This window comes from Fictibacillus phosphorivorans, assembly GCF_001619875.1.
Taxonomy (GTDB): domain Bacteria; phylum Bacillota; class Bacilli; order Bacillales; family Fictibacillaceae; genus Fictibacillus; species Fictibacillus phosphorivorans_B.
The window spans coordinates 57,672-115,342 of the sequence record NZ_LRFC01000034.1; the positions used below are offsets into that span (position 1 = coordinate 57,672).

The 57,671-nt window shown below is 39.7% G+C and carries 59 protein-coding genes and 1 riboswitch (1 of these 60 only partly in view); of the genes, 43 read left to right on the plus strand and 16 right to left on the minus strand.

Features of this window, described 5'->3' with window-relative positions:
* The 14 genes from AWM68_RS13955 to AWM68_RS14020 all read left to right on the plus strand — a co-directional run bounded on the left by AWM68_RS13955 (window position 1) and on the right by AWM68_RS14020 (window position 17,130).
* A complete protein-coding gene (locus tag AWM68_RS13955) occupies window positions 1-669 on the plus strand; it encodes a Type 1 glutamine amidotransferase-like domain-containing protein (RefSeq protein ID WP_066242921.1) in 669 nt (222 codons plus the stop codon).
* 228 nt (window positions 670-897) lie between these two features.
* Complete coding sequence (locus tag AWM68_RS13960; RefSeq protein WP_066242924.1) at window positions 898-1,860, plus strand: tRNA dihydrouridine synthase; 963 nt, start codon at window positions 898-900, stop codon at window positions 1,858-1,860.
* Between the two features lie 161 nt (window positions 1,861-2,021).
* Window positions 2,022-2,750 carry a DUF421 domain-containing protein gene (locus AWM68_RS13965; RefSeq protein ID WP_066242929.1) on the plus strand — a complete coding sequence of 243 codons (729 nt, stop codon included), beginning with the start codon at window positions 2,022-2,024 and terminating at the stop codon, window positions 2,748-2,750.
* Between the two features lie 316 nt (window positions 2,751-3,066).
* Window positions 3,067-4,734, plus strand: a complete 1,668-nt coding sequence (locus AWM68_RS13970; RefSeq protein ID WP_066242934.1) for a M4 family metallopeptidase — start codon at window positions 3,067-3,069, stop codon at window positions 4,732-4,734.
* Between the two features lie 258 nt (window positions 4,735-4,992).
* On the plus strand, window positions 4,993-6,231 hold the full coding sequence (gene sstT, locus AWM68_RS13975; protein WP_066242938.1) for a serine/threonine transporter SstT: 1,239 nt from the start codon (window positions 4,993-4,995) through the stop codon (window positions 6,229-6,231).
* A gap of 133 nt (window positions 6,232-6,364) precedes the next feature.
* Complete coding sequence (locus AWM68_RS13980; RefSeq protein ID WP_066242941.1) at window positions 6,365-6,760, plus strand: VOC family protein; 396 nt, start codon at window positions 6,365-6,367, stop codon at window positions 6,758-6,760.
* 408 nt (window positions 6,761-7,168) lie between these two features.
* Complete coding sequence (locus tag AWM68_RS13985) at window positions 7,169-8,269, plus strand: sugar ABC transporter substrate-binding protein (protein ID WP_066242943.1); 1,101 nt, start codon at window positions 7,169-7,171, stop codon at window positions 8,267-8,269.
* Between the two features lie 91 nt (window positions 8,270-8,360).
* Entirely contained in the window at window positions 8,361-9,881 is a 1,521-nt protein-coding gene (locus tag AWM68_RS13990; protein ID WP_066242948.1) for a sugar ABC transporter ATP-binding protein, read from the plus strand.
* Between the two features lie 11 nt (window positions 9,882-9,892).
* A complete protein-coding gene (locus AWM68_RS13995) occupies window positions 9,893-11,068 on the plus strand; it encodes a sugar ABC transporter permease (protein ID WP_066242951.1) in 1,176 nt (391 codons plus the stop codon).
* Window positions 11,069-11,230: 162 nt separating this feature from the next.
* Window positions 11,231-12,208, plus strand: coding sequence for a sugar ABC transporter substrate-binding protein (locus AWM68_RS14000; protein WP_066242953.1), 978 nt, complete (start codon window positions 11,231-11,233; stop codon window positions 12,206-12,208).
* The gene (locus AWM68_RS14005) at window positions 12,205-13,668 is read left to right on the plus strand and encodes a sensor histidine kinase (protein ID WP_066242956.1); all 1,464 of its coding nucleotides are present in this window, start codon (window positions 12,205-12,207) and stop codon (window positions 13,666-13,668) included. The genes AWM68_RS14000 and AWM68_RS14005 overlap by 4 nt, the downstream gene beginning before the upstream one ends.
* Window positions 13,646-15,166, plus strand: a complete 1,521-nt coding sequence (locus AWM68_RS14010) for a response regulator (RefSeq protein WP_066242959.1) — start codon at window positions 13,646-13,648, stop codon at window positions 15,164-15,166. The genes AWM68_RS14005 and AWM68_RS14010 overlap by 23 nt, the downstream gene beginning before the upstream one ends.
* Window positions 15,167-15,191: 25 nt before the next feature.
* The gene (gene xylF / locus AWM68_RS14015) at window positions 15,192-16,286 is read left to right on the plus strand and encodes a D-xylose ABC transporter substrate-binding protein (RefSeq protein ID WP_066242961.1); all 1,095 of its coding nucleotides are present in this window, start codon (window positions 15,192-15,194) and stop codon (window positions 16,284-16,286) included.
* Window positions 16,287-16,416: 130 nt separating this feature from the next.
* A complete protein-coding gene (locus AWM68_RS14020; protein WP_066242964.1) occupies window positions 16,417-17,130 on the plus strand; it encodes a spore coat protein in 714 nt (237 codons plus the stop codon).
* 49 nt (window positions 17,131-17,179) lie between these two features.
* Here the strand turns inward: AWM68_RS14020 and AWM68_RS21490 are convergent, their stop codons facing one another.
* Entirely contained in the window at window positions 17,180-17,317 is a 138-nt protein-coding gene (locus tag AWM68_RS21490; protein WP_156488412.1) for a hypothetical protein, read from the minus strand.
* A 187-nt stretch (window positions 17,318-17,504) separates the two neighbouring features.
* Here AWM68_RS21490 and AWM68_RS14025 point away from each other — a divergent pair, with 187 nt between their 5' ends.
* Both AWM68_RS14025 and AWM68_RS14030 read left to right on the plus strand, forming a co-directional pair.
* Window positions 17,505-18,629, plus strand: coding sequence for an NADH-dependent flavin oxidoreductase (locus tag AWM68_RS14025; RefSeq protein ID WP_197468179.1), 1,125 nt, complete (start codon window positions 17,505-17,507; stop codon window positions 18,627-18,629).
* 129 nt (window positions 18,630-18,758) lie between these two features.
* Window positions 18,759-19,871 carry an NAD(P)/FAD-dependent oxidoreductase gene (locus AWM68_RS14030; RefSeq protein ID WP_066242968.1) on the plus strand — a complete coding sequence of 371 codons (1,113 nt, stop codon included), beginning with the start codon at window positions 18,759-18,761 and terminating at the stop codon, window positions 19,869-19,871.
* Window positions 19,872-19,911: 40 nt separating this feature from the next.
* Here the strand turns inward: AWM68_RS14030 and AWM68_RS14035 are convergent, their stop codons facing one another.
* The gene (locus AWM68_RS14035; protein WP_066242971.1) at window positions 19,912-20,412 is read right to left on the minus strand and encodes a hypothetical protein; all 501 of its coding nucleotides are present in this window, start codon (window positions 20,410-20,412) and stop codon (window positions 19,912-19,914) included.
* Window positions 20,413-20,509: 97 nt separating this feature from the next.
* Here AWM68_RS14035 and AWM68_RS14040 point away from each other — a divergent pair, with 97 nt between their 5' ends.
* From AWM68_RS14040 to AWM68_RS14065, 6 genes are all read left to right on the plus strand, one after another.
* Window positions 20,510-21,091 carry a vWA domain-containing protein gene (locus AWM68_RS14040; RefSeq protein WP_066242974.1) on the plus strand — a complete coding sequence of 194 codons (582 nt, stop codon included), beginning with the start codon at window positions 20,510-20,512 and terminating at the stop codon, window positions 21,089-21,091.
* Window positions 21,092-21,232: 141 nt separating this feature from the next.
* Complete coding sequence (locus AWM68_RS14045) at window positions 21,233-21,619, plus strand: GntR family transcriptional regulator (RefSeq protein WP_197468180.1); 387 nt, start codon at window positions 21,233-21,235, stop codon at window positions 21,617-21,619.
* Complete coding sequence (locus AWM68_RS14050) at window positions 21,616-22,518, plus strand: ATP-binding cassette domain-containing protein (protein WP_066242978.1); 903 nt, start codon at window positions 21,616-21,618, stop codon at window positions 22,516-22,518. The genes AWM68_RS14045 and AWM68_RS14050 overlap by 4 nt, the downstream gene beginning before the upstream one ends.
* Window positions 22,499-23,242, plus strand: coding sequence for a hypothetical protein (locus tag AWM68_RS14055; RefSeq protein ID WP_066242980.1), 744 nt, complete (start codon window positions 22,499-22,501; stop codon window positions 23,240-23,242). The genes AWM68_RS14050 and AWM68_RS14055 overlap by 20 nt, the downstream gene beginning before the upstream one ends.
* Complete coding sequence (locus AWM68_RS14060; RefSeq protein ID WP_066242983.1) at window positions 23,239-23,949, plus strand: hypothetical protein; 711 nt, start codon at window positions 23,239-23,241, stop codon at window positions 23,947-23,949. Before AWM68_RS14055 ends, AWM68_RS14060 begins: the two co-directional genes overlap by 4 nt.
* A gap of 12 nt (window positions 23,950-23,961) precedes the next feature.
* Complete coding sequence (locus AWM68_RS14065) at window positions 23,962-25,062, plus strand: threonine aldolase family protein (RefSeq protein WP_066242985.1); 1,101 nt, start codon at window positions 23,962-23,964, stop codon at window positions 25,060-25,062.
* Between the two features lie 276 nt (window positions 25,063-25,338).
* Here the strand turns inward: AWM68_RS14065 and AWM68_RS14070 are convergent, their stop codons facing one another.
* From AWM68_RS14070 to AWM68_RS14080, 3 genes are all read right to left on the minus strand, one after another.
* A complete protein-coding gene (locus AWM68_RS14070) occupies window positions 25,339-25,953 on the minus strand; it encodes a TasA family protein (RefSeq protein WP_066242988.1) in 615 nt (204 codons plus the stop codon).
* 80 nt (window positions 25,954-26,033) lie between these two features.
* Window positions 26,034-26,579 (minus strand): signal peptidase I SipW, encoded by a 546-nt coding sequence (gene sipW, locus AWM68_RS14075; protein ID WP_066242990.1) that lies wholly within the window; start codon window positions 26,577-26,579, stop codon window positions 26,034-26,036.
* Window positions 26,536-27,198 (minus strand): DUF4047 domain-containing protein, encoded by a 663-nt coding sequence (locus tag AWM68_RS14080; protein WP_066242994.1) that lies wholly within the window; start codon window positions 27,196-27,198, stop codon window positions 26,536-26,538. Before AWM68_RS14080 ends, sipW begins: the two co-directional genes overlap by 44 nt.
* 229 nt (window positions 27,199-27,427) lie before the next feature.
* On the opposite strand from AWM68_RS14080, the gene AWM68_RS14085 reads away from it, so the two are divergent.
* From AWM68_RS14085 to AWM68_RS14120, 9 genes are all read left to right on the plus strand, one after another.
* Window positions 27,428-29,173: a M4 family metallopeptidase gene (locus AWM68_RS14085; protein WP_066242997.1), complete on the plus strand. Its 1,746-nt coding sequence runs from the start codon at window positions 27,428-27,430 to the stop codon at window positions 29,171-29,173.
* Between the two features lie 149 nt (window positions 29,174-29,322).
* Window positions 29,323-30,567, plus strand: coding sequence for a helix-turn-helix domain-containing protein (locus tag AWM68_RS14090; RefSeq protein ID WP_066243000.1), 1,245 nt, complete (start codon window positions 29,323-29,325; stop codon window positions 30,565-30,567).
* A gap of 125 nt (window positions 30,568-30,692) precedes the next feature.
* Window positions 30,693-31,703: a LacI family DNA-binding transcriptional regulator gene (locus AWM68_RS14095; RefSeq protein ID WP_066243003.1), complete on the plus strand. Its 1,011-nt coding sequence runs from the start codon at window positions 30,693-30,695 to the stop codon at window positions 31,701-31,703.
* A gap of 106 nt (window positions 31,704-31,809) precedes the next feature.
* A complete protein-coding gene (locus tag AWM68_RS14100; RefSeq protein WP_066243007.1) occupies window positions 31,810-33,120 on the plus strand; it encodes an ABC transporter substrate-binding protein in 1,311 nt (436 codons plus the stop codon).
* Window positions 33,121-33,190: 70 nt separating this feature from the next.
* Window positions 33,191-33,526: a carbohydrate ABC transporter permease gene (locus AWM68_RS21900; RefSeq protein ID WP_231868433.1), complete on the plus strand. Its 336-nt coding sequence runs from the start codon at window positions 33,191-33,193 to the stop codon at window positions 33,524-33,526.
* Between the two features lie 5 nt (window positions 33,527-33,531).
* Entirely contained in the window at window positions 33,532-34,089 is a 558-nt protein-coding gene (locus tag AWM68_RS21905; protein WP_231868438.1) for a carbohydrate ABC transporter permease, read from the plus strand.
* 129 nt (window positions 34,090-34,218) lie between these two features.
* Window positions 34,219-34,995 (plus strand): carbohydrate ABC transporter permease, encoded by a 777-nt coding sequence (locus tag AWM68_RS14110; protein WP_066243373.1) that lies wholly within the window; start codon window positions 34,219-34,221, stop codon window positions 34,993-34,995.
* 15 nt (window positions 34,996-35,010) lie between these two features.
* Window positions 35,011-36,378, plus strand: coding sequence for a GH1 family beta-glucosidase (locus AWM68_RS14115; protein ID WP_066243009.1), 1,368 nt, complete (start codon window positions 35,011-35,013; stop codon window positions 36,376-36,378).
* Between the two features lie 108 nt (window positions 36,379-36,486).
* A complete protein-coding gene (locus AWM68_RS14120; protein ID WP_066243012.1) occupies window positions 36,487-36,699 on the plus strand; it encodes a hypothetical protein in 213 nt (70 codons plus the stop codon).
* Between the two features lie 127 nt (window positions 36,700-36,826).
* Here AWM68_RS14120 and AWM68_RS14125 read toward each other — a convergent pair whose 3' ends face one another.
* Window positions 36,827-37,960 (minus strand): MGDG synthase family glycosyltransferase, encoded by a 1,134-nt coding sequence (locus AWM68_RS14125; protein WP_066243015.1) that lies wholly within the window; start codon window positions 37,958-37,960, stop codon window positions 36,827-36,829.
* 127 nt (window positions 37,961-38,087) lie between these two features.
* Window positions 38,088-38,267: riboswitch (cobalamin riboswitch) on the plus strand.
* 182 nt (window positions 38,268-38,449) lie between these two features.
* Between AWM68_RS14125 and AWM68_RS14130 the strand changes: the two genes are divergently transcribed.
* The gene (locus AWM68_RS14130) at window positions 38,450-38,923 is read left to right on the plus strand and encodes an acyl-CoA thioesterase (RefSeq protein WP_066243017.1); all 474 of its coding nucleotides are present in this window, start codon (window positions 38,450-38,452) and stop codon (window positions 38,921-38,923) included.
* Window positions 38,924-38,950: 27 nt separating this feature from the next.
* Window positions 38,951-39,316, plus strand: coding sequence for a YbaN family protein (locus AWM68_RS14135; protein WP_066243019.1), 366 nt, complete (start codon window positions 38,951-38,953; stop codon window positions 39,314-39,316).
* 311 nt (window positions 39,317-39,627) lie between these two features.
* On the opposite strand, the gene AWM68_RS14140 is transcribed toward AWM68_RS14135, so the two are convergent.
* Both AWM68_RS14140 and AWM68_RS14145 read right to left on the minus strand, forming a co-directional pair.
* A complete protein-coding gene (locus AWM68_RS14140) occupies window positions 39,628-40,299 on the minus strand; it encodes a peroxiredoxin (protein ID WP_066243025.1) in 672 nt (223 codons plus the stop codon).
* A 12-nt stretch (window positions 40,300-40,311) separates the two neighbouring features.
* The gene (locus tag AWM68_RS14145; RefSeq protein WP_197468181.1) at window positions 40,312-41,061 is read right to left on the minus strand and encodes a ferritin-like domain-containing protein; all 750 of its coding nucleotides are present in this window, start codon (window positions 41,059-41,061) and stop codon (window positions 40,312-40,314) included.
* A gap of 199 nt (window positions 41,062-41,260) precedes the next feature.
* On the opposite strand from AWM68_RS14145, the gene AWM68_RS14150 reads away from it, so the two are divergent.
* Both AWM68_RS14150 and AWM68_RS14155 read left to right on the plus strand, forming a co-directional pair.
* Window positions 41,261-41,698, plus strand: coding sequence for a LytTR family DNA-binding domain-containing protein (locus AWM68_RS14150; protein ID WP_066243027.1), 438 nt, complete (start codon window positions 41,261-41,263; stop codon window positions 41,696-41,698).
* 12 nt (window positions 41,699-41,710) lie between these two features.
* Window positions 41,711-42,154 (plus strand): hypothetical protein, encoded by a 444-nt coding sequence (locus AWM68_RS14155; protein WP_066243028.1) that lies wholly within the window; start codon window positions 41,711-41,713, stop codon window positions 42,152-42,154.
* Window positions 42,155-42,199: 45 nt separating this feature from the next.
* Here the strand turns inward: AWM68_RS14155 and AWM68_RS14160 are convergent, their stop codons facing one another.
* From AWM68_RS14160 to AWM68_RS14180, 5 genes are all read right to left on the minus strand, one after another.
* Window positions 42,200-43,702, minus strand: a complete 1,503-nt coding sequence (locus AWM68_RS14160; protein ID WP_066243030.1) for a sodium:solute symporter family protein — start codon at window positions 43,700-43,702, stop codon at window positions 42,200-42,202.
* Window positions 43,703-43,903: a DUF3311 domain-containing protein gene (locus AWM68_RS14165; RefSeq protein WP_082820717.1), complete on the minus strand. Its 201-nt coding sequence runs from the start codon at window positions 43,901-43,903 to the stop codon at window positions 43,703-43,705.
* Window positions 43,904-44,313: 410 nt separating this feature from the next.
* Window positions 44,314-44,745: a hypothetical protein gene (locus AWM68_RS14170; RefSeq protein ID WP_066243037.1), complete on the minus strand. Its 432-nt coding sequence runs from the start codon at window positions 44,743-44,745 to the stop codon at window positions 44,314-44,316.
* Window positions 44,746-45,069: 324 nt separating this feature from the next.
* Window positions 45,070-45,513 carry a hypothetical protein gene (locus AWM68_RS14175; RefSeq protein ID WP_066243039.1) on the minus strand — a complete coding sequence of 148 codons (444 nt, stop codon included), beginning with the start codon at window positions 45,511-45,513 and terminating at the stop codon, window positions 45,070-45,072.
* An 11-nt stretch (window positions 45,514-45,524) separates the two neighbouring features.
* Window positions 45,525-45,872 carry an ASCH domain-containing protein gene (locus AWM68_RS14180; protein WP_066243042.1) on the minus strand — a complete coding sequence of 116 codons (348 nt, stop codon included), beginning with the start codon at window positions 45,870-45,872 and terminating at the stop codon, window positions 45,525-45,527.
* A 166-nt stretch (window positions 45,873-46,038) separates the two neighbouring features.
* Between AWM68_RS14180 and recQ the strand changes: the two genes are divergently transcribed.
* The 5 genes from recQ to AWM68_RS14205 all read left to right on the plus strand — a co-directional run bounded on the left by recQ (window position 46,039) and on the right by AWM68_RS14205 (window position 51,286).
* Window positions 46,039-48,180: a DNA helicase RecQ gene (gene recQ / locus AWM68_RS14185; protein ID WP_156488413.1), complete on the plus strand. Its 2,142-nt coding sequence runs from the start codon at window positions 46,039-46,041 to the stop codon at window positions 48,178-48,180.
* Window positions 48,177-49,373: a class I SAM-dependent rRNA methyltransferase gene (locus tag AWM68_RS14190; RefSeq protein ID WP_066243044.1), complete on the plus strand. Its 1,197-nt coding sequence runs from the start codon at window positions 48,177-48,179 to the stop codon at window positions 49,371-49,373. Before recQ ends, AWM68_RS14190 begins: the two co-directional genes overlap by 4 nt.
* Window positions 49,374-49,397: 24 nt before the next feature.
* Window positions 49,398-50,054: a futalosine hydrolase gene (locus AWM68_RS14195; protein WP_066243046.1), complete on the plus strand. Its 657-nt coding sequence runs from the start codon at window positions 49,398-49,400 to the stop codon at window positions 50,052-50,054.
* Window positions 50,055-50,059: 5 nt separating this feature from the next.
* Window positions 50,060-50,896, plus strand: coding sequence for a 1,4-dihydroxy-6-naphthoate synthase (locus AWM68_RS14200; protein WP_066243385.1), 837 nt, complete (start codon window positions 50,060-50,062; stop codon window positions 50,894-50,896).
* A 201-nt stretch (window positions 50,897-51,097) separates the two neighbouring features.
* On the plus strand, window positions 51,098-51,286 hold the full coding sequence (locus AWM68_RS14205; protein ID WP_066243047.1) for a hypothetical protein: 189 nt from the start codon (window positions 51,098-51,100) through the stop codon (window positions 51,284-51,286).
* A 53-nt stretch (window positions 51,287-51,339) separates the two neighbouring features.
* Here the strand turns inward: AWM68_RS14205 and AWM68_RS14210 are convergent, their stop codons facing one another.
* Both AWM68_RS14210 and AWM68_RS14215 read right to left on the minus strand, forming a co-directional pair.
* Window positions 51,340-51,786: an SgcJ/EcaC family oxidoreductase gene (locus tag AWM68_RS14210; RefSeq protein ID WP_066243048.1), complete on the minus strand. Its 447-nt coding sequence runs from the start codon at window positions 51,784-51,786 to the stop codon at window positions 51,340-51,342.
* Window positions 51,787-51,869: 83 nt separating this feature from the next.
* Window positions 51,870-52,970, minus strand: a complete 1,101-nt coding sequence (locus AWM68_RS14215; RefSeq protein ID WP_066243051.1) for a PRK06851 family protein — start codon at window positions 52,968-52,970, stop codon at window positions 51,870-51,872.
* Between the two features lie 777 nt (window positions 52,971-53,747).
* Between AWM68_RS14215 and AWM68_RS14220 the strand changes: the two genes are divergently transcribed.
* The 3 genes from AWM68_RS14220 to AWM68_RS14230 all read left to right on the plus strand — a co-directional run bounded on the left by AWM68_RS14220 (window position 53,748) and on the right by AWM68_RS14230 (window position 56,812).
* Window positions 53,748-54,539: a DUF4240 domain-containing protein gene (locus AWM68_RS14220; protein WP_066243055.1), complete on the plus strand. Its 792-nt coding sequence runs from the start codon at window positions 53,748-53,750 to the stop codon at window positions 54,537-54,539.
* A 445-nt stretch (window positions 54,540-54,984) separates the two neighbouring features.
* Window positions 54,985-55,650 (plus strand): 5-bromo-4-chloroindolyl phosphate hydrolysis family protein, encoded by a 666-nt coding sequence (locus tag AWM68_RS14225; RefSeq protein WP_156488414.1) that lies wholly within the window; start codon window positions 54,985-54,987, stop codon window positions 55,648-55,650.
* Window positions 55,637-56,812, plus strand: coding sequence for a toxic anion resistance protein (locus tag AWM68_RS14230; protein WP_066243056.1), 1,176 nt, complete (start codon window positions 55,637-55,639; stop codon window positions 56,810-56,812). Before AWM68_RS14225 ends, AWM68_RS14230 begins: the two co-directional genes overlap by 14 nt.
* A gap of 61 nt (window positions 56,813-56,873) precedes the next feature.
* Here AWM68_RS14230 and brnQ read toward each other — a convergent pair whose 3' ends face one another.
* Window positions 56,874-57,671: the 3' portion of a branched-chain amino acid transport system II carrier protein gene (gene brnQ / locus AWM68_RS14235; RefSeq protein WP_066243059.1), read on the minus strand. Its footprint extends 537 nt past the window's final position; the window shows 798 of its 1,335 coding nt (coding positions 538-1,335); its start codon lies beyond the right edge, outside the window; the stop codon is at window positions 56,874-56,876.

Below are 57,671 nucleotides of genomic sequence, written 5' to 3' on the forward strand. Positions count from 1 at the left end.
ATGAAATTACTGCTCACATCAGGAGGCGTTATTAACAAAAGCATACATAACGCGCTGGTTGATATGTTAGACAAGCCGATTGATGAGTGCAACGCTCTTTGCATACCTACTGCGATGTACGGGCATCCTTGGGTCGGACCGGGCAAGAAAGTTTGGGACTTCATCAGTGGAAAAGAACAGAATCCCATGGTTAATCTAGGCTGGAAGTCAGTAGGCGTGCTAGAGCTCACAGCGCTCCCAAGCATTGACAAGGATCGTTGGGTGCCGCTCGTACAGGAAACGGACGTTCTGTTGGTGTCTGGCGGCGACGCTCTTTACCTGAATTATTGGATGCGGCAGTGCGGGCTAGCAGACCTATTGCCATCTCTTTCTGCAGTGTATGTGGGAATGAGTGCAGGGAGTATGGTGATGGCACCGAGCATAGGGGAAATCTTCGTTGGTTGGTCTCCGCCCGACGGTGAGGATAAAACACTTGGATTTGTTGATTTTGCAATGTTTCCGCATCTTGATCACGAGATGCTGCCGGATAACACCATGGAAAACGCAGAGCGTTGGGCTGCAGGGATGAATGGACCAGCCTATGCCGTTGATGATGAAACTGCCATCAAAGTGATTGATGGAGAGGTCGAAGTGATATCCGAAGGGAATTGGAAACTGTTTACGCATTGAAATGACTCTTTTCATTTGTTCAACTATTAAATTTCTGCCAAAATGGTACTGTCATAACTGTAAGAGCCTTATTCCTTGGGGAAGAGGCTTTTTGTTTATTGATCATTTTCCATAAATTATAAATGTGCAGTGATTGATATTGAGTTATCAATCATGATATAAGTGTAAAAGAATATTTTTTTACCGTAATTTTGAAAGTGGCATCATAGTGAGAGGATTTGAGCTTAAATGATAGATAATTTTTGGCGTGATTTACCGCGTCCATTTTTTGTACTTGCACCTATGGAAGATGTGACAGATGTTGTTTTCCGTCATGTCGTAAGTGAAGCAGGCAGGCCGGATGTGTTTTTCACAGAGTTTATAAACTCAGATAGCTATTGTCATCCAGAGGGCTTGAAAAGTGTCCGCGGCCGTTTGAAGTTCACAGAGGATGAACAGCCAATGGTCGCACATATTTGGGGAGATAATCCCGAATATTTCCGCCAAATGAGTATTGGTATGAAGGAGATGGGATTTAAAGGCATTGATATCAATATGGGCTGCCCTGTGCCGAATGTCGCACAAAGAGGAAAAGGAAGCGGTCTTATTCTGCGCCCGGAAGTAGCGGCAGAACTGATTCAAGCTGCAAAAGCAGGAGGACTTCCTGTCAGTGTAAAAACACGGCTTGGCTTTAAGGAGGTAAATGAGTGGGAGGACTGGCTTACGCATATTTTAAAGCAGGATATTGCGAACCTTTCTATTCATTTACGTACAAGAGAGGAAATGAGCCTAGTAGATGCGCATTGGGAGCTTATCCCCGAAATCAAAAAATTACGTGACCGTATTGCACCAAACACCCTCTTAACAATCAACGGAGACATCCCAGATCGTCAAGTCGGGCTAGAGCTGGCTGAAAAATACGGCATTGATGGTGTAATGATTGGCCGGGGGATTTTCAAAAATCCTTTTGCTTTTGAAAAAGAGCCTAGAGAGCACAGCAGTCAAGAATACCTTGATCTTTTAAGACTCCAGCTTGATCTTCAGGATCAATATGCGGAAGAAGTGCCGCGTTCGATTACAGGTCTTCATCGTTTTTTCAAAATCTATGTTAAGGGATTCCCTGGAGCTGCCGAACTGCGAAATCAATTAATGAGCACGAAATCAACGGATGAAGTACGTGCGTTGCTAGATCAATTTGTAAAGGAAGTTTGATTTCATAGGCCAGTAAATATTGAATTACCCCCCAAACTTTTTAGTTTAGGGGGTTTTTGCTTAGCTTTACACAGTTGAACTGGTTATAAATCAATCATAATTCCAACTTGTTTGAGAATACTTAAACAAAGTACGTATAAGCATCGTGGAGTTGATTGAGCATGGAATTAATTAAAGAATTGTTACTGGTGACAGGCAGAATTTTAACCATTATCCCTTTAATGCTGCTAGTCGCATTATTTATGGGGAAGCGGTCAATCGGAGAACTGCCGGTTTTTGATTTTTTAGTCATTATTATACTTGGAGCAGTAGTTGGAGCTGATATTGCAGACCCAGACATACCACATATACATACGGCTGCAGCGATTGTACTTATTGGACTATTTCAGATCATTGTTTCGAAGTTAATTATTAGGCAGCGTAAGCTAGGGCACCTTATCACATTCGAACCTACTATAGTGATTCAAGATGGCAAGCTGATTGTTAAAAACCTCAAAAAATTAAGATATTCTCTAGATAACGTGCTGCAAATGCTGAGAGAAAAGGATGTATTTGATATAGCCGATGTCCATTTAGGGATTATTGAAGCCAATGGAAGAATATCTATCTTGAAAAAGGAAACTAAAGCAACTGTCACATTGGAGGATATGAATTTAGTTAAAAAGTCTGCAAACATCTCCTTTCCTATAATTATCGAGGGTAAGATTTATGTGGATGTTCTAAAAAAGCTGAATTTAAGTGAATCCTGGCTTAAGGATCAGCTAGCAACCATAAACATTATCGATATTAAGACAATATTCTTTGCTTCAGTAAATGACAAAAATGAATTACATGTATCTTTGAAAAATGATATGGAGGACACGGAAAGCTTACTCCCCATAAAACATTAATAGAAACCAAATATAGATCTTTCATCTAGTTCGTTTGTCATGCAAAATCTTTTAAAGCAAAAATGTCTTTAAATTTTGAAGAACAAGAGGGAGAAAACGGGTCATACAAACCTGTTTTCTCTCTTTTTTTATGAGATTTAGTAATTGTGCCATTATACCAACATGATTTTTTAATTGGTATATTCTACCTAAAACGTGTATCACTCATCATTTAATTTATTGTTTTTTAAAAATTAAAATAATTCATATTATTCATTTAAATAGACTAGGTATTCTTTATAATGAAAACTATCCAATTAATAGGAGGTAACAAATTGTGAAGAAAAGGCTTATTGCTCCTGTGATTTTATCGTCAGCGTTGTTGGTAGGTTCTATTCCCGTTAATGTTTTTGCCCAGCCTGTTAATTCAATTGAGGTTAGTAGCGTTCAGTCTTTAAAAGAATGGAATGAAAAAGCAAGTGTTCCTTTATTTGTAAAGGAGCGCAATGCAGAGAAGTTTTCTTCTAGCAGTTCTGCCAATGCAATAGCTTATTTGAAGAAAAATCAAGAGAAAACCGGTATTCAAAATCCGGATCAACATTTAAAAGTAAAAAATGTACAAAAAGATGAATTAGGGATGACTCATGTCCGTTTTACCCAGGCGGTCAATGGAGTACCTGTAGAAGGATCAGAAGTGATTGTACATTTTAATAAAAATGATGAAATTGTATCTGTGAACGGAAGAACAAACCAATCGCTTATTAATGATAACCTGGCTGCACGTACAACTGTAACCAGTGATGCGGCACTTCAAGCAGCTCTTACCTCTGTAAATGCACCTGAGGAACTGACATATGAGCCAACTGCTGAGCTTGTCATCTATCCTTTTGAACAGAAAAATCATACTGCTTATAAAGTAAATGTTAACTTCATGGGTGATGAGCCCGGAAACTGGTTTGTGTATGTAGATGCAAACTCCGGCAAAGTAATAGATAAATACAATGGCTTAATGCACGCGGATGAGGTCAAAACCCAAAAGGGCTCAGGGAAAGGTGTGCATGGTGACCATAGGGAATTACATATCACTCGAGTGAAGGAAGATAATGCTGGAACTAAGTTTGCATTAGCAGACTATTCGCATGAGAAAATTGAAGGAATCTTTACCTATGATTCCAAAAATGATGGAGATACAAGAAACGATACACTTTATACCGGGAATTCAGCTGCGTTTATTAGCGATTATGATCGTGCAGCTGTTGATGCTCATTATAATTCTGAAAAGGTATACGACTATTTTCTTAATGAGCATGGACGTAATTCTCTAGATGGCAAGGGAATGGCAATTAACTCATATGTACACTTTGGAAACAATTATAACAATGCATTCTGGAATGGACGCTGGATGACTTACGGGGATGGAGATGGCCAATTTTTCATTTCTTTATCAGCGGGTCTTGACGTTGCAGCACATGAAATGACGCATGGTGTCATCTCTCACACGGCCAATTTAGCCTATCGTAATCAATCTGGAGCATTAAATGAGTCATTCGCTGATATTTTTGGTGCGCTTGTTGATGATAGTGATTGGGAAATGGGTGAGGACATCATGGCACCGGCTGCAAAAGAGAGTGGTGTAACAAGGCTTCGAAGCTTAAGTGATCCGAACAGTGTTGTCGTAAGTAATCCACAACGAGCAGCTTACGGAAGCGGCGTCTATCCAGCCCATATGGATCAATATTACAACATGCCACTTTCGGTTGATAATGGTGGTGTTCATGTTAACTCTTCTATTACAAACCATGCTGCATATTTGATCGGTCAAGAAATTGGAAGAGAAAAACTAGGGAAGATCTTCTATCGTGCGCTATCTGTATATTTAACTTCGAATTCCAATTTTAGTGAAGCGAGACAAGCCATCGTACAATCTGCAACTGATTTGTACGGAGCAGGCAGTGTGGAAGAAGCTGCGGTTAACGCTGGATTCGATGCGGTTGGAATTCACTAAAAATGAACATCAATGCACCTCAGGGAATATTTTTTCTTGAGGTGTTTTTCGTTTTGCTTGTAAAGCCACTAATCTTAGAAGTTTGACTCTATTAAATTAACAGAACATTCATATTAATTAAACTTTATGAAAATGAATTGTAATAAGAAGTAAAAGTCATTATAATACGAGTATGCATTAGGAGTACAAGTGTCTTTTTCAGAAAGACTTCAATGAACAACGGGTTTATCATTCTAACTAGGATCGGTGATGACATCTATGAAACGTGTACTGAAGCAGTGGAATCAGCTAAGTCTTGTAAAACAAATCGTAATCGGGTTAATTGTTGGTATTATACTCGCTCTAACAATTCCTCAAGCAGCAAAACCTGTTGTTATTTTTGGAACTTTATTTGTAGGTGCACTAAAGGCTATCGCACCTGTGCTTGTATTGTTCTTGGTTATGTCTGCAATCGCACAGCATAAACCAGGTCAACAAACGAATATGAAATCAATTATTATTTTATACTTATTAGGAACGTTTTTAGCTGGATTAACAGCTGTTCTTGCAAGTTTTATTTTTCCTGTAGAATTAACGCTCGGTAAAGGAGCAGAGGGGGTAACGCCACCAGGCGGTGTTGTCGAGGTTCTTAAAACATTGCTCATGAACATCGTTGATAATCCTGTTAACGCTATTGTTAACGCCAACTATATTGGCATCTTGGCGTGGGCAGTACTTTTAGGTCTCGCACTAAAAAATGCACAAGATACAACGAAAACGATGATTGCCAATGTTTCAGATGCAGTTTCTAAAATCGTTACATGGGTTATCAAATTTGCTCCTTTTGGAATCATGGGGTTAGTATTTGAATCCATTACGGCAAATGGTATCAGTTCTTTATTAAGTTATGGAAAATTGCTTGCTGTATTGATTGGTTGTATGGTTTTTATTGCGTTGGTTGTGAATCCATTGATCGTGTTCTTAGCTGCAAGACAAAATCCATATCCGCTAGTTTTTAAGTGTCTGAAGGAAAGTGGTATTACAGCCTTCTTCACACGCAGTTCAGCTTCAAATATTCCAGTTAATATGAAGTTGTGCGAAAACCTTGGATTGAACAAGGATAGTTATTCAGTAGCCATTCCATTAGGTGCTACGATCAATATGGCTGGTGCAGCGGTTACTATTTCCGTATTAACGCTTGCAGCTGTTCATACATTAGGCATACAAGTGGACCTTCCTACTGCACTTCTTCTTAGTTTGTTATCTGCTATATGTGCATGTGGGGCATCAGGAGTTGCCGGTGGATCACTGCTATTGATTCCATTGGCATGCAGCTTATTCGGAATCCCAGGTGATGTTGCGATGCAAGTTGTTGGAGTAGGCTTTATTATCGGTGTGCTGCAAGATTCTTTTGAAACAGCACTAAACTCTTCAACAGATGTACTGTTTACAGCAGCAGCTCAACATAAAGAGTGGCGTAAAGAGGGAAAAACAGTAAAGTTGAATAAAGCAGCATAAATTTTAAAAATAAAATAGCACCCCAATGCTAGTAGCGTTGGTGGTGCTTTTTGCATTCTCTATAAAGGATTTGTGAACATGTCCATAGAATGCTTATATGAATAAAAGTCTCTTAAAAATAGGAGGTCACAGGATGGGTAGATTAGTTCATTTTGAAATTCATGTGGATGATATGGAACGGGCAATGACGTTTTATGGAGAAGTATTTGGCTGGTCTTTTCAAGATTGGAGTGAATACGCGGGAATGCCTTATTACGGTGCCGTAACAGGAGACGAAAAGGAAATGGGCATAAATGGTGCTTTAATGAAAAGGCAAAGCCCGCCGCCTGAACCCAATCAAGCATTAAACGGATATGCTTGTACGATGGGTGTTGCAAGTTATGATGAAACAGAAGCAAAAATTCTGGAACAAGGCGGCAAGATAGCGATGCCAAAGTACGCACTCCCAGGAATGGCATGGCAAGGCTATTACATAGACACAGAAGGCAATGTTTTCGGAATTCATCAGCCTGATGAAAATGCGAAATAATGGAATAAGAGATAAAGGCAGCACCAATAAAGTGTGTGCTGTCTTTTCTTGTTTATAAGCGAAAATAGGCTAACGTGAAATTATTGAGATTAATGTGAAATTATCATAATTAATGTGAAATTATTGCAATTAACGTGAAATTATTTGATTTAATGTGAATATAAATTTGTCCATTTTCCTCAAACACACATTTATATAAAAATGTTCTTTTCAGGAGTACTTTTCCCTCTCACATAAAATTTTTTCTGCTATAAAATCTTCTATTTACTAAAAATCGTACCCAAACTACCCACCATAGTTTAAAAAAGTACAGATGATGTTAAAAGAGTGCTATTGATAGCGCTTTCAAACCCTCTTTTTCCGTAGCTATAATTAACTTGAAAGTATTTAAAAGAGGGGGAACGAAACATGAAGAAAAGTAAATTAGTATCTCTAATGCTAGCGGTAATTATGCTAATGCTTGTTGCGGCTGGCTGCAGTGACAGCAATAGCAAAGTAAGCGTTGGTATCGTATTGCCGACTAAAGATGAGCCGAGATGGGTTCAGGATGAGCAGCGCTTTAAAGATGCGCTGAAAGGTACAGAATATACGACTGAAATTTTGTTCAGCCAAGGATCTTCAGCTAAGGAAAAAGAAAACGTTGAAACGTTGATCAACAAAGGCATCGATGTTCTTATTATCTGTCCTCAAGATGGCGATGCTGCAGCAGCTGCAGTAGAAGCTGCGAAGAAGGATGATATTACGGTTATCTCTTATGACCGCCTTATTACAAACACAGATGCCGTTGATTATTATGTAACTTTCGACAGCCTTGCAGTAGGTGCAGCACAAGGACAGTACTTGATTGATAATGCAAAGAGCTCTAACACACCACTTTATCTATACGCTGGTGCTGCTTCTGATAACAATGCATTCTTGTTCTTCGAAGGCGCTTGGAAAGTGCTTCAGCCTAAGATTGCTGATGGCACATTCAAGATCGCAAACTCTAGTGAAGCTGAAGCTTTAAAAGACAAAGCTGATCTTTCTCGCGATGAGCTAAGTAAGATTATTGGCCAGGTTACAACAAACTGGGATGCAAACGAAGCAAAAAACAAAGCCCAAACTCACTTGACTGCTGCCAAGGCAGACATGAAGGGTGATGTTGCCATCCTTGCTCCAAACGATGGGACAGCACGTTCAATCGCTGATGTTTTTGGGTCTGACAGTGCGGTTTCTAGCTACCTTGTAACTGGTCAAGATGCTGAAAAAGCTTCTATTCAATACGTGATCGATGGTAAGCAATCTATGACTGTGTTCAAGGATGTTCGTACACTCGTAAAGGATGCAATGGGAATGGCTGTTGATATTCTTGATGATAAGAAGCCTGAAACAACTGGTTCTTATGACAATGGAAATGTTGAAGTTAAAGCAAAGCAAACGAACGTTATCGTCGTTAACAAAGAAAACGTGAAAAAGGAACTTATCGATTCTGATTACTACAAAGCTGACGACTTTACAGGGCTTGAATAAGAAAATAGAAGGACGAAGAATAGTGATAGATACTACGTCTATCACTATTTTTCACAATTAAGTCAACTGTTTGGCTAATGGAGGGATCATGATGAGCGGATATATTTTGGAGATGAACGAGATCTCCAAATCGTTTACAGGAGTGAAAGCGCTCAGCAATGTAAATTTTAAAGTGAGAAAAGGCGAGATACACTGCTTGATCGGAGAAAATGGGGCAGGTAAATCAACGCTGATGAAAGTGCTTAGTGGCGTATATCCTTATGGAACGTACGAAGGAGACATCGTGTTTGAAGGAAGTGTTCAGCAGTTCAATAAGATCAGTGATAGTGTTCAGACTGGCATCGTCATCATCTATCAGGAGCTTGCTTTATTTCCGGATCTCACGGTTTATGAAAATATTTTTGTAGGCAACGAGGTCACGCGAGGAAACCTAGTCGACTGGAACCAGACGATCAGAGAGGCTAAGAAAATGCTAAAGCGTGTGGGGCTCGACGTTAATCCTGAAACACTTGTGAAGGACTTAAGTGTAGGAAAGCAGCAGTTGGTCGAGATCGCCAAAGCATTAAGTAAGGACGTTAAGCTGCTTATTTTGGATGAACCGACTGCCGCGCTAAATGAGGATGACAGCGAGAATCTTTTAAAACTTCTAGGTGAACTGAAAAAACAAGGCATTACGAGTATTATGATTTCTCACAAGCTAAAAGAAGTCATATCCATCGCCGATCAAGCGACTGTACTTCGTGATGGAAAAACAATCTGTACGCTAGATGCTTCTAATGGAGAAATCTCAGAGAACACGATCATCAAAAATATGGTTGGACGCGATATGGAAGACATTTACCCGAAGAGACCAGATAAAAAGATCGGTGAAACCATACTTGAGCTCAACCATTGGTCTGCTTATAGTACCGAGCTTGGCAGGCATGTTTTAAAAGATATCGACTTTCATGTGAAAAAAGGAGAAATCGTCGGGATCGCTGGGCTTATGGGCTCTGGACGAACAGAGCTTGCACTGAGTGTGTTTGGCAATCCGAAAAATTACAAACTAGAAGGCCAGCTAAAAGTATCTGGTGAGGAAAAAGTGTTCAAACATACGAGTGACGCAATTAAGTCTGGTATTGCTTATGTTACAGAAGATCGAAAAGGTGACGGGCTGTTTCTCATTCAGGATATTAAGAACAACATTACGGCTGCCAATCTTAACGAAGTCGCTGATAAGGGAATCATTAACGAAAATGAAGAGGTAAGAAGAGCGACTGAATACAAGCGCTCGATGTATATTAAAGCTTCTTCTCTAGAGCAAACGGTCGGTAATTTGAGTGGAGGCAACCAGCAGAAAGTATCACTCGGCAAGTGGCTGTTTGTTGGACCAAAGCTGCTGATCTTAGATGAGCCAACACGAGGTATCGATGTAGGTGCCAAATTTGAGATATATACCATAATGAATAAATTGATCAGCGAGGGCATGAGTATTATCATGATTTCTTCTGAACTTGGTGAAGTGCTGGGAATGAGTGATCGTGTCTATGTAATGGCGGAAGGAAGAATGAAAGGTGAGCTGCCGATTGAAGAAGCCAATCAAGAAAATATCATGCAGCTTGCAACGCAATAGGGGGTTATCAAATGGAATTTATAAATGAAGCAAGATCGTTAGTGAAAGAGAATATCCGTGATTATGGGATGTATATTGCCTTGTTTGTCATTATGCTTACTTTTTCCATCATGACGGATGGCCTGTTTATGTCTTCACGTAATATTAGTAATCTATTAGATTCCACGGGTTACATTGCTGTACTAGCAGTGGGAATGACACTTGTCATCGTTATCCGTCATATTGACCTATCTGTTGGGTTTGCTGCAGGATTTCTAGGTGCAATCTCCGCTATTCTTTTAACAAAGATGGGGCTGCCTGTTTATGTGACCATTCCTGTAATTCTTGTGTTTGGAATCTTTATCGGTCTATTTAATGGTTTGCTGATTGCAAAATACGCCATTCCTTCGTTTGTAGCTACACTTGCAGGTATGCTTATTTTCCGCGGTGCGCTATTGCAAGTAACAGAGAAAACGGGGACGATCATTATTAAAGACGATGCGTTTAACGCAATCGGAAACGGATTTATTCCTTCTCTTATGATTGTAAATGGCTTGCATCTCTTATCTCTTATTCTAGGTTTACTATCAATCTTATTTTATATTTACAGCGAGATCTCTACGCGCCGCAACAAGATTAAATATCAATTTGATGTTGTTTCCAAAGGGATTTTCTCTTTTAAACTAGTCTTTGTTTCAGCAATCATTGCTTATGTTACTTGGATTTTAGCGGGTTATAATGGGTTCTCCTGGACGGTTGTCATCATGCTACTTGTCGTTGTGGCGTATCATTTTTTGACAACGAAGACGGTGTTAGGACGTCACATTTACGCGGTCGGAAGCAACCCGGAAGCGGCGCACTTAAGCGGGATTAACGTTAAAAAAATTACTTATCTGGTATTTGGTTCTATGGGAATGCTTGCTGCTCTCTCAGGAATTCTTTTTACATCACGACTTCAATCAGCTACGACAACAGCAGGAACTCTTTTTGAGCTTGATGCCATCGCAGCTGCTTATGTCGGTGGTGTATCTTCCGCAGGTGGCGTAGGGAAAGTAACAGGTGCGATTATCGGTGCAATTGTTATGGCCTCCTTATCCAGCGGGATGAATCTGCTTGGAGTCGGCGTTTCCATGCAGTATATGATAAGAGGCGGAGTGTTAGTTGCCGCTGTACTCTTTGATGTGATGACACGGAAAAAGAGAGGATAGCTAAAATCGTAACAGGGTTTGTTAGAAAGTGGAGACATCGTGCTATGATGTCTTCACTTTTTTAACTCTCGGGACGGCTAATTCGTAAAGCATAAGCATCTGGATCAAGTTCATTATGATAAAATTAAATCAGTAAATTATCGGAAAAAGGGGATACTTCACTTGCGCAAAGCTGGATTAATCTTTCTGAGTTTTATATGTATCTTCCTTAGTTATTTAACGTTTATAACGGCACAAAAAGCGTTTCATTCTAATTGGAAACTGCCTGCTGCATCTTCTGAGAAAGAAGACCGTATTCGTATTGTACTCATTACTCAAGAACTTGAGACTCCGTTTTGGGATAAGGTTGGAAAGGGTGCTGCACTACAAGCAAAAAAGGACGGAGCTAGCCTTGAAGTATGGGGAAGCTACGGGAAGAATCAGGATGATTTCCTGAAAAAGCTGGAGATTGCCATTCAGTCAAAAGTGGACGGCATTATTGTACAAGGTCTGGACACGGATAAATTTAAAGAATTGACCAAGATTAAAGCAGCGTTTTATGGCATTCCTATCATTACAGTTGGAAATGACGTACCTAAAGCTGAAAGTCTCAGAAAAACATACGTTGGTTCTGATCAGCACTTGGCTGGGAGAATGATTGCGAAGCTCATGCTATCAGACATGGGACAGGAAGGAAACGTCATCTTATTAAGTGATAGCCAACAAGAATATTATCAGCAGCAAAGACTTACAGGCATTAAAGAGGTGCTTCAAAGTTTTCCAAATGTAAAGACCATTTATGCAGAAACACCCGAGGCGAGAGAACAAGTTATCGCAAAAACTAGAGATCTATTGAACCAATATCCGGATGCGGATGGTTTTATTGCCGTGAACGCAAATATTGCTGGTGCTATGATTCAGGAGATTGGCAGACGCGGACAGGTAGAGCCCTATTATATTTATTCTTTTGATGATGGATCTGAATCAAATACACTGCTTAACCAAAAAAAGTTGGATGGTGTGATTGAACAGTCACCAGAGATGATGGGGAAAAAAAGCGTAGATGTTTTAATGCGATGGTTGGAGAATGAAACGGTTCCTCTGGATGCGGATGGGTACTTAAGCGAAATTCGAATGATAAAGGCGATGGACAAGAGATGAACAGAATTCAAAAGAAAATATGGATGCTCGCCTCAGTCGTTCTGATCATCATGGCCGTTATTTGGATAGCACTTACCTACTATAATCAAAAAACGCAAAATCAATACAATGACATTTTACAGCGATATTTAAGCATGAATTCAGTGACAAACAGCAGTCAACAAGTGGTCACGGATCTTAATAACTACTTGCTTGAACCATCTGAAGATAATTTGGATAACCTTAATCACAGCAAAGAAAAACTTAACGATGCAAAAGCGGAAGTTGGGAAACTAATAAACTCAGAAAATGAATTTGCTCTCGTGAATTATATGAATCTTATTGACAGTTTGATTGAAACGTCTGACCGTTCGCTTATGTTTTATGCTGAGTCCGACACCGATACCTCTAACAAAGAATTCACAGAAGCGACACGTCTCTCGAAGTACATTTCAGAAATGACACTTACGTTAATTGATACAGAGCTGAAGACTTACGACGTTTTCTATAGAGGTATTATTAGTCAGTCTGCTGAATTTAAGAAGCTAGGAATCTGGCTGATGCTTCTTATTACACTTTTGCTGCTGATGATTACGTATTGGTTTAGTTTAAGTATCACAAGGCCAGTGCAGCAGTTGACACGTGCAGCGAACGAACTGTCTGCAGGAAAATTTGACAAAGAGATCAAAGTTGAATCAAATGATGAAATCTCATTTCTTGCTCAAACCTTTAACCGCATGCGGATCAATATTAATAATTTATTTCAGGAAATACAGCAGAAAGCCCAGCTTGAGCATGAATTGCAGCAAAGCAAGCTTCTCTTGCAAGAGAGCCAGCTCAAGAACCTGCAAAGCCAGATCAACCCGCATTTCTTATTTAACACGCTAAACACGCTCTCGAAGAAGGCCTATTTGGAAGGATCAGAAGAAACGAGTGACCTGCTTGTAAGTGTAGCTGGTCTCTTAAGATACAACTTAAAGTGGCTAGACAAATCCGTTACGCTTCAAGATGAAGTCATGGTGATTCAGCAATACATGAACATCCAAAAAGCAAGATTTACTGACCGGCTGACAATGCACCTCGAGATTGAGAGGTCCTGTTTAAATGTTCAAATTCCTGGTCTGACTCTGCAGCCAATTATTGAAAACGCTGTGATCTATGCGGTTGAGCCAAGAGAAGATGGCGGTCAGATCTGGCTTCGAATTAAAGATAACAATGACATGGTGAGGATTGAAGTGGAGGACGACGGCCCTGGCATTCCTGAGGATAAAAGAATAAAGATTTTGAACGGAGAGCTGGTCGAGACGAATAGTGCTTCAACAGGTATAGGATTTACAAATGTCGTGAAGCGGCTCCGACTTTTTTATGGTATAGAAAACCTAATGGATATTCAAAGTGCGATGGGTGAAGGTACGAAGGTTGTTATAAGAATTCCTAAGACGAGGGGGATTGAACAGCATGCTCAAACTCTTGATCGTTGATGACGAGCAGATTGAACGAGAAGGGCTGCAGGTCATTCTGCAGAAGGCATTTCCTGATATCCAGATTCATCAAGCGAAAAATGGGAAGATTGCTGTGCAAACAGCAGCTGAGTTAAAGCCTGATTTAGTTATGATGGACATTCAGATGCCTGGAATGAACGGTCTCGAAGCCATTCAGCAGATTAAATCTACTAATCCTTTCATTAAATTTGTGATGATTACGGCTTTTGATATGTTTGATTATGCTCGGCAGGCAATCAAACTAGGTGTAAAGGATTACTTATTAAAGCCAAGCAGAGTAAGTGAGATTGAGGAGACTGTCGGAAAGGTATTGAAGGAAATCACCGAAGAGCGCAGATCTCTTGAAGTTTTAGAAAAAACGCTGCCGCTTGTTGAAACAGATGTTGTAACTCAGCTATTGTTTGATCATGTTCATGAAGTTCATTTGGATATGCTCGTCAATATGCTCGACATTTCTTCAACGGATGAACCGTTTGTAATGAGTATTCTATTTCCAAAAGGCGAAGAAAACCTTTATTCGTTGGTCAAAGAAAAGGTTAGGAAATCAGCGAGTGGGTGGGTTGGTGCATTGTATGGCCAACAGCTCCCGATCATTGCTTTCCAGAAACCAGGTTGTTCTTTCCGTTCCCAGGCGGCCTCCCTTGCAAAAGATATTCTCTCTTTGAAAAATGTAAGTTCAAGCGATGGGTGGTTTATAGGGATTGGAAACGTGTGTCAATCTTTGAATCATGTTCGCCAGTCTTATCAGGAATCTTTAATTGCCACAATGGATACTTCACTGCCTGTGAAATACCGCTTTTATAGTGATGTTCCATTGCTGGGCAGTACAGAAGATAAACCTCGATCAAAACAGCGTGAAAAACAGTTTTTCGATGAGATTCGATTAGGAAAGTGGGATGAGGTTCATAAGAATGTGATCGAAATGATTCAACGTTGCGCGAATGAAGGTGCAGACTTGCTCCAAACGCAGCAGCGAGTTCTAGAATTACTTTGGGTGGCAACAAGAGTGATGAACGAAATGGGAGTGGAAACGGAAACGCCTCTCTTTTCCTATCAATCTCAGGACTATCGTCAGCTTCGGTCGGAATCGGAGCATCTCTTAAAACAGATGAGAACTTCATACGAAGCGCATTATGAACAGCTTGAAGCGGATACGATTCATCAGATTAAACAATACATTGTAAAACACTCACATGAAGATATATCGCTCGAGGCGTTAGGAAGAAAAGTGGGCTTAAGCCCGATATATATCAGCAAGATGTTCAAAGAAAAGCTAGGGGTTAACTATATCGATTTTCTGACAGAATGCCGGATTGAAAAGGCGAAGAAACTGATGGCAGATCCAGAAAAAAGCTTAAAAGAAATCACGTTCGAAGTCGGCTACCACGAACCAAATTATTTTAGCAAGGTGTTCAAAAAAATGGTTGCGCTTTCACCTACCGAATATCGTAAGGCTGTTCTTGGCAGAAAAGGATGAAGGCACGTAAAGAGGAGCATCATTAATGGGTAGAATCGTAAACCATGTAAGTCTCATCCTATTGTTTTTGGTATTGATATGCGTAGGTTCTGCCTGCGAAAAAGACAGTACGAGTAATGGTACGCTTGGAAAGGCGATCTCTTCTAAAAGTGAAAAGTTAAATAGCAAATCAAAGTTAGAAGAAAAAATTAAGATAGGCTTTTCAATGGATACATTATTAGAAGAGCGCTGGCTTAAGGACAAAGATCTCTTTAAAAAAGCTGTGGAGAGTCTTGGGGCAGAAGTAGAGATTTTAGCTGCGAATGGTGATGATTCCTTACAGATTGCACAAGCTGAAACGCTCATCCATAATGGAGTCGATCTACTAGTTGTTGTCCCTCATAACGCTGAAGCCATGGCAGCAATCGTCAAAAAAGCACACTCCGCTGGTATTAAAGTGATGGCTTACGACCGCCTTGTCAAAAACGCTGACCTCGACATGTACGTATCTTTTGACAATGAAAAGGTAGGGGAGCTTCAAGCTCGAGCAATAACGAACCTAGTTCCGAATGGGAAGTATGTATATATAGGTGGGGCCGAAACAGATAATAACGCTCATCTGTTCAAAAAAGGTGTATTCCGAGTTCTTCAACCGTTAATTGATAAAGGAGTTATTACGGTTGTATACGATCAGTGGTCCAAAGACTGGACACCTGCGAATGCCTTTAAAAATATGGAGTCTGCACTGAAAGCTAATAAAAATGAGATCAATGCTGTTATCGCAGCGAACGATGCCACAGCTGGTGGTGTCATACAAGCGCTTGAAGCACAAGGACTGGCAGGTGAAATTCCCGTTGCAGGACAAGATGCTGAACTTGCAGGAGTGCAGAGAATCGTTAAAGGAACTCAAGTAATGACGGTTTATAAACCCATTCAGGATTTATCAGAAAAAGCTGCAGAATTGGCAGTTGAAATGGCGAAAGGGAAATTGATAAAAACAGAACAAAAGATAAACAACGGTAAAATAGAGGTTCCATCTGTTTTGCTGCCTCCAATCGCTGTTGATATAGGGAATCTTGAAGAAACGATTATCAAAGACGGATTTCATTCAAAGAGTGATGTTTATATGGATCAGCAATAATTCAGTCTCCGTGAAGCAGTGGAAATATCTCCATATGCCACGGGACTTTTTTTTGTTGAATAAACGGTTGTGTCATTCCTGCCATGTGCCCATAACATGTTAGTAAACTTCATCTAACAAGGAGCATGTTATGAACAACCACTATAATTATAGAGTTACACCGAGTGTTGTTGCTTTTGCTAAGGGAGATGTGACAGGCGATCGTGTGCTTGATGATGTCTTTTTAACGGGAACGAAGAGTCAGGACAGCCCATTTATTGAAAATATTACGCTCTACGTAACAGATGGGAGAACAGGAGCGCGGACAAGAGTGCCTCTTTCTGACAATGCAGGATACAATCCGACTTTGTTTCTTGGGGATTTTACAGGTAACGGTGTTTCAGATGTGTTAATCAGCATCAATTCCGGTGGCAGCGGTGGATTCATGTATCATTATATATACTCGTTTATTGGGAACAACCCGCAAGAGATGTTTAATTTTAACGTATACAATGCCACTTTTGAATATGATGTGATCTATGAGGATAACTACAGAGTCAGAGTCGTAAGTAAGCACAATGAGCTAACGTATCTGATTGATCTATCTAAACGAGATCCAGAGTATTTGAACGAAATTTATAAACCGAATGGAAAGCTGAAGAAACCGATTACGGGCTTTGTGAACCCTTTAAGCGGCTTATATCCTATTGATTTTGATTACAATAGGGTTTACGAACTTTCCGCCTATCAAAAGATTGCAGGGTTATATAACGCAGACGCACTTGGTTATGTGGTTAACACCTTAGGCTGGAACGGCAATCAATTTGTTCTTCAAAATCAATATGTAGCGATTTCAGGGACATAATAGAAGAGATCTAACCTTTTATAAGGCTAGATCTCTATTTTTTATAAATTCATGTTATAGATGTTCCATGATAAATAAGTAGCGAAGGAACTCCAAAGTAGGTTGGAATAAGAAGCCAGGCTGAAACTTTGGAAACATAGAAAAGGGCAAAAATGATGAAAAAGACGGCAATACTGGATTTTTTCATGATTACCTCCTGACTTTGTAGAAAGCTGTATGCAGAATCTATATTTCTTTAGAATATACTTTTCCCTTCATACATTTTGAATCAAACTCAAGCGTAACTTTTGCTTTTTTGAAATGAGGATATTAATATAATAGTTACTTTAAAAAAGAAAGCTATTAAGACATAAAATAAAGAGGTGGAAATGATCATGATGAACGAAAAATATGCACCGTTATTTAAAACGTTTAGCTTTAAAAATGGAGTGGAACTTAAAAACCGAGTTGTCATGGCACCTATGACGAACTTCTCATCTCATGCGGATGGTACGGTTTCAGACGAAGAAATTCGTTATTATGAGCGCCGTTCTGAGGGTGTAGGCATGGTGATAACAGCTTGCACAAATGTAACAGCTAACGGTAAAGGTTTTCCAGGAGAGTTTGCAGGTGATACGGATGAGATGATTCCAAGTCTTCGCAAGTTAGCTTCTGCTATTCAAGCAAAGGGATCAAAAGCGATTCTGCAAATTTTTCATGGCGGGCGTGAAGTACCGCCTGAATTAGTTCCAAACGGCGATGTGGTGAGTGCAAGTGATATTCCTTCGGCTGATGGTAAACCTGTGCCTCGCCCGTTAACATCTGATGAGGTAACTTCCATTATTCGTGATTTTGGAGAAGCGACAAGACGTGCAATTGAAGCTGGTTTTGACGGTGTTGAAATTCACGGAGCGAACGGTTACTTGATTCAGCAGTTCTTTTCTCCACATGCTAACCGCCGTGAAGATCAGTGGGGAGGTTCATTAGAAAAGCGTATGGCGTTCCCTCTCGCTGTAGTAGATTCTGTTAAAAATGCAGTGGCAGAACACGCTGATAATTCGTTTATTGTCGGTTATCGTTTTTCGCCAGAAGAGCCAGAAACACCAGGCATCACAATGGCCGACACGTTAGCACTTGTGGACGCTTTAAGCGTAAAGAACCTAGATTACCTGCACGTTTCTTTGATGGATTTCTGGTCAGAGCCAAGACGCGGTGTAGAAGATACACGTCCTCGTATTGAAATTATTAAAGAAAGAGCAGGAGATCGTGTACCGGTAATCGGTGTCGGTTCAATCTATTCAGCAGACGATGCAATCAACGCGCTTGATACAGGTGTTCCACTAATTGCGCTGGGTCGAGAACTGATCATTGATCCAGATTGGGTACAAAAGGTAGAAAAAGGCCAAGAGGAAGAAATCGTAACCAAAATTGATAAGACAAAACAAAAAGAATTGGTCGTTCCAGATCCATTATGGAACGCCATTATAAACTCCCCAGGATGGTTTCCTGGAGTTGAATAGAAGAAAAAGAAGCAGGAAGCTGATCCTGCTTCTTTTTCTGTTTTTGCTTATGAATCCGCAGTTTTTCTTTTTTAAGAGGTGCCTGTGTTACAATCTAATTAAAATTTTTATTGCCAAAGGTGTTTACATATGAAAAAAATCGTTGTCATTGGTGCAGGAATTCTAGGGGCATCCACTGCTTATCACTTAGCCAAATCTGGTGCAGAAGTGTTAGTGGTGGATCGGCAAGATAGAGGACAGGCAACGGATGCGGCAGCTGGCATCGTTTGTCCTTGGCTTTCACAGCGCCGAAACAAAGCGTGGTACAAATTAGCAAAAGGAGGTGCGCGTTATTATCCTGAACTCATTGGGCAACTTGAAGAAGATTGTGAAAGTGATACGGGATATAACCAAGTAGGTACACTCAGCTTGCACGCAGAACCAGAAAAACTAAAAAAGATGGCAGAGCGCGCAATGAAACGAAGAGAAGATGCTCCTGAAATTGGGGAAATCACAATCCTTTCGCCTGAAGAAACAAAAAAGCGTTTTCCGCCATTATCTGACGAATACGGTTCTGTTTTTGTAAGTGGGGGAGCTCGCGTGAATGGAAGAGCGATGCGGAATGCTTTAGTGCGTGCAGCGGTTAAGCTCGGTGCGAAAATCTTACATGGGAATGCGGCTATACTTCATAAAAATAATGTGGTCGTTGGGGTTTCAATTGAGGGTGAAGAATTGCTTGCAGATGAGGTTATTGTTACAGCCGGCGCTTGGGCAAACGAGATTCTGAAGCCGCTCGGAATCACCTTTAAAGTAACACCTCAAAAAGCTCAGATTATTCATCTGCAGCTTCCTGAAACAGCAACTGATTCATGGCCTGTTGTCATGCCGCCGACAAACCAGTACATCTTAACATTTGATGACAGAGTAGTTGTTGGCGCAACACACGAAGATGAAGCAGGTTTCGATCCTCGGGTAACTGCTGGGGGTGTACATGAAATCCTTACAAAAGCATTAACTGTTGCACCAGGTCTGTCAGAAGGAACCCTTCTTGAGACTAGGGTAGGATTCCGTCCGTTTACACCAGGATTTTTACCTGTTATTGGACCATTGCCAAATTATAAAAAGATATGGATCTCGAACGGACTCGGAGCATCAGGCTTAACGAGCGGACCCTATCTTGGTAGAGAACTCGCAAAGCTTGCATTAGGAAAACCTTCTGAGCTTGATTTATCAGATTATGATGTAGCAGGTGCAATTGAATAAAAAACACAGAAAGACAACTTCAAAGTAAGAGGTTGTCTTTTTAAATGGAACTTCCAATCGGTGTTAGATTGAAATGAACAAGATACTCATTGACTTCAAACCGATCATATATTTTTTTGTTGATGCAAAATTTGAAGATTAAATCGTTCGTATCACTATTAGATAACGAATAGCCTGCTGTTTCTAAAAGCTCTTCTGTAGCCTCTTCGCTCAACTCCAATGCCAGAGCTAGCGCTAGAATCGTATTTTTCTTTGGCCGGTAATCTGATTTTGAGCGTATTTTTGAAAAATGCTTTCTATCCAAACCTGCCTTTTTATAGATCTCTGTGTCCAAAGCACCTCTCTGATCAATGATTTGAAACAGTTTTTCCTGAAGTGTAGGCTTTCGGTTTTTATGAATAAAATCGTTCAATTCAAACCGCAGGCTGTTTTCTTCTAAACTTTCTTCCATGATTTCGGAGGACTTGCATACTTCTAACTCCATTATTACGTGTTCATTAAGGTACGCTTCTAATTCTAATAAAACCTTTAGATCTAACACAAAGACCTCCTCCTTAAATGTCGCTTTACAGGCGACCAGAAGCTGGATAATTCTAGCTATTATTATAGCATGACAAATCGTTAGGAGAGGGTTAAGAATGAATAAGAAGTTAACAGAGATCGTGTTTTTGCTGGATCGAAGCGGTTCCATGTCAGGACTGGAGAAAGATACGATTGGCGGGTTTAACGCATTTGTAAAAAGACAATGTGAGCTGGATGGAGAAACCGTTCTTACTACGGTTCTTTTTGACGATCAGTATGAAGTTCTTTGTAGCGGTGCGCCTGCAAGCAGCGTTCATTTAACTAATGACGCGTATTATGTCAGAGGAACTACAGCTCTTTTAGATGCTGTAGGTAAAACAATAGTGGATGTTGGCCACAGGCTTTCACAGGTCAATGAAGAGGATAGACCTGGAAAAATCATCTTTGTTATTACGACGGATGGCATGGAAAATGCGAGTCAGGAATTCTCGTATGAGAAAGTAAAGGATTTGATTCGCCATCAACAAGAGAAGTACAGCTGGGAGTTTATCTTTATGGGCGCTAACATTGATGTGGCGAAAGAAGCGGCAAGCATAGGGATTAAAGAGGAAAATGCGTTTCACTTTGAAGCCACCCATGATGGAGTAGAGAATATGTATGCGATTATGAGCGAACAAGTAACGGATAGAAGACAATAATAGAATGAGAGTAGGCAGTTTCCTTGGTAAAGGGAGCTGTCTTTTTAATTGTCATCAAAAACAATATCTTGCATATATTAGAAATACATAGTACATTACATGTGTAATGTACTATGGTGGTAAGTTGGAGGTGAGGTACAATTGCTGATCAATGCTGATAGCATGAAACCTATTTATGTTCAGATCTCTGAATGGCTCGAAAATGAAATATTGAATGAAACCATTCAAGCCGATGAAAAGGTATATTCACAATATCAATTAGCGGAGATGTTTAATGTGAATCCAGCCACTGCAGGTAAAGGCATAAACCTGTTGGCTGATGATAACGTTCTTTATAAGAAGAGGGGATTAGGTATGTTTGTTGCAGCAGATGCACGAGAGATTATCCTCAGAAAAAGAAAGAATTCTAAGCTGAACACACTAGTAAACGAGCTAGCGAGAGAAGCTGTTCAATTACAAGTAGAGGTCGATGAGCTTGTAACAATGATCAAAGATACTCACCAAAAGATAAAGGAGGAGCAAGCATGAATGTAGTGGTATGTAATAACCTGACAAAGCAGTATGGAAGATCAAAAGTGATTCATTCTATGAGCTTTCAATTAGCAGAGAATAAGATTACTGGCTTAATTGGACGTAATGGAGCAGGGAAGACAACGCTTTTAAAAATCATAGCTGGTTATCTACATCATTCTTCTGGTGATGTTCAAGTTTTTTCAGAGAATCCTTTTAATAATCTGAAGGTATCCGCCAATACCATCTTCATAGATAACGAAATGAGTTTTTCTCAGGGACTAACGTTAAAAGAGCTCCTTGAAACAGCAGGAAGCTTTTATCAAAACTGGGATCACGACTTAGCTTTGCGGCTATTTGACTATTTTTCTTTGGATCCCAAACAGTTTCATGGAAATCTATCAAAAGGGATGCAAAGTACGTTTAATAGTATCATCGGTTTAGCGGCACGCTGCCCACTCACGATCATGGATGAACCAACGAGCGGTATGGATTCAGGTACAAGAAAAGACTTTTATCGAGCACTTTTAAAAGAATACATTGCTCATCCAAGAACAATTATTTTATCAAGCCATCTATTAGATGAAGTAGAAGATTTGCTAGAAGATGTATTGCTTATTAAGTCAGGTGAAAAATGTCTTCATCTGTCCATTGATTCGCTAAGAGATTATGCGATTGGTGTACGCGGTAAAACAGAAAAGGTGCAGGAGTGGATTGATAGAATTGAAACCATTCATTTACAGGACATTGGGGCGAATCTATCATACGCTGTTGTGAAGAATGACCGTTCTATAAAGGAACTAGAAGATGCTAGACAATTAGGGTTAGAAATTACGTCAGTTTCTGCAGAAGATATTTGCAGTTATTTAACGAGTAAAACAAAGGGTGGGATCGATCATGTATTTAACAGAGGTTAAATCTTGGGATATTGTAAAGAAGCAATATCGATATAAGTTAAAATCTTATTTTGGGGTGTTCACTTCTCTTGTTTTCATTCAGCTACTCGCCATTTTTTTCTCTTTTAATGGAACGGGTATGAGCGGTGGTGCATCTAATTCTATATCTTACGAGGTTAATTATTATTCAGGTGACATTATATTAGTGTTTATGATGATATGGGCGTTTATTACAGCAATTATCATTACGACCAAAGCTTATCGATACGATGATTTTTCTTTTATTACAAACCGAAGTATCAGTCACTTCTCCAATATTCTTTTTCTCTTATCTGTTAGTATTTTTGCAGGAATATCCGTTTATCTGTCGACCCACCTTTTTCAGGTTCTTGTTTTTTACTTAAAAGACAATTTCTCAATCATAAAAGATACGCTTTCCGTTACTACATGGCTTACGGGAATAAGTGCATCTACCCTATATATCTTTCTTTTTGCTAGTGCGGGTTATTTTATAGGTGTTTTAATTCAATTGCACCGAGGCTTTGCCTTCATTATTCCAACCTTCCTATTTGGTGGTTTAATTATGGATGGTCTTGGTGGGAACCCGACGTTATTTATGAATGTAAGTAAGTTTTTTGGAGCAGAAACTTCATTTTTCCTATTTGCTGTAAAAGTGTTGGTAGTATCTATCGTTTTATTGCTCAGTAGCATAGGGATTTCTAACCGAATGGAGGTAAGAAAATGAGTATTATTGTAATGCTGATACCCATCCTATTTTTTGTGGTAATTACTATGGGAATAGGCACTTACATGGTTAGATCAAATAACAAAAGAAGCGGCGGGCTTCGCAAAATAAAATGGTTGCTTGGAGGGTACACACTCGTATTACTGCTAGCGACTGCTTTTTCTGTTACGCTTCTGCCTGAACATGTTACGGAAGGAAAGATGGTAACGAGAAGTGAGATGGACAAAGTTCAAGCGGCTCAAAGTAAAATTATAGATCGTGCTTTTGCTGGGAAACTTGAGAATGTCAAAGGAGCGTTTTTAGAAAAAGAAAACTGGTCGTTCCCCTTTAAAGGGAGCACATTAGATATAAATATGATTGATAAAGAAATGTATGGAATCATGGTGTTTGTTGAAAAAAAGAAGATTAACGGTGTTGTAGAAGCTACCCATTATTACGGCAAATCTTATATTGATGGGATGGATTTTACCGATAAAATAGAATCTCCTTCTCTAGCGGTTGATGGAAAGACTCTCTCTATAAAAGCTCCTAAGATGTTGGAAGTTAGTTTTACTAAGTTCTCAGAAGGTTTTGCGTTCAGTCAGTTTTCTGGTACTCGTAATGCATTTGAGGATCATCATACATCTGTAATGGGAAATGACTTTATACTTTTAAGTGTACCCAGTGATTTAAACATCACTGGTGATGTGAATTTTGTAAACGAATAGGGGGGATTTGGGTTGGAAAACAAAAACGTATTATTGCAAGCATATAAACAAGCTAAATATCAGGTAACGGGTCATGGAAAAAGAGATATAACGGTGCTAAAAGAAGCATTAGCACGAGTCTCAGAAGAGCTAGAAAGTGATATGTATGGCAAAGGTCATGTCATTGAAGCTTTTCAAGAAAAGATGGCAGCTTATTTAGGCAAAGAGTCTGCTGTGTTTTTTCCAAGTGGGACGATGGCTCAGCAGATCGCGATGCGCAATTGGTGTGACCGAAAAGGCATTAAAAGAGTAGCGTATCATCCGCTATGTCACTTAGAAATTCATGAAGAAGATGGTTTGAAAGAGTTGCATCATATCGAGTCAGTGCTTCTAGCTGATGAAAATAGAGTCATTGAGCTGGACGATGTAGTAAATATGAAAGAGGAGGTGTCTTGTTTATTGCTTGAACTTCCGCAGCGGGAGATCGGTGGACAGCTGCCAACATACAAAACACTTCAGGAAATATCGGACTATAGCCGGAATAAAGGAATTAAGCTTCATCTAGATGGAGCGAGGCTTTTTGAAATCCTCCCATACTACGAGAAGACTGCAGCTGAAATTTGTTCTCTTTTTGATAGTGTTTACATTTCGTTCTACAAAGGAATTGGGGGAGTTGCTGGAGCGATCTTAGCGGGAACTCAAGACTTTACTGAGGAATCAAAGGTATGGAAAAGACGCCATGGCGGTGACTTAATTAGTCTTTATCCATACATCTTAAGTGCCGATTATTATTTCGATCAGCGCATTGGAAAGATGGAAGAGTATAATAGTGGTGCAAAGGAATTGGCAGATCTTTATAATACTTGTGGAGCTGTATGTACACTGCCAATCAAACCAGTTTCTAATATGTTTCATGTTCACTTTCATGCATCAAAGGAACAGATTGAATCTATATTGGCAGAAACCATTAATGAAACAGGGATTGGTTTAACTGGACATCTTCGAGAGAATGGTGAAGAGGATTGTTTTTTTGAAGTAAGTATTGGTGATAACTACTTCAATGTGCCAAAAGATGAATTAAAGCATGCATTTGTGTTGCTCAATAAAAAGCTTAAAGAAAGAGTACTAGCTTAATTGTTAGAAGTTGACCTTTTCGGACAGTAGATTGTTCAATCAGGTCAACTTTTTCGTTGCTGTAAAGCCCGCTGCGCGAAAAATGGCCATAGGTGTGCGTAAATTGAGTTGGAGTGTGCGGGATTTATAGCAACCTGCGCGCGTTTAATAAGAAACCGCGTGCAAACGGCTACTAACAGCGCGAAGGTGTAATAAAAATAAGAACACGTACCGTAAACCTAATCCTGATCCTAACAAAAAGAACTGCTTCATCAGCAGTTCTTCATTATTAACGATTTAGTTATTATCTGGATCTGTATCATCGTTATAAGCACCAGGTGCTTGTTTTGCATTAAACGTCCAATCTACTTTTAGCTTATCTCCTTGGAACTGGTTTTGATCTTCACCATTATCAACAAACTGAAATAATACGAACATTTTTTCTTTCTCGCCTGGAGGAATACCGTCAGGACGCTTCGTTGACCCGACAAACTCATCAATAGCTGTTAAATCCGGCTGTTGTTCTTTAAGCTGTGCTAGAGTCGTCTCAACAACAGGTACAGTTGCACTGCTCGTGTTATACATGATTGTTACTTTAATGTGGTTGGCAAGATCATCTGTATTATTAGATTTTGCATCCTCAACGGTATACTTTGTATCCAACAATACTTGATAGATGTCTAGAGATCCTTTGTTTTCAAATGTAAACTCACGGTAAACTTCATCGCCAGGTTTAATGTTATCAATGTTAACCACGGCGTTTGGATTGATGGAAAGATCAAGCGTACCGGCAGCGAACGTGTTTTTTGTTTCAAACGTGTCACTGAAGTATGCGAACGTTCCTCCACCCATTAGTGATAACCCAAGTGCTGCTGTCATTACCCCTTTACTTACTGTCTTTGTAAAACCCATTTTCTCAACCTCCAATAGTAGTATGTAATCAATTTATTAAACTCGAATGTATGCTAGATACATAGAGAGCTAACCAAAGTTTATACTTTTTCTACATCTAATCTTCTAGCTGCTTTTACAATGGAAGAGACAGCTGAACCGAATAATAAAAGCCCTGGTATAAATAATAGAAGTGCAGATGCTTCCTTTGATTGAGTTACATTTAAGGCATATCCTGCATACGGAATCGTAAATCCTGTATAGCTCCCAATTACATCATTTGAAGGCACGGTCCACATATCGGGTCCGTCATTGTTATCCCCTTTAGTTTCATAAGAGATTTTTCCGTTTTTATTCTGAATGTCGATGATTCTATGGGTGATCAGCTTGTCTTCCATTTGAAAAGTAATAATCTCTCCCTTTTTGAAGGAGTCACGTGCCTCTGCTTGTTTAATAGAAATAATGGAGCCTGTTTGAAAGACGGGTTCCATCGATCCAGATAGAACCGCTTTTATTTGATAGCCAAAAACGGAAGGTTCGGCTCCTGAAACACGTGAAGATAAGATGATAAAAGCGAACAAACAAATAAACACAACGAATGCGCTACTCAGTAGTTTCATTGTTAATTTCAAGACGTTTTTCATCATTTTCTGGCACTCCTTCAATTTGTTCTATCATCTCTACATTCTCTGTAGAAGGTGCGTCTTCAGTCACTTCTTCAAGCTTTTTAACAGGTTCATTTTTTGCCACTTCTTCCAATCTTTTAATTCGTAATTCTAAAGATGTACGGTATTTTTCTATGTATTGAAAATCAATTGTTTTCTTAATCTGCTTACTTAATGCATCGATCTCATCCCAACCCTCTAGGACAAACCGGTATGTATTCTGATCTAATGGTCGGACTTGTTTATAATAAGCAGCAAGCTCACTGTGAATTTGATTAAATCTGCTTAATAATTTCTTAAGTTCTCGTTCCTTTGCTGAGAGTTTATCCAATGATTCCTTCAACTCTTCTATGGATGGGGCATCTGATACTTGGGGAATGCTCTTGTAAAGAGATAGCATGTCCACATTTATTTGTTTAGCGCTCACATTAAGCTCTTGAATGGTTGAAGGGAAAACCATCGCAGCTGAAACTTCAATGGGATGTAACAGGGCCTTACTTGAAAAAGCTGCTTCTGTTTGACCGGCAATTTGTGCGCCACAATAAAAGGAAACAGAGCATAAGCCTAATAAAGCCAATCCTTTTTGGAATTTGCCACTCACGTTCCATCCTCCTCACTTCTCGTTGGTTAGCCTTTATTATTACAGAATTGTTCGAAAATTGTTATTGGGTTAATTTGTCTGTAAAACATAGACAATTCATGTCGAATATAGACAAAAAAGCATGAAACCTAGAAAAACTGCTTGAAAATTAACCCAATTGACCACTTTTACAATCTTCTTAATAATTGGAATTATTCCGGAAGCACATTATGAAGAAGAGGTGAATGGATTGAAAAAGAAAAAACAAAATCGCTTAAACAAGAAAGTGGTCATTCCAGCAGTTCTAGCTTTATCGGTTACACTTGGTGGGTTTTCGTTGCCTGGATCCCAAGCATATGCAAACACGTCAACTGTGTTATACCAAGCACCTGAAGGATTAAGTAAAGCTGAGGTAGTGAAAGCTTATTTGCAGTCACAGGTGGTTTCAGAGGTCGGAGCAAGATCAGCATCTACCATTGGTGAACAGTTTAAGATTGTAAGTGAATTTGCAGATAGTGCGACAAATACATACCACGTGCGTACTGTTGAGCAGTATAATGGCATCCCAATCTATGGCAGTGGTCAAGCTGTCGCTCTTGATGCGGATAACAACGTGTATGCTTCTTTTGGTAAGGTAACTCAAACTTTAACTAGATCCATTATTCCAACTGAGCCCTCTATTACAAAAGAAGACGCAGAAATAACAGCTAAAGAGCAAGTGGTATCGCAAATAGGAGAAGTTAAGAATTATGACGGAGTAGAAACAGAACTAACAATCTACCCGCATGAAGGAAGAAACTACTTAACGTATTTAGTAAAAGTATCAACTTCTGTTCCTGCCCCAGGCTACTATCATTATTTTATTGATGCAACTACTGGTGAGATCATTGAACAGTTCAACGCAGTTCATGAAGCGGATGCACCATCGGTTACACCTATTACAGGCAGAGGCTTAGATGTATTCGGAAAAGTTCAAAACTTCATTGCTGTAAAAGACAATGTGTCAGGGAAAAGCTACCTTCATGGTGCAGCAATTGCAGGTGGAACTACAACGAATCCGAACATCGTACCGGTTCATACGTACAAAGCGAACCGTATGGGTGAAACAGCCTTCATTCTTTTATCAGGACTCTTTGGACTTTCAGGATTTGAAGTAGAGACAGGAAACACTTTCTTTGCTGATCCTGCGGCGGTCTCTGCACATACCAACTCAATCAAAGTAAATAATTATTACCAAAGTATCCATAAGCGTAACAGTATTGATGGAAAAGGAATGCCGATCATTAGTACGGTTCACATTGGTTCAAAATGGAACAATGCGGCTTGGAACGGAAAGCAGATGCTTTACGGAGATGGGGATGGTATTCTCTTCAGCTCACTAGCAGGAGCAATGGACGTTGCGGGGCATGAGATGACACACGGTGTGATCTCCAAGACGGCCAACTTAACTTACCAAGGAGAATCGGGGGCAATCAATGAATCTCTAGCAGATATCTTTGGTGCTCTGTCTGAGATGCATTCTAATGGTCTAACAAGTCCATCTGAATGGGAAATGGGCGAAGATATTTTCACACCAAACGTCCCAGGTGACGGCGGACTTCGTTCAATGAGCAATCCGAAATCCAAGAAGCTTTCCGCAGTTTACGGCTTAAAAGATAATGCGTATCCAGATCATTATGAAGACCGTTACTTAGGTGAGTTGGACAAAGGCGGTGTTCATATAAACAGCTCCATCAATAACAAAGCGGCTTATCTGATCTCAGAGGGCGGAGAACATCATGGAGTTAAAGTAACAGGAATCACACGTTCAAAAACAGAGAAAATCTATTACCGTGCATTAACAAACTACCTTGTACCGTCATCAGGATTTAAGGAGATGCGTGCTGCAGCGATCCAATCAGCACGTGATCTTTATCCAGATCGTAACGGTGTTCCTTCAAACGAAACGAAGGCCGTTATCGCAGCATATGATGCAATTGGTGTATCAGGTCAATAATCTACCTAATCCACGAAAGTATATCTTTCGTGGATTTTTTATGGAAATTTTTTAGGCAGGAAGTCTTAAAAATAAGTGTCTAGAAGGAAGAAGTCCCGTGAATAAAGAAGTTTTATTCATAAAGTATTTGTTCATGAGGAGAGACATGTATGGTTGAGGGAGAAATTATTAAATTTTATCGTAAAAAAAGAGGACTTTCTCAAGAACAACTCGGAAAAGACATTTGTACAACAACACATGTCAGTAAAATTGAGCGGGGGCAGACAAAGTACTCAACTGAAATTATTGCGTTATTTTCAGAGCGTCTGGATATAGATATACATAAGGAGATTGAGTTCTTTCAAAGCATGGAAAAGAAACTCCACCAGTGGCATCATTCAATCATTATGCAAAGGATGAAAGAGGTAGAGAAAACGAAAAACGAATTGGATCAATTTCCAATCATTCAATCTTCAAAACATGCGGTTCTCTATCAATTGGTCTTGGCCCGATATTATCTATTGAAAAAAGATAACCCAAAAGCACTGAATATCATTAATAAATTAAATAAAGAACACCTGAATCCTTACGAGGAAAACATGCATAAGCATATAACAGGTATTTATTACTTACAGATATACAACAGTTTCCTTTTAGAAAATCGTAAAAAAGCTGCAGAGATTTTATCCAAGATCAACATGGACGTTTATAAGAATGAAGAGTGCTGTTACCACTTGGCAATGGCCTATCAATGGGTAGAATCGAAAACGATGGCACATATTTATGCCAAAAGAGCAGTGGACTATTTTAAGAATAACAATAATTTTTCTAGAGCGATTCAAGCAGAATCGGTAATGCTGCTTCAGATTGAAAGTGCCACCATTCATGATTTTGAACAAAAAATAAATCGATATCATCAATTAATACAAGACAGCGAAACCTTAAACGAAATCGGTATTATCGGAATGCTGCTACATAATCTTGGACTAGAATATTTTAAACGAAAAGATTATAAGAATGCTCATATCTATTATCATAAGGCATTAAAGATGGCTGACAAGAAAACGGCCATTTACTTAAATCGTCTATATAATTTTCTCGATAACAGCATCGATGGGGAATTGCAAACACAAAAACAACAATTAAAAAGTGCGGAAGAAGGGTTAACTGCTGCCAAAACACTTAAGCACAATTTATATCTCCACTTATTTCAACTGCATCTATATATAATTAAGAAGGAAATGAAATCGTATTTTGATTACATAGAAAACAAAGCATTGCCATTTTTTCAATCTCAAAATCAATTTAGTAGAGTCGAAAGGTTTGGGAAAGAGTTATATCATCATTACGCTGACACGATGCAGTATGAAAAAGCTGTAAAGATTTCAAGCTTGTTTATCAATCGTGAGTCATAAAGATAGGGAGTAAATGCTTCCTGTCTTTTTTGTATATAAAAAACTGAAAATTTAATATTGAAACTTACCATTTGGAGGAGTATAATTTCTAATAACGAAAGCGCTTTCGATAGAGGAGATAACTAATGGCTACAATTTATGACATTGCAAAAAAGACGGGTTTTTCTACCACTACTGTCTCTAAAGCACTTAATAATTACTCAGATGTTAGTGAAAAGACGAAACAGAAGATTTTACAGGCAGTTGAAGAAATGGGCTATTTGCCAAATGCTCATGCTCAATCTCTATCAACGAAAAAGTCTTGGACAATCGGTGTTATGTTCTCTGAAGACAATGAAGTCGGAATGAAGCATCCGTTCTTTAGTGCAATAATTGAGAGTTTCAGAAAACAAGCTGAACGGGAAGGCTATGATTTAATTTTTGCTTCCCGAAATCTGCGTAATCGAGATATTAGCTACTTAGAACACTTTTCTTATCGAGCTGTGGATGGAATCGTAGTGATTTGTTCTGACCCAAAAGATCCCCAAGTACAAGAGATGATTAACAGCACTATTCCTATTGTTGTTATAGATATGAATAATCAAAACTGCAGTCTTGTGTATTCAGATAATATTGAAGGCGGAAAGCTGGCAGTTAACTATTTGCATTCACTGGGACATACAAAAATTGCACACATAGCTGGTGATGCTTCAACTGATGCTGGTGCAGAAAGAATTAAGGGATACACAAAGGCAATGAATGATTTGAAGCTGCCAATTCCTGAAGGTTATCTAATGAATGGCGGGTTGTTTTCCATAAATGAAGGTAGGGTAGCCATGGGAAAACTTCTATCTCTAGATGATGTTCCAACAGCTGTCTTTGTTGCAGGAGACCATATGGCGATCGGGGCGATCGAAGTTATAAAGGAGAATGGCTTAAGAGTGCCTGAAGATATTTCAATCATCGGCTATGATGATATTGAAATGGCGGCATACATTACTCCTAAACTAACCACGATCAAGCAAGACACTGATCTTATTGGGTATCAAGCAGCAAAATTGTTAATGGAACAAATTACTCAAAAGAAAAAACTAGTAAGATCTGAAAGGATTCCAGTAGAACTTATTATTAGAGACTCATGTTCTCAAAAAAAATAAAAAAATTTTTTTAGGGCTTTTCGAAACCGGTTTCGAATATTTTTTTGAATTTAAACGAAACCGCTTTCGTTAAAATAAAAACTAAGTAAGGGGAAGGGGTATTGTAATGAAAAAGAGATTAAGCATGTTTTTAGCTTTAATGCTTGTAGCAGGGTTATTTGCAGGTTGTTCAAGTGACCAAAGCGCAACAGGAGATTCTAAGAAAAATGTAGATCTTAGAATTTGGTCATTTACAGATGAGCTTAAGAAACCAATTAAAACATTTGAAGAAAAAAATGGCGTAAAAGTAGAACTAACGATTGTGCCAATCGCAGACTATCCAACTAAGTTAAAGCCAGTTTTGGAAAGTGGAGTTGGTGCACCTGACGTATTCACAGGTGAGATTGCCTTTTTGAAACAATGGGTTGATGCGGGTTATTGGGAGAACTTATCAGAAAAGCCGTATAACGCAGATGAGTTATCAGATAAATACGTACCATATGTATTTGATCTAGGAAAAGATAAAGAAGGCGATGTTCGTGCACTTTCTTGGCAAACAACTCCAGGAGGAATCTATTATAAGCGCAGCATTGCGAAAGAAGTACTAGGTACAGACGATCCAGCACAAGTTGGGGAAATGATGAACTCTATGGATAAAGTATTTGAAGTAGCTAAAAAAATGAAAGAAAAAGGCTATAGCATGTTCCCTGATGAAGGATCGATCCGCTGGTTTGCACAAGGTGATAATCCACAGCCATGGGTGAACGATAAGAATGAATTGCAGCTAACTGACGAAAAGATCGAGTACATGGATTATTCTAAAAAGCTTCGTGATAACAGCTACACAGCTCTTGCTCCTGAGTGGTCTCCATCATGGTTCGAAGGAATGGATAAGCCGGTTAAGGTAAAAGAGGGTGGAAAAGAAAAAGAAACTCAAGTGTTCTCTTATGTTCTTCCTACATGGGGACTTCATAGCGTTTTAAAAACAAATGTTAAAGAATCTGTTGGCGACTGGGCTGTAACAAGCGGTCCGACACCATATTTCTGGGGTGGAACGTGGCTTGGTGTCTACAACAAGTCTGATAATAAAGAACTTGCTTATAAATTTGTAAAAATGATGACACAAGACGATGAATTCTTAACGTCTTGGAGTAAAGAAACGGGGGACGTATTATCTTACCTTCCTGTTACAAATGCGATTAAAGATGACTTTAGCGATAAGTTCTTAGGTGGACAAAACAACTACCAATTCTTCTTGGAGCAGTCAAAAGAGATTACTCCTGGAATTGTAACAAAGTATGATCAGCAGTTAGATACGCTTTATGGAAATGCTGTTCAACAGTATGTAACAGGTAAGAAATCAAAGGATGCAGCGATTAAAGAATTCTATCAAAAAGCGCAAAATGCTTATCCGGATTTAAAAGTGCCTAAGAAGTAAGGAAAAATGATAACGTGCGAGTGGCGGAAAAACACTCTGCCACCGCACTATTATTGAAAGGGGGAGGGAGATGAAGAATCTAAACAGATACGGCTATTATTTTATTGCCCCATTTTGGATCATCTTCTTAGTGTTTAGCATATATCCAGTCGCGTTAACGTTTTATTACAGCTTTACGAATTATTCAGGCAGCGGTGACGCCCAAATTGTAGGACTCGCTAACTATAAACGACTGCTTACAGATACGTATTTTGTAGAAGCATTCTTTAATACGTGGAAAATCTGGGGTGTCAACTTTGCTCTTCAAATCGGCCTTGCTCTTATACTGTCCATGATTTTCTCAGATATGAGGTTGAAGCTAAAAGGTATAGCATTTTCAGATCCATCTTTTATCTTCCCAATTTAATTACAATTAGTTCGGTAGCTTTATTATTTGGTATATTACTAGATTGGCAGCATGGTTCACTTAACATGATGCTGTTGAAACTCGGTATTATTTCAGATCCGATCAACTGGCTGAATGAACCAACGAGCTCTCAGCTATCAGTATCGCTTATCTTGACGTGGATGTGGTTTGGCCACTCATTTATTGTTGTAATGGCAGGGGTATCGGGTATATCCAAAGACTATTACGAAGCAGCCTTAATAGATGGGGCGAATCGGTGGCAGACGTTTACAAAGATTACGATTCCGCTATTAAAGCCTATCCTGCTTTATATCATGATTACCTCGCTTATTGGAGGTCTTCAATTGTTTGATCTTCCAATGCTATTAACAGATGGAATAGGATCACCTGACGGATCGCTTAATACGATGGTGCTCTATTTATACAATCAAGCCTTCAAATATAACAACTATGGATATGCTGCTGCTGTAGCGTATGGCCTATTTGTTATTACTCTCATATTCTCTGCATTCATTTTTAAGGGGATGTATGGGAAAGAACGTAAACAACCAAGGCAGGTGTAAAGCATGATAGGAAAAACGGTGGTAGACAAAACCTTTTCTAACGAAGTGAAAAAAAAGAGTGTAACTGAAATTAAACTGAAATCCAAAATAAGCATACCGAAACTCATCCTCTACATCGTTCTTAGTGTGATGGCCATTGTTTGCTTCATTCCGTTCTTAATGATGCTTGTCAATGCGACTCGCTCAAATGAGGCGATTTTATCCGGCTTTACTTTAATACCAGGAAGTTCGCTGGTTGAAAACTATCAAACGATGATGAGCTATATCAATATTTGGGCAGGTTTTAAGAATAGCTTGATCATTTCTGTACTCGTTACGTTATTGTCTGGATACTTTTCAGCACTAACGGCTTATGGCTTTGCTTTTTATATTTTCAAAGGCAAGAATGCGATGTTTATTTTCATGCTCGTAATGATGATGGTCCCTGGACAGCTTGGACTGATCGGTTTTTATGAGTTAAGTAAAAATCTAGGGATTCTTGATACGTATATTCCGTTAATCGTACCAGCAGTAGCCAGTCCTTTTGTCGTGTTCTTTCTTCGTCAGTACATTACAACAACACTTCATCCGAGTTTGATTGAAGCAGCACGAATTGATGGCGCAAGCGAATTTAAGATCTTTCATACGATTGCAATTCCCATCATGATGCCGGCGATCGCAACGATGTCGATCTTCACTTTTATTGGTTCATGGAACAATTACATCTTGCCATTGGTTGTTCTATTTTCACCGGAAAAGTTTACATTACCAGTATTGATGGGATTCTTAAAAGGGTCACAAGTCGCTCAAAACCTTGGATCCATGTATTTAGGGATTGCCATTTCGGTCGTACCAATCATGATTGCTTTTCTGTTTTTATCAAAATATATCGTCAACAGCATTTCAGCAGGATCTATCAAAGAATAGAGGAGAGAGACAACTATGCATTTTAAAGATTCATTCGTTTTTGGAACAGCTACATCGTCATATCAGATTGAGGGAGCTCGTACTGAAGGAGGCAGAACTTTTTCAATCTGGGATACGTTCTGTGATGTACCAGGTAAAGTATACAAACAGCATAACGGAAGCGTAGCATGTGATCACTACCACCGCTTTGAAGAAGATATTCAGCAGATCAAGAAACTTGGCGTAGAAACATACCGCTTCTCTGTTTCCTGGCCGCGTATTTTTCCTGAAAAGGGAGTGTACAATCCAGAGGGAATGGCATTTTATAAAAAGTTAACGCAGCGTTTGCATGAAGAAGGAATCAAACCTGCCATTACTCTTTATCACTGGGACCTTCCTCTATGGGCTCATGAGGAAGGCGGATGGGTGAACCGTGAATCTGTAGAATGGTTCATGGAATTAGCAAAAGTGTGCTTTCAAGAGCTTGATGCTGAAGTGGACTCCTGGATCACACATAATGAACCTTGGTGTGCTGGATTCTTAGGCTATCATCAAGGATTCCATGCCCCTGGCCATACAAACATGGATGAAGCCGTTCGAGCGGTTCACCACATGCTTCTTTCACACGGAAAGGCGGTTCAGTGGCTAAAGAATGAAATGCGTTCAAAAACGCCGATCGGAATCACGCTGAATCTATCGCCGATGTATGCGAAGACAGAGTCAGCAAACGATCAGCTGGCTGCGAATAATGCAGACGGCTACTCAAACAGATGGTTTTTAGATCCTGTATTTAAAGGTACATATCCTGTAGACATGATGAATTTATTTTCTAAATACGTTCACTCCTATGACTTTATTCAAAATGGTGACATGGAAATCATCTCTACGGCTTGTGACTTCTTTGGCATTAACTATTACAGCCGAGGCTATGTGGAATTTTCAGCAGCAAATGACTTTCTGCATAAAGGCGCTCATTCTGATTATGAAAAGACAGGCATGGGCTGGGATATCGCACCGGAAGAATTTAAAGATCTGATCAGAAGACTTCGCCAAGAATATACGGATCTTCCTATTTATATCACTGAAAACGGTGCAGCTTTTGATGATACACTTGTGAATGGAAGAGTGCATGATAAAGGCCGTGTAGATTATATCGAGAAGCACCTTCATGCTGTTTCGGACCTAAACGAAGAAGGTATGCATATCGAAGGCTATTACTTATGGTCACTAATGGACAATTTCGAGTGGAGCTTCGGTTATGACAAGCGCTTTGGAATCATCTACGTAGACTTTGATACGCAGGAGAGAATCTGGAAAGACAGTGCGTATCGATATGCCGAGATTGTTAAAAACAGAGGCAACCTTAACAGCAATAAAGATACCGATGCTGTAACGGTTAGCTAATTCCTAAATAAAATTTATGTATATCGTTAAGCCTCTGACTTTGGTTAGGGGCTTTTTGTGTAAAATTTTCCTGTGTGGGGAAGATAAATAAACATAGGAGGGATTTTGATGAAGGGCGATAAAGAAGAAAGAATAGATCAAGAAACATCAGCGGGGTTGAATGAGCTTGTTGAAATCATAAATGCAAAAGGCGATGCTGGTGAACTAAATGAAATTGTTGAAAAATACAAAACGGAAAACGAACATTCACCTTTATGTAATGATGACTTCTTCTACGCTGACCTTAGAGCGATTGCAGAAGACGGTGCCAAGGAAGAGTAATATGGTAAAGGCCAGATACGCAGGTTATATGCGGATCTGGCCTTTTTTGTTACCCTCTAACCGCTTAATTAGCACGAAAGGCACGTAATATAGGTGCAGCTGCGCGCCAGAATAGAGGACATGGTTTTTACTGCGTAACTGTAACTTGAGCGAGACATAGCACGTCATGAATGGCGTGTTCAGCGATTAATGCAGAAGAACGTGAATGATGAATGAGTTGTAAACATGTCTTCATGCTCTTAAACAATGCTTCATTGTTAAATAACTTCTGGACACTTTCCGCAATTTCATCTGCGGAGTGGGCAACGAATGCCGCTCCTTTTTCTTCAAAATACTTTGCGTTCTCACCTTCTTGTCCTGGGACTGGTTTATAAAGGATAAGAGGGACTTTAACAGCAGCAGCCTCAGTGATCGTAATCCCTCCAGGTTTTGTAACAAGACAATGAGAGATACTTAAGATTTCATGAATCTCTTTGACATAGCCGAATAATCGGAAAGATCCTGGATACATCAAGACGAGCGGTTTTAACTTCTCATATAGTACTTTGTTCTTGCCGCAAACTACGATTACGCGAAGGGAAGGGTTCTTAAGCAAATGCTGTGCAAGAACTTTCACGTTTTTTAGAACACCGTGAGTACCAGCCAAAATCGTTACAACACGGGTGTTTGGTGTAACTCCATATTTAGCATGCAATTTCATTTTATTGAAAGAGTGATAAAAATTTGAGCGAATGGGAATGCCGCTTACCGTAATTTTATTTTCATCCACATGATGTTTCATCAAGCCTTTTTTTACCGATTCAGACGCGACAAAATAGTGGTCGATCGCAGGATTAATCCAAAAAGGGTGGGCGAAATAATCCGTAATGACAGTATAAATAGGGATGTTATATCGTGATCTCTTAAGTAAAAAGGGAGCAGCATGAAGCGGGAAAGTCGTTATTACAAAACGCGGGTGATGTTTCTCGATAAGTTCAATGAACCGCTTACGGCCTAAGTAACGAGAAAACTGGGTAATTGTCGTTGCGTTCAGTTTATTGGTTCCATAATAGAACCATTTATAAAAAGAAGAGCCATGAGAGAAGCTTTTGATAAAAAGGGACTGTGTAATCTGAGCCATAATGGGATGAGCCTCTCCAAATAAATCTGAAATGATCGGTTCGTACCCTTTATTCTTAAGCTCTTCAGCGAGAACATTTGCGACCTGAACATGCCCGCTTCCATAGTTTGCTGTAAGGATTAATGCTGTTGGACGTATCAATCAGAAAACCTCCCCAGTCTTTTGAAATAAGGATAACAGGGGATTTTAAACGCAATATGAAGGAGATAAGAATGTTTTGTAAAAAGTAAAAATGATTCATGATACAATAAGGTAGGTTCATAATTTAATAAGATCCAGTAATCACGGTGTCTGTTGCAGACTTAATAGGGAATCTGGTGTGAATCCAGAACTGTTCCCGCAACTGTAAGTGCTGACGAAATAAGCAAATCCACTGTCTAACGATGGGAAGGGCTTAGAGTAGGCATAAGGCACGAGTCAGGAGACCTGCCGTGATTATGTCGTTGATCTTCTTCGGGAGTTGGGAAGATAAGACGCAGGGTATTCTAATAGATTTTATTTGGTAGTCTGTTTATTATGCTGCGTATTCATCCATCCTTGGTGATGGATTTTTTATTTGTTCCTTGCTATACGTCGACCAACTCCCTCTACTAAAACAGGAGTCTTCAAACTCCAGAAAAGAGGAATGGAATGGAGCAGTTGTCAGCAAACGTTTCACGAACGATTCAAACAAAATTGGTTTTACCCCCGGATACCAATCATATGGGAACCATCTTTGGCGGTACAGTTTTATCCTATATTGATGAGATCGCAGCCATTACAGCCATGAAGCATAGCAAGAAAGTGGTTGTGACAGCATCTATTGATAATGTAAACTTTTTATCGTCAGCTAAAGTTGGCGACATCCTCATTTTAGAGGGTGTTGTGATCTCAACAGGAAGAACATCAATGGAAGTGTACGTAAAAGTAGAGTGCCAAAATTTAGAGACGGGAAACAGAACGTTAAACACAACGTCTATTCTAACAATGGTAGCAATTAATCAGGATGGAAAGCCATCGCCCGTACCCAGCGTGATACCCGAAACAGAAGAAGAGGCTGCCTTTTTTGACAGTGCTCGATTAAGAAAGGAACGGCGTCTGTTATACAAGAACGTAAACTCATAAAAAACGCCTAAGAGAGAGAGGATTCCAATGAAAGTGAAGAATATGATATTTGTGATATTGGGATTCTTTTTCCTTAGTTTAGGAATGGTAGGCATTGTTTTGCCATTAATCCCAACAACACCATTTCTGCTGCTTGCATCGTATTTCTTTGTAAAGGGGTCTAAGAAATTTGAAGTATGGTTTAAAGGAACTGCTATATATAAACAGCACCTCGAGGAGTTTATTAAAGAACGCTCTTTAACGCTAAGAAAAAAGATCATGATTAACCTGTTTTCAGACACCATGATCGCCATTTCCTTTATAATGGCAGAGAGTACAGTGGTAAGAGTTCTTTTGGTCCTTATTGTCTTGTATAAGTATTATTATTTTATTTTTAAAATTAAAACGGCTTAAAGTTAATGAGTCTGGCCCAATAGTAGCATCATTATTGGGACCGGGGCTCTTTTTTAATGAGAATTACGGTGGCAGAGGTAGAATAAAGATTATCTGTGTTTCTAGAAAGGACGTTAGGGAGTACTGTTTGCCTATAAAAGACAGCCCAAAATATATTCACATTAATTTTAATAATTTCACATTAAATGGAATAATTTCACGATAATCGTCATAATTTCACGTTAATTTTATTATATTCACGTTAGCCTCGCCCGCCAATTAAAAATGACTCACAAAGGCTTTTCCTCACACCTTCATAAGTCATTCTCTCTCTATGATAAAGGTTTTGAACATAGCCACCAATCGTAGCACTGAATTTCTCCAGATTGGGCTTGATCTGCACGCTTTTTGGCTTCTTGAACGGTTTTAGGTGCTGGAATAATAATCCGGTCTCCGATCAGTTCATTTTTTGGCCAGTTTGCAGGTGTTGCCGCCTGATTGCTATCAGCGGTCTGCAAAGCCTTAACCGCTCGCAAGATCTCATCAATGTTACGACCGACATTCTCCGGATAGGTAAGAATCAACCTGATTTTTCCGGTAGTGTCCACGATATAAACACTTCGGACGGTGCGAGTACCCATCGTTGGGTGAATCATCCCAAGCCTCATTGCCAAGTGTCCAAGACTATCTGCAATAATAGGAAAGGTGATCTCAACTTTTAAATTTTGCTGAATCCACTCAATCCACTTAAGGTGAGAGTACACCTGCTCTACAGATAAACCAATTAAGTACGTGTTAAGCGTCTTAAACTCTGGCATACGTTTTTGAAACGCGACAAACTCTGTCGTACATACGGGAGTAAAGTCACCCGGATGGCTAAAGAGGACAAACCAATGACCTTGATAACTTGTTGGGAGGACAAGTTCCCCAAGGGTGGTATGAACCGCCGTCTCCGGAAATTGATCTCCAATAAAAGGCTTTGTAAATGCTTGTGCAGCCTCCATTTCTCGCCTCCCTTATCTTTGCTGGTTTCCCATCATCTTGCTCTTTTTCAACAACTGAGACTCTCCCGTTTTCTCCCACTCTTCCACTTGCTGAATGGCTTGTTCTGGTGTAAACCCTTGGCCGACCAACACACCAGATAAAATAAACTCCTGATACAAGTGAGTAAGGTTGATGCCCTCTTCTGTTTCTTTTAAAGCTCTTTTTACAAGAGGATCAATATAGGTCACCCATTGATCAGGGGTGCTTTGTGTTTGAGTCTGAGGTGCGCTGTCCAATTGAGGAAGACGAGATGAAGCCGGCTGACTGTTCAAGGTATATAAGTAGTTGTATTTTGAACTGTGCTTAATTTCGTCTGTAATAATATTAAACAGAATGTCCCGATAATATTGATTAGGAAGTCCTTGCCTAATCACACGGTACTTTTCCACAGCTCGAAGTTCTCCAAAAAGCGCTTTCACAAGTCCGTCTTTATACGATTTTGGCTTTTGAAACTCTTCTCCATTGGCAGGTGGCACTTCTTGACCTGTAATATCTTTATAAATCATTTTGAAAAGCTTGTTGTGCCTTTTCTCATCATCACGAATAGATGCAATAATTAATTTCTCTTCATTAGTAGGTGCTTGTGAAATTAAATATTCATAAAACAGCTGATCTTCTCTTTCGCCTGCAACGGCTTCTTTTATTAGCTGTAAGGATAGTTGCAGAGCTTGCTGCTGACTGGCACCTTGCTGTTGTTGCTGTTCTGGATTCATATAGCTCATTTGTATACCCTCCAAAAAATTAAATTCGCCATAGTCTATGCAAATGCCCAACATTTGTTGTTTGTTCCAATATATTCAGCTTCGGATCATGCAACTTAGTAATGGAAAAACGCAGCTTAGTTGTTAAGAGATTTACGGGTGGTATTTGCTGACATATACTGAATCCACAAGGTGAAAATTAGCTGAGGGAGGGCAGAGGATGAAGATCACGATCATAGAAAGTGACGATATACAGGAGCTTGAAGTTGTTCTGAGATGTAAAGAGATGAATGAGGAAGTAATCAAAATTTTAACATCACTTAGGTCGTTTGAACGCAAGGTAATGGGCTTCATAAATGGGAAAACCTATTTGCTTTTGCCAGATGATATCTATTACTTTGAATCTGTCGATAAGAAGAATTTTGCTTATACAAAAGAGCGTGTTTATGAGGTTTCAATGAGGCTTTATCAGGTAGAAGAAATGTTCGGTGATGGTCACCTTTTTAGGGCAACTAAATCGACAATCATTAATTTGGACAAAGTCAGAACCATCACACCACGATTCGGAGGCAAGGTAGAAGTGATGCTTGAGAACGGGGAGAATATGATTGTTTCGAGGCAATACGTGGCCAGGTTGAAAGAAAAATTAGGATTTTAAGGAGGAACTAAAATGTGGAAAAGAGCTATGGCGTTTATAGTCGACTTTAAAATGATGATGAGCTTGTTTTTTTCAGCTGGGATCATTATATATGTTGTTTTTGGTTATATGATGGGAGTGGGGGAGATTTCATTTGAACTCATCGTGCAGATCTTCTTCTTAAGTATTCTTGTTACAGTGTTTCAGTATTTGTTTTGGAATGAGGAAAGTACAATCAAGCTGTCAGGGCTGGCTAAAGTATGTATCCAATACATTTTGCTTGGCATCGTGTTACTCGGCATGTCACAAGTGTTTCAATGGTTTAGCGTAGGATCAGATACTTTTTATAACATGTTGATTCTGTATCATGTCATCTATGTTGGCGCGATCTTTGGGTTTTCGATCTACTTTAAAGTACTTGGTATGAAATTCAATCAAAAGATGCTTAAATTTAAAGAGCAAAATCAAGGGCGTTAGAAAAAAGATAAGAGGATGACCGCAAATGGTCATCCTCTTGTGTATTTAAGCGCCTTTACGCAACACATCCACTTTTTTCGCTTTTTCTTCAAAGAGATAATTCTTTACAGCATTTGTAGATGACTTTGCTTTTTTTACAAACAGCGGATTTAATACCGCAACAGCAGCAAAGTTAGCCATTAATCCCCAGAAACCTTCATAGATTCCTAGCGAAGTTCCTGTTGAATATACCGTAAACGTAACAGCTAGTCCAACAAGCAAACCGATGATTGTCGCTTCTCTTGATTGGTTTCTCCAAAACAAGCTGATCACGATTGCTGGGAAGATCTGTACCATTCCGGATACGCCAAGCAACTGCAAAGATACGAGAGCCTGCGGAAACACAAGTCCAAATAATAAAGCGAGACCAATGACAACAAACACCATGCCACGTGTGATCATCGTAAGTTTTGCACCTTTTACTTTTGGATTGATCAGATCACGGTAAATGTTGTTAGCGAAAAGGTTTGAGGCACCGATTGCCATGATGGAACATGGGATGAGTGATGCAAGAGCAATCGTCGAGTACGCTAAACCTTGGCCAATACCGCCGTAAGACGTTTGAATGAGTGCGAGCAATGCAAAGCGCGGATCTGTACCGTTCGGCAAAACTAAGAATGCGATAAAACCTAAGAAAACAACAAGGATTAAAACGATATTATAGAGCGGCAGAAACAGTGCATTTTTTCGAATGGCATCAGCACTTTTCGCTGTGAAAACGCCAGTCGCCGCATGTGCCCACATAAAGAGAGCGAGTGATGAAACGAAAGCTGCTGTAATGAACCATGGTATACCTTTTGGTCCTTCAGTTGGAATCGTTAGAAGCTGAGGTGCTTCATTGACGATCTTATCGACCATCGGGTTCCAGCCGCCAAAGTGCATGATTGGTAAGGATACAACCATAAACAGCATGATCGCCCAAACGAGTACATCTTTAATGATTGCTGTATAGGTTGGTCCTTTGATACCACTGAAAAATGTATAAAGAGCAACGAGCAAGAACGAAGTGATTACGACTACTTTTACATTGATAAAACCTGTCCCTGCAACTTGAAGCGTATCTTGAATACCGCTTAGCTGCAAACAGATATAGGGAATAAGCATAAGTACGCCGACGATTGCGATCAAAGAAGAAAGAAGCTTTGAATCAAAACGCTCACGTGCATAATCTGCTAGTGTCGTAAGTTTATGTTCATTTGCCACTTTCCATAGTTTCGGAAGGAAAAAATACGAAATAAAATAAGCAAGAACAGAATAGGGAATCGCAAAGAATGCGAGACTTCCCGCTGTATATGCGGTGCTCGTTAATCCAAGGAATGTATAAGCCGTGTAAAGGTCGGCCCCGACAAGAAACCAGACTAGCAAACCGCCAAAACGTCTTCCACCGACAGACCATTCCTCAACCGAGCTGCGGGTAGCTTTGTCTCTGCCTGCAAGAAACCCAATTAAAACGACCGTTAAGATAATAAATATTGTGATAGACAGTGCTGTAAGATTACCCTGCTGCATTTAGTCCAAGCCTCCCTGTGATTTCTGTAGTAGATAGATGCCAAAGGTGAATAAAGGAGTTAAAACAATCCATAAAAACAGCCAAAACTGAAGAAACGGAAGTCCTAGAACAATAGGGTCGATCCTATTAGCAAACGGTAAAACGACCAGCTGCGCGATAAATGGAGCAGAAATGAATAAAATCATTAATAATTTCTTCATGATGCATTTGTCCCTTCTGTGGTGTTTGTAGAAGTATAATGTTCACAATCATAACAGCTTAAAATGAGCGGGACAAGGGTAATTAAATAAATTTTTAAAATATTTAATATTATTTGAAAATGAAAGGGTTTACAAGTGATCTGAAGACAAATTGGGGCAGTTTCGCTTGATGAAACGAGTTTTAATTTATACGGGGAGGGGTACCCAGGTGGTTAATTCAGGAAATTTATGAAATAATCCTAGAAATTTTGATGTTAATCCAGCGAGTTTTAGCTATAATCCGGCGAGTTTTAGGCATATATCGGCGAGTCGACATTGCTCGACATAACTTTGGTACCCCAATACCCTCCGCCTCAATAAAAAAGAGCTCATTTCGTTGTGAAATGAGCATCTACTTTCTATTTTGTTTGTTACCAATCTTCTGGTTGATAATGTTTACCTTCTATATGGTCAACACCATCAGGGGTGCTGAGTCCATTTTGTGTAATGTGTAAGGCATCTTTAACATAATAGTGATAGTTCCATCCTTTTTCATTCTGAAACTCTACTAGAAAAATGTATGGGTTATATTGCCGGCCGATGTTTTGAGTGATATTCCACTCTTCACCGGGGTATTGATTCGTTAAATAATGAGTGAGCTGTTCTTTTTTTATGGAAACCTGATAATGAATCCAGAGCGGCCGGATCATAAAAAAGACAAGAACGAGCGATGTAAGAATGCCAGCTGTATAAAAACCAAGTTTTCTTTTCTTTTTGGGAATGAAAAAAGCCGTAGCGAAAAGTGCACTGATAAAAAGCATGGTAAAAGTGATTTCAATGACCGTAATAGGGTGCAGATTCATGCTTATGTGCCTCCAATCCTTAGAATGTAGCTTATGACTCAATATATTCTACAGAGGAGTGTGTTTTTCATCTTTACTTGCCCTCAAATTCCTTGTCTGCAGGACATGAAAACAAACCATTCCATAAATATCAGCCTTCAATCCAGAAAAAAGCAGGTTCAATCCACAAGTTTTGGACTTTAATCCACGAGTTTTAGGCTTCAATCCACATTTTTTTCTGAGTGGTATTTTTTTGTCCACCTGGGAAGGACAAAACCTCTGCCAAACTACCAAACGACAAAAAGCCAGCCCACTCAATAAAGGCTAGCTTCCAAAATATCAATCTCACCACCATAAGTATGGTTTAACTACCATAAACCACAGCATAATCATCAACAATGCAATATAAATCCATACGGCTCGCTGCAGCTTATCTGACAGCACATCCTTATCCATCCCATCCTCATTAAACTTGCGAAGGGTAGGCGAAAAAGCACGCGCCAAAAAGAACAATGAGCAGAAAAGGATAATCAATGTTATTAGGATCCACGGTGTATCCCACGTCCACGGTCCAGATAGAACGAGAAGAACGCCTGAAAACACTAAAACGTGACCCGCATGTTTTGCAAGCCAAACGACAAAACGAAAGGTGCTAAGGTGAGCGTTCATCTCATTACCTGCAGCCGTTCGCAGTTTTTTTATCAATGGAAAAAGGATAAAAAAAGGTCCGATTGAAATGATGACGCTTAAAATATGGATATACAATAAAACACGATACAAGAAATCCATTGTGTTACTTATTAGCCTTTAACAGGACTGAACTCGTGAACCCAAACTTGCATATGCGGCAGCCACGGCATACCTGGATGATATGAAAGAATAGCGTTTTTATACGCTTCTACAGATTCGAATCCTTCATGCTGAGCGTGTTCATCTGTTAGTTCACCAAGTGATTGACGGTATACATTGTTCACTACAAACTGATGACCTTCTAACTCCATAATCTCGCCAACATCTGCATATCGTCCGTTACGGCGTGTTGCGGTTTTCTTGCCTGCGATTACTTTTGTAACGTCCTCAGGCATCGTTACGAGTCTTTCAATGGAACATGTTTTTGGCGGCAAATTGTTGTTTTCATGAGTTGTCATATGTAAAAACTCCTTTTCTATTTTCTCCATTTCCTAATGTATCACACTTCATGAATAAGTCTGTCTACTTTTTAGCAAAACAAAACGGTAAGATGTGTCTTTGCTATGTGGAGAGCGTACCTTTATAATCAAGAGATAACGAAACGTGAGGGAGGCCACAAACGTTTTGACACAAGTTTTAATAGAAAAAGCAAAACAATTGTTAGAGTTTCATTACGGTTATTCTTCTTTTCGGACAGGACAGGAACAAGCAATCCAATCGGTTCTCTCAGGTGAAGATACCCTGTGTGTCATGCCGACAGGCGGAGGGAAGTCGATCTGTTACCAAATTCCTGCACTCGTTTTTGAAGGGACAACGATTGTCATCTCACCCTTAATCTCATTAATGAAAGACCAAGTAGATACATTGCTTCAACTAGATGTTTCCGCAGCTTTTATCAACAGTTCGCTGACTGCGAGAGAAACGAGAGACACAATTGAAAAGGCGAAGCGCGGAGAATATAAGCTGTTGTATATCGCGCCAGAACGGTTAGAATCCTATGACTTCATGGATCATTTAAGACAAATTGATATTCCTTTAGTTGCTGTAGATGAAGCACACTGTATCTCGCAATGGGGACATGATTTTAGGCCGAGCTATCAGCGTATTCAGCGTATGATCGGCAACCTGCCTAACCGTCCAGTCGTTTTAGCATTAACGGCTACAGCAACACCTAGAGTTCGTCAGGATATTTGCTGGTCGCTTGATATTGATGAAAACAAAACGGTGTTAACCGGATTTGAACGGGAAAACCTATCATTCTCTGTTATTAAGGGACAAGACCGGCTTTCGTACTTAAAGGATTTTATTAAAAAGAACGAAAAAGAAGCCGGTATTATTTATGCGGCAACACGAAAGACAGTGGACCAGCTCTATGAAAATCTGAAAAAGAGTGGTATCAACGTTTCACGCTATCATGCAGGTATGATGGACCAAGAACGGATGGAACAGCAGGAGCAGTTTCTGCAAGATGAATCGTCTGTTATGGTGGCAACCTCAGCGTTTGGAATGGGGATCGACAAATCCAACATCCGTTATGTGATTCACTTTCAGCTACCGAAAAATATGGAAAGCTATTATCAAGAAGCAGGACGTGCAGGGCGTGATGGACTGCCGAGTGAGTGTATTCTGCTGTATTCTTCTCAAGACGTACAGGTGCAGCGGTTCCTGATCGATCAGTCCAGTGAACAAGAACGAATGGCACAAGAACTTGAAAAGCTTCAGCTAATGGTTGACTACTGTTATACAGAAAGCTGTTTGCAGCAGTCGATCGTCCGTTATTTTAGTGATGAAGAAATACCGCCATGCGGCCGCTGCGGCAACTGTACAGATGCGCGTGAAAGTATTGATGTGACACGAGAAGCGCAAATCGTTCTTTCATGCATCGTAAGGATGGGGCAGAAGAGATTTGGCAAAACATTGATTGCTCAGGTGTTGACAGGATCTAAAAATAAAAAAGTGCTAGATTTCGGGTTTCAAAAGCTTCCGACTTACGGCATGATGAAGGAAAAAAGCATTAAAGAAGTAACGGATCTTATTGAATTTTTTATTTCACAAGAGGTCATTGCCGTTGAACATGGTACATTCCCGACTCTATACGTAAAAGAAAAGGGAAAAGAAATACTGATGGGCAAGGAACAGATTATGCGTAAAGAAGCGGTCGTAACAAAACAAGTCGCGGTGGATGATCCGTTATTTGAAGAGCTTCGAAACGTACGGAAGGTGATTGCTGAACAAGAAAATGTTCCGCCATTCGTTATCTTTGCGGATACGGCTCTAAAAGATATGTGTGTGAAACTGCCTGAAACGAGAGATGAGTTTTTAAATGTAACAGGTGTTGGTAAAAGTAAGTTAGAGAAGTATGGAGAGCGGTTTATCTCTGCCATCTCTGACTATTTGGCTGAGAACCCAGATCGAAGAAAAAATGCGGGCGAGAAAGTTCCTGCTAAAAAGGCGACCCCAGACTCTCATCTAGAAACATATACCTTTTATAAGGAAGGAAAGTCAATCGAAGAAATAGCGGACCAACGTAAATTAGCAGTGAGTACGGTAGAAAATCACTTCGTACAATGTATGCAAGAAGGGATGGCCATTCAAACGGAAGATCTGATTCCAGATGAATATGTCTCAGAAATAGAACAAGCCGTTCAACAAGCTGGCGGAGAAAAGTTAAAGCCTATAAAAGAAATGCTTCCTGAAGAGGTAAGTTACTTTATGATTAAAGTGTACTTGCTGCAAAACGAAATGAAGAAACAGGTGAAATCATGAAGAAGAATGTCCGATTAAAAGTAAAACCTTCGTATGTAAAGGGTCTTAAAACAGGCTATCCGCTCATTACAGAGGATGCTGTACAAAATATTAGCAGCGTAAAAGAAGAGGGAACCATTATAGAACTTTTTGATGAAAAGAATACCTTCCTCGGAAAAGGGTATTATGGCAAGCAAAATAAAGGCCGTGGATGGGTTCTGACACAAAACGCTCAAGAACTGATCGATCAGAACTTTTTTGAAAAGAAGCTGAAAAAGGCCATCGATTATCGACAAGAGCTTTACGGAAATTACGAAACAACTGCTTTTCGTGTATTTAATGGAGAGGGAGACGGAATCGGTGGACTGACGATCGATCATTACAATGGATACTATTGTTTAACTTGGTATAGCGAAGGCGTCTATACATTTAAAGATGAAGTTGTTGCCTCTCTTAAAGAGCTTGTAAAAGTAAAGGGCATCTACGAGAAAAAACGTTTTGCGGTAAAAGGAAAATATATTGAGGACGACGATTTTGTTGAAGGTGAACGCGCACCAAGCCCGTTAATCGTACGAGAAAATAATATTCACTTTGCGGTATACCTAAATGAAGGCGCAATGGTGGGTGTTTTCCTGGATCAGCGTGATGTTCGAAAGACCATTCGTGATCAATATGCAAAAGGAAAAACAGTGTTAAATACTTTCTCTTATACGGGTGCTTTTTCTGTTGCTGCTGCGCTCGGCGGTGCTGTTAAAACGACGAGCGTTGACCTTGCCAACAGAAGCCGCAGCAAAACGCAGGAACAATTCAGCGTAAACGGTCTGAATTATGAGGATCACGATATTATTGTAGAAGACGTATTTAATTATTTTAAATATGCCGTTCGTAAGCAGTTGTCGTTTGATCTAGTTATTTTGGATCCGCCTAGTTTTGCCCGTTCTAAGAAACATACTTTCAGTGCAGGAAAGGATTATCCAGAGCTGTTGGCACAAGCAATTCAGATCACTGAGAATAACGGGGTAATTGTGGCGTCTTCTAACTGTGCCACGTTTGGTATGAAGAGATTTAAAGAGATGATCTCTGCAGCTTTTAAGCAAACAGAGGGCACGTATAAAATTTTAGAAGAATTCAAGCTTCCGCAAGACTTTAAAACGCATAAAGAGTTTAAAGAAGGAAATTACTTAAAAGTTGTGTTCATCCAAAAGTTAAGTTAGAGGCGAAAGGAGATCAAACGATTGATGAATAACGATCGCCGAATACTCATTATGACTTCTGTTGCAGCAGAAAAAGACGCCATTTTAAGAGGGCTGGGAACAGATGCGAGATTTGATGTAGTCCTAGCAGGTGTCGGTCCCATTTTAGCGGGCATTCAAACAACAAAAGCGCTGCTGTCTAATGACTATGACTTCGTAATAAATATGGGAATCGCGGGTGGATTCCGTGGTAGAGCGGAAGTTGGTTCACTCGTAATTGCCGATGAGATGGTATCGGCTGATCTTGGAGCCGAATCTCCTGATGGGTTTATTACGCTTGACGAACTCGGTTTTGGTGCTTCTACTCGAATAAAAGCGGATAGTGAAATGGCGCTGCATTTATTAGCGTCATTAAAACTAGCAGGAGCAGCCGTTCAACTTGGTAATGTTCTTACGTTGTCAACGGTGACGGGTACATCCGAAACGACCGCAGAGCTCCTTAGACGCGAGCCGAATGCAGTGGCAGAAGCGATGGAAGGATACGGGGTCGCATTGGCCGCGCAAGAGTTCGGAAAACCTGTACTCGAAATCCGATCCATTTCAAATCCAATCGGTCCGCGAGATCGTTCTGCTTGGCGTATGAGGGAAGCGTTCGATACACTAGAGAGAGCCAGTAAAGTTATCGCGGAGGTTTTGTTATGAGTAAAATGAGTATTGCTTTTTCACCTTGTCCGAACGACACGTTTGTTTTTCATGCATTGGTTCATGGCCTCATTCCTGGGGCTCCTGAATTAAATGTTACATATGCAGACATTAATATCACGAACGAGTTAGCTGCTGAATCAGACCAGCTTGATCTATTGAAGATTTCCTATGCAGCGCTGCCGTACGTACTAGACAAATATGCTCTAATTCCATGTGGCGGTGCCTTAGGTCGAGGTTGTGGTCCTTTGGTTCTTGTGAATGAGCCAGGTGATGTTACGCCTGATATGCTATCTGGAGCAAAAGTAGCTGTTCCGAGTGAACGTTCTACAGCGTACATGCTGTTCCGTTTATGGGCGGCTCAAAATGTGCCAGGCGGAGTAGGCGAGATCATCGTAATGCCTTTTAACGAGATCATGCCTGCTGTAAAAGAAGGCCGTATTGACGCAGGACTTGTGATCCACGAAGCACGTTTTACGTATCAAAATTATGGACTGAACCTGTTAGCTGACATGGGAAGCTGGTGGGAAGAAGATACAGGTCTGCCAATCCCGTTAGGAGCAATCATCGCACGCCGATCACTAGATTTAGAGTCTATTACTGAGTGGATCCGAAAATCGGTAGAGTATGCGTGGCGTAATCCCGAAGCATCTAGAGATTATGTGATGCAGCACGCGAGCGAGCTATCGGAAGACGTAGCGAAATCCCACATCGATCTTTATGTAAATGATTTTACTGCAGATCTAGGTGATAAAGGCTTTGAGGCAATCACGACCTTGCTGAACCGTGCAGGAGAAGAAGGCATTGTGCCTAAGAAGGATTATACGGAGTTGCTGAAATAAGATTGGACAAATTAATCCCTAGATTGGACAAATTATTAGGGACATCGGACAAATTATCATGTGAATCCGACAAATTACAGTGAACATTGGACAGATTAACTCCTAGATTGGACAGATTATTTAAAAAACCGGCATTAACCACTCACTGTAAAAGCGCATACCTTATAACGAGAAGAAAATTCTGTTATAAGGAGGCGCAATATGTCTAATACGAATGTATTAACACTCATTGGGGCTTTATTAGCTGGTTATTTTCTGCTTGCACTTCCACTAGGCGGTACATTTTTAGCTGCGTTTGGTCCAGCAGTTAAAATTATCGCAATCCTAACTGTTCTTGTATTTGGAGCCGTATTAATTTACAAAGGGCTCAGGGATATATTAAGAAAATAAATGGATACAACAACACCCGCTAAAAGGTTAGCGGGTGTTGTTTTCCTTATATTTCAAAGCAATTCTTTAAGTTCAGCAGTAAACTTCTCCACAAGCTCAGGACGTCCATGAAATTGTGCAGGCGTGTTTTGAAAGAGCTTAATGAACCAATCGGTTTCTTTCTTAACGGCAACAACGGTATGATGCGTATTCAGCTCAGGAGAAAGTTCGGTTTTTCCTACTGGAATCATTCCTGCGATTGCCCGAAGAATTACGGCATCTTCGCTTAAGAAAGATACATTTTTTACCTTCGCGTAATAAGGAGGGGTAGGGAAGCTGCTGAAAATCGGCTCCAAGTGTGAATAGATCTCTTCAGGACCGAATGCCTGGCTTCCATCATAGCCGATCATCTCACCGTCTTCTGTAAAATAATCAGCCATACCGCGTGCATTTCGCTCATTCCATGCGTTCAAAAATTGTTGATACAAATTTTGAACGGCATTTGTTGCCTCATTCGTCATCGCCAGTCCCCCATATGTAAAATAGTTTTATTTCATCATAACAAAAAAACAGCCACCACAAAAATGGCGACTGAATGTAAAGGTTATTTTTGCTTGGCAGCAACTAGCCGTTCGATTTCTTGGTCAAGCCTAGTTTGGATGGCGTCTAATATTGAAAAATTCATAGCTGCAATATAAATTTTCTCGAGATCATCATGGTTATCTTTTGCAGCTGCTAAAAAGCTTATCGCTTCTTTCATTTTCTGTGAATAACGGCCGCTGATCTCTTTAAGACTATCAAAATATTTTTCATCTGTACCCCGTTTAATCGTTTTTTCATACATATCAACAATTGAATCTCCTGGACGTTCAGGAAAATATTCGTGAGGTGCAGTGCTGTCAAAAATCGCAAAACCTAACTCTCTTACAATAATCATGTCGAGACTATTAGGATCGAATCCGCAATGATATATCTCCACATCATATCCTGAAGCCTCAGCATTGGCTGCTAATTTCTTTAATAATGTGGATTTACCTGACCCCGGCCGGCCCTTAATAAGGTACCGTTTATTCAATCCCTCTGTTAAGTTAGGAACAAAGTCTACAGCTCCCTTAGGGGTAGCAGCTCCTAGGAAACGGTGATACACGTTTGCTTGTTTATTTACTTTTTTAGAAAAAAACAGATGCATCAATTCATCGGTAAGTTTGTTAGCTTTGTTGTAATCCATGTTCATAATATAAATTTCTTCCCATTCATCATGAATGAGGAGTGCTTCATGGAAGGTTTCGTATGCTTTTTGGAAATCAGCAGAGATCGACTCAGACAGCTTAAGAATTTCATTTTTACTTTTTGCAAGCTTCTTAGAATCCCATGCCTCTCCTAAGTTAACGTATTCTTCAATAGCGCCCGGAGCTTTTGGTTCAATAACATGTGGTGCGGTACCATCGACGATTCCAATACTAAGTTCGCGAAGGATCACCCCGTCGATCGACCCGTTGTCAGAAGCGCAATGAATGTATTCAACATCATAGCCCTCTTCATTCCACTTTTTACCGATTGATTTCATTAATGTAGATTTTCCTGTGCCAGGGCCGCCTTTAAGGATAAAAAGACGATCAAGACCACTAATATTGGATGAAAATAGGTTGTGAAAACCTCTTGCCGTATTGCCGCCAGCATAATAGTTTAGAATTTTTCCAGTCAATGTTCAAAACACTCCTCTTATGTGTAGTTGTGTTTCTATTTGCATGGTATGTAAGGAGGAATGAATAGGTGATAGCCTAAAAAAACACATTTATTATTTAAATTGTTGAAATATGATGAAATAAAAAGAAATTTTACGAATGAAGGAGTATGTTTAACAAAAGAGGAATAAATACACGGTAAATCACATAAAATTGATTATTCTGAATATTTAAATAAAATTTAGAATGAGTTAATATGTAATTAACAAAGAAACACCACCTTTACAAAAGGAAGGCGTGATTCCAATGAAATAAGTTAGCGAAGCATATCAAATCACATCCAGTTAGAGATCAGCCGGTGAAAACTGATTTCGAGATGTGTGGATATGTGGGAACGCGCAAATACGCATTACGAAAGAGGTTGATTCCAATGACGTATGTGAGCGAAGCATGCTAAGATCGTGTTGCAGTTGGAAATAGCCGGTGAAAACTATTTTCGCAGCATGTGGGCATGTGGGAAATTACCGTGGTAAAGGGAAAGTGAAATTTAAAAAGGAAAAATAAGATCTAATGCAAGGCAATTGATTGAACGAACAATTAATTGAAGTCTAGTTATGGGACAAATAACTAGCATTTGTGTATTAGGAAGAAAGGAAAGAACGTTTAAGTGAATAGTGTGAGTTTAAGCTAAAGGCGCTGTTTATGTGATGTATACATATTCAGCGTCTTTGTTTTGTTATACCATAGATATATAAGCGTGAACTAATTTCGGTATGGAAGATGAGGGGTTATTTTTTATGGAAACTTTACTTATTTATCAAGTTGGTTCTTCTAATAAGTTTTGGAAAATAAACCAGACTGGGAATTCTTATGTGGTTACTTACGGAAAAGTGGGAACTGTTGGAGCTGTAAAAACCAAAACCTTCGACTCTGAAGAGGAATGCCGTAAAGAAGCTGATAAACTCATCCGCTCCAAGATGAAGAAAGGGTACGTCATAGCAGAATCAAACAATCTAGTTTTAAAAGATTCAACCATGACAGAAACTCTATTTTGGGAGCTGATTGATAAATGTAAAGAAAAAGGCGATGATTCCGATGAGCAAATGGAATGGCTGGTGTATCAGCTCTCAAAAAGGCCTGTGAAAGACATCGTTATGTTTGATTATATTTTTAATACATACTATTTAAAGTCATATACATCCGATTTATGGGCTGCAGCCTACATCACAATGGGAGGATGTTCTGACGATTGCTTTGATTACTTTAGAGCCTTCCTTCTCTATCTTGGTAAAGAAGCTTACGAGACTGCTATAAAAGATCCTGAGTCACTGCTGCCTTATTTAAAATTGATTGAAGAACAAGAAGAGGTTCCGCAGCTTGAAGAGCTATTGTCTGTAGCGTGTGAAGCATATGAAGAAAAGACGGGTCAAGATTTCGAAGAGTACCAAGATCTATACGATAAGTTAACAAACGAACCATTTAACCAACCAGAAATCGAGTTTGACTGGGATGAAGATGATGAAGAAGGTCTGAAGAAAAAGTTTCCCCTTTTATGGGAAGCTTTTGGAGAAACACCAATTGAATACTAATGAAATAAAATCAAAACTCACCATTTTTCAAGAAGGTGAGTTTTTTATAAATGGTACTTTTTTAAAAGGTTGTAGCTTATAGAATTTTTTCCTTCACTGACAAGTTGATTGTAGTGAAAGATGCGAGACTCCTGGGGGATTAGCGGGACAGGTGAGACACCTAAGTGCGAAGCGCCGAGGTGGCTCACCGCACGCCCCCCGGAAAGCGAGCATCTGTAACGGAAATCAACACTCTCAAGATCAACAAAGCATCAAAAAAGCCTTTTTAAAAAATACGCCTCAAGTCCTAGAACACATTACTTCTCGAAGCCATGTTGATTTTAGGAAGGTTTCGGTAAGGTAATAATAGAAACATATTAAGTACGAACTTTTTTTATTAAAACGAAACTCTCAAACTTGTACAAACGTATGAATAAAAAAGAGTTTATGTCAGGAGTCGATTACAATGAACGGATTTTTAGCCTTTTTTATCCGCATGTTTGTTGCTATCCCAGCTTCAGTAGGAGTATGGCTGGCTAGTATTATCGGATATGACCAGACTTACCTTATATCATCAGGGATTGCAGTAGCCGGTGGAGCTGCCGCATATACAGCAACGGGACTTCTTCAAAAGCAGCGATTTCTTAGTGAACATCAATTATCGAGAAGAGAATATAAATACATCAAAAAAAATCTAGATGAAGCGAAGCCTAAAATCTACCGGCTTCAAAAAGCATTGCTTTCTGTTCGAGATCTGCCCACATTAAAACAAAGAGCCGATCTTGTACGTGTCGTAAGGAAGATCCAAAGTTTAACTCAAAAAGAACCACGGCGTTTTTATTTAGCAGAACAGTTTTACTTCTCACATTTGGATTCAGCGGTTGAACTCACTGAGAAGTATATGTTTTTATCATCACAGCCGCGAAAGACGAAGGAACTAACCCTTTCGTTAGTGGAGACTAAAAGAACGCTGGACGAACTAAAAGAGTACATCGAAAAGGATTTATACCAAGTTTTGTCAAATGATATAGATGACCTTCATTACGAAATCGATGTAGCGAAGTACTCCATTAAATCTCTGAAAGAATCACAATCCATAAAAAAGGCAGGAGATATAAATGAAAGAAAATAATACACAGCCCTTAAATCATACAGATGAACCAGCAAATCTAATGGATGACTTGCTGGCAAATCCTTTTGGGGAGAAGCAAGAATCCGCAGTTCAAGCAAACGGCAACAAACAAGTTCGTTTGATAGATGTGCTTCCTGAAGAAAACAAGGAAAAAGCGTATCAGTTAGCCAAACAGATTGACCCTACTAATCACCAGACGATGATTACGTATGGAGCACCGGCGCAGGCAAAACTGCACTCATTCTCAAACACGATGCTCGAGCACGTAAAAAAGAAAGATACGGGACAAATCGGTGAAATCATTGGAGATTTGATGAGAAAGCTTCAAGACGTAAATCCTGAAGAACTAAAGTCAAACAAACCAACGTTAATCGGACGCATGTTCGGTAAGCTTTCAGGCTCAGTTCAAGAAGTTCTTTCCAAGTATCAAAAGACGGGTGCACAGATTGACCGCATTTCTGTTAAATTGGACGGAAGTAAAAATGTGCTCATGTCCGATATCGTCATGCTTGAAAAGCTGTACGAAAACAATAAAGAGTACTTCCAGGCTCTGAATGTCTATATCGCAGCTGGGGAATTAAAGTTAGATGAGCTTAATCAAGTAACGATTCCTGAGATGAGAAAAGTCGCAGAACAGACGAACGATCAGATGAAATTTCAAGAAGTAAATGATATGGTACAGTTTGCTGACCGCTTAGATAAGCGTGTTCATGACTTGAAACTAAGCCGCGAAATCACGATTCAGAGTGCACCGCAGATCAGACTTATTCAAAACACGAACCAAGCACTTGTTGAAAAAATACAGTCATCGATCATGACGGCGATTCCGTTATGGAAAAACCAAGTTGCGATCGCACTGACGTTAATCAGACAGCGGAATGCTGTGGAAGCTCAAAAACAGGTTTCCAAAACGACGAACGAACTTTTACTTAAAAATGCAGAAATGCTTAAAACCAATACGATTGAAACCGCAAAAGAAAACGAACGCGGCTTAATCGATATTGAGACGCTGAAGAAAACACAAGAAAATCTTCTTTCCACACTCGAAGAAACCCTTCGTATCCAAGAAGAAGGCCGCATGAAGAGACGTCTTGCGGAAGAAGAACTCGCAACGATGGAGATTGTGCTAAGACAGAAGCTGCTAGAAATTAAAGGTGAATAAATAAAGAAGGAGCTAATCCCTTTTTACGGGTTAGCTCCTTCGTTTGTTATGCTGTGAGAAATTATGTGGCCTTCACTTCTACATCATCTAATGCGGAATGTGCACGGCTGAACCTGCTTAACATCATTCCAACTGCTGTCCCAACTAAAGCTGGAAGAATCCATTGTAATCCCATAGATGATAGTGGAAGGATGTCTTTCATTACTTGAACCGGACCTAGATCTACTCCAAACGCAGCCAATCCGTCCATCAAGGCAAATACTCCTGTAAATAGAACCGCACTTCCATACACTTTTTTAGGATTTTTGAAGAAACGGTTAAAAAACGTAAGTGCAATTAATACGATGGTTAGCGGATAGGCTGTGACCAAAAATGGCACCGACACTTTTAGAATTTGGTTCAGTCCCAGGTTTGAAAGAGTAAAGCTTACTAGTGTAACCAGTGAGACTACCGTTTTGTAGCTGACACTTGGTAATAACTTTGAAAAGTACTGGCCACACGCAGTTGTTAGACCAACAACGGTAGTGAAGCAAGCTAATGTAAAAATAAAGCCAAGCAGAGCTGTTCCGCTTTTACCAAGTAAAAGAGTGGAAGCTGCAGAAAGAATGTCCGTACCGTTTTCAAAAGTACCAGCTGCGGCCATCTTTCCGCCGATCAAGCCTAAGCTAACATAAACAAGGGTTAGCAATGTCCCCGCAATCAAACCTGCTTTTAGTGTGTAGTTAGTTAATTGCTTTCGATCCTGAACGCCTCTTTGCTGAATCGCAGTAAGAATAACGATCCCAAAAGCGAGAGCAGCAAGAGCATCCATTGTGTTATACCCTTCAATAAAACCTGTTGAAAAAGCTCCAGATTGATA

What these genes read in the sequence shown, in the direction of transcription:
- AWM68_RS13955 (WP_066242921.1), top strand. Translation starts at nt 1, where the DNA reads ATGAAATTACTGCTCACATCAGGAGGCGTTATTAACAAAAGCATACAT.
- AWM68_RS13960 (WP_066242924.1), top strand. Translation starts at nt 898, where the DNA reads ATGATAGATAATTTTTGGCGTGATTTACCGCGTCCATTTTTTGTACTT.
- AWM68_RS13965 (WP_066242929.1), top strand. Translation starts at nt 2,022, where the DNA reads ATGGAATTAATTAAAGAATTGTTACTGGTGACAGGCAGAATTTTAACC.
- sstT (WP_066242938.1), top strand. Translation starts at nt 4,993, where the DNA reads ATGAAACGTGTACTGAAGCAGTGGAATCAGCTAAGTCTTGTAAAACAA.
- AWM68_RS13980 (WP_066242941.1), top strand. Translation starts at nt 6,365, where the DNA reads ATGGGTAGATTAGTTCATTTTGAAATTCATGTGGATGATATGGAACGG.
- AWM68_RS13985 (WP_066242943.1), top strand. Translation starts at nt 7,169, where the DNA reads ATGAAGAAAAGTAAATTAGTATCTCTAATGCTAGCGGTAATTATGCTA.
- AWM68_RS13990 (WP_066242948.1), top strand. Translation starts at nt 8,361, where the DNA reads ATGAGCGGATATATTTTGGAGATGAACGAGATCTCCAAATCGTTTACA.
- AWM68_RS13995 (WP_066242951.1), top strand. Translation starts at nt 9,893, where the DNA reads ATGGAATTTATAAATGAAGCAAGATCGTTAGTGAAAGAGAATATCCGT.
- AWM68_RS14005 (WP_066242956.1), top strand. Translation starts at nt 12,205, where the DNA reads ATGAACAGAATTCAAAAGAAAATATGGATGCTCGCCTCAGTCGTTCTG.
- AWM68_RS14010 (WP_066242959.1), top strand. Translation starts at nt 13,646, where the DNA reads ATGCTCAAACTCTTGATCGTTGATGACGAGCAGATTGAACGAGAAGGG.
- xylF (WP_066242961.1), top strand. Translation starts at nt 15,192, where the DNA reads ATGGGTAGAATCGTAAACCATGTAAGTCTCATCCTATTGTTTTTGGTA.
- AWM68_RS14020 (WP_066242964.1), top strand. Translation starts at nt 16,417, where the DNA reads ATGAACAACCACTATAATTATAGAGTTACACCGAGTGTTGTTGCTTTT.
- AWM68_RS21490 (WP_156488412.1), bottom strand. Translation starts at nt 17,317, where the DNA reads ATGAAAAAATCCAGTATTGCCGTCTTTTTCATCATTTTTGCCCTTTTC.
- AWM68_RS14025 (WP_197468179.1), top strand. Translation starts at nt 17,505, where the DNA reads ATGATGAACGAAAAATATGCACCGTTATTTAAAACGTTTAGCTTTAAA.
- AWM68_RS14030 (WP_066242968.1), top strand. Translation starts at nt 18,759, where the DNA reads ATGAAAAAAATCGTTGTCATTGGTGCAGGAATTCTAGGGGCATCCACT.
- AWM68_RS14040 (WP_066242974.1), top strand. Translation starts at nt 20,510, where the DNA reads ATGAATAAGAAGTTAACAGAGATCGTGTTTTTGCTGGATCGAAGCGGT.
- AWM68_RS14050 (WP_066242978.1), top strand. Translation starts at nt 21,616, where the DNA reads ATGAATGTAGTGGTATGTAATAACCTGACAAAGCAGTATGGAAGATCA.
- AWM68_RS14055 (WP_066242980.1), top strand. Translation starts at nt 22,499, where the DNA reads ATGTATTTAACAGAGGTTAAATCTTGGGATATTGTAAAGAAGCAATAT.
- AWM68_RS14060 (WP_066242983.1), top strand. Translation starts at nt 23,239, where the DNA reads ATGAGTATTATTGTAATGCTGATACCCATCCTATTTTTTGTGGTAATT.
- AWM68_RS14070 (WP_066242988.1), bottom strand. Translation starts at nt 25,953, where the DNA reads ATGGGTTTTACAAAGACAGTAAGTAAAGGGGTAATGACAGCAGCACTT.
- sipW (WP_066242990.1), bottom strand. Translation starts at nt 26,579, where the DNA reads ATGATGAAAAACGTCTTGAAATTAACAATGAAACTACTGAGTAGCGCA.
- AWM68_RS14090 (WP_066243000.1), top strand. Translation starts at nt 29,323, where the DNA reads ATGGTTGAGGGAGAAATTATTAAATTTTATCGTAAAAAAAGAGGACTT.
- AWM68_RS14095 (WP_066243003.1), top strand. Translation starts at nt 30,693, where the DNA reads ATGGCTACAATTTATGACATTGCAAAAAAGACGGGTTTTTCTACCACT.
- AWM68_RS14100 (WP_066243007.1), top strand. Translation starts at nt 31,810, where the DNA reads ATGAAAAAGAGATTAAGCATGTTTTTAGCTTTAATGCTTGTAGCAGGG.
- AWM68_RS21900 (WP_231868433.1), top strand. Translation starts at nt 33,191, where the DNA reads ATGAAGAATCTAAACAGATACGGCTATTATTTTATTGCCCCATTTTGG.
- AWM68_RS14110 (WP_066243373.1), top strand. Translation starts at nt 34,219, where the DNA reads ATGGCCATTGTTTGCTTCATTCCGTTCTTAATGATGCTTGTCAATGCG.
- AWM68_RS14115 (WP_066243009.1), top strand. Translation starts at nt 35,011, where the DNA reads ATGCATTTTAAAGATTCATTCGTTTTTGGAACAGCTACATCGTCATAT.
- AWM68_RS14120 (WP_066243012.1), top strand. Translation starts at nt 36,487, where the DNA reads ATGAAGGGCGATAAAGAAGAAAGAATAGATCAAGAAACATCAGCGGGG.
- AWM68_RS14130 (WP_066243017.1), top strand. Translation starts at nt 38,450, where the DNA reads ATGGAGCAGTTGTCAGCAAACGTTTCACGAACGATTCAAACAAAATTG.
- AWM68_RS14135 (WP_066243019.1), top strand. Translation starts at nt 38,951, where the DNA reads ATGAAAGTGAAGAATATGATATTTGTGATATTGGGATTCTTTTTCCTT.
- AWM68_RS14140 (WP_066243025.1), bottom strand. Translation starts at nt 40,299, where the DNA reads ATGGAGGCTGCACAAGCATTTACAAAGCCTTTTATTGGAGATCAATTT.
- AWM68_RS14145 (WP_197468181.1), bottom strand. Translation starts at nt 41,061, where the DNA reads ATGAGCTATATGAATCCAGAACAGCAACAACAGCAAGGTGCCAGTCAG.
- AWM68_RS14150 (WP_066243027.1), top strand. Translation starts at nt 41,261, where the DNA reads ATGAAGATCACGATCATAGAAAGTGACGATATACAGGAGCTTGAAGTT.
- AWM68_RS14155 (WP_066243028.1), top strand. Translation starts at nt 41,711, where the DNA reads ATGTGGAAAAGAGCTATGGCGTTTATAGTCGACTTTAAAATGATGATG.
- AWM68_RS14160 (WP_066243030.1), bottom strand. Translation starts at nt 43,702, where the DNA reads ATGCAGCAGGGTAATCTTACAGCACTGTCTATCACAATATTTATTATC.
- AWM68_RS14165 (WP_082820717.1), bottom strand. Translation starts at nt 43,903, where the DNA reads ATGAAGAAATTATTAATGATTTTATTCATTTCTGCTCCATTTATCGCG.
- AWM68_RS14170 (WP_066243037.1), bottom strand. Translation starts at nt 44,745, where the DNA reads ATGAATCTGCACCCTATTACGGTCATTGAAATCACTTTTACCATGCTT.
- AWM68_RS14175 (WP_066243039.1), bottom strand. Translation starts at nt 45,513, where the DNA reads ATGGATTTCTTGTATCGTGTTTTATTGTATATCCATATTTTAAGCGTC.
- AWM68_RS14180 (WP_066243042.1), bottom strand. Translation starts at nt 45,872, where the DNA reads ATGACAACTCATGAAAACAACAATTTGCCGCCAAAAACATGTTCCATT.
- AWM68_RS14190 (WP_066243044.1), top strand. Translation starts at nt 48,177, where the DNA reads ATGAAGAAGAATGTCCGATTAAAAGTAAAACCTTCGTATGTAAAGGGT.
- AWM68_RS14195 (WP_066243046.1), top strand. Translation starts at nt 49,398, where the DNA reads ATGAATAACGATCGCCGAATACTCATTATGACTTCTGTTGCAGCAGAA.
- AWM68_RS14200 (WP_066243385.1), top strand. Translation starts at nt 50,060, where the DNA reads ATGAGTATTGCTTTTTCACCTTGTCCGAACGACACGTTTGTTTTTCAT.
- AWM68_RS14205 (WP_066243047.1), top strand. Translation starts at nt 51,098, where the DNA reads ATGTCTAATACGAATGTATTAACACTCATTGGGGCTTTATTAGCTGGT.
- AWM68_RS14210 (WP_066243048.1), bottom strand. Translation starts at nt 51,786, where the DNA reads ATGACGAATGAGGCAACAAATGCCGTTCAAAATTTGTATCAACAATTT.
- AWM68_RS14220 (WP_066243055.1), top strand. Translation starts at nt 53,748, where the DNA reads ATGGAAACTTTACTTATTTATCAAGTTGGTTCTTCTAATAAGTTTTGG.
- AWM68_RS14225 (WP_156488414.1), top strand. Translation starts at nt 54,985, where the DNA reads ATGAACGGATTTTTAGCCTTTTTTATCCGCATGTTTGTTGCTATCCCA.
- AWM68_RS14230 (WP_066243056.1), top strand. Translation starts at nt 55,637, where the DNA reads ATGAAAGAAAATAATACACAGCCCTTAAATCATACAGATGAACCAGCA.